Source organism: Hydrogenophaga sp. OTU3427 (assembly GCF_038440225.1).
Taxonomy (GTDB): Bacteria; Pseudomonadota; Gammaproteobacteria; order Burkholderiales; family Burkholderiaceae_C; genus Hydrogenophaga.
In genome coordinates this window covers 55881-109138 of the sequence record NZ_JASATI010000012.1, presented here as the reverse complement: position 1 = coordinate 109138, position 53258 = coordinate 55881, and the positions used below count along the sequence as shown (strand labels likewise).

Below are 53258 nucleotides of genomic sequence, written 5' to 3'. Positions count from 1 at the left end.
GGGGGCGGGGGCTGCCCCCGCGGGGCGCAGCCGCGGCCTCATGCTATGGGCGCCCGTGCGGCCGGCGCGCCGGCCCGGACCCACAGGGCCGTCGCCTTGTGCTCCCAGTTCTGGAGTTGTCGTTCCGCCTCGTCCCGGACCACGCCGTAACGCGCCTGAATGCGCTCGAGCAAGCGATCGCGCTGGTCGCGCGCGGGTGCCAGGTCGGCATCGGTCAGCTTACCCCAGCGCTGCTGGGCCCGGCGACTCACTTGCGCCCAATTGCCTTGTAGTTGGTTCCAGTCCATCGGTGTTCCTTTCCAGCGGGTGCGACTGACACAAGAGCGCGACTTTGCGGCCAGCGTGCCGCTGGGTCTGTGCGCCAGGGCACACGCACCATGCCGGCGGCCGAACAGGGTGCGCTGGCGCACAGACCGGCCAGGGCCGCGCCCGCACCATGCAGGCGCCCGCTCCCGGGTGTCCACCGTGCACAACGGCCAAAGCCCATGAAAACCTACCTCGCCTGCCTGGGCACCCGCCCGGAAATCATCAAGATGGCACCCCTGCACCGTGCGCTCAAGGAGCGCGGCCACCGCGTGGTGGTGCTTCACACCGGGCAACACGAGGCCGTGGCCGAGGTGCTCTACCGGTTCTTCGACATGGGGCCGGACATCCGCTTGCCCATCCAGCGGCGCACCGCCCGGATTGGCGACCTCACGGCGCTGCTGCTCGAAGGCGTGGACCGGGTGATCGCCGATGTCCTGCCCGATGCCGTGCTGGTGCAGGGCGACACCACCTCGGCCTTTGTCGGCGCCCTCAGCGGCTACTACAACGACCGTCCGGTGGCCCACATCGAGGCCGGCTTGCGCACCGGCACGCGCGAACCCTTCCCCGAGGAAAAGAACCGCGAGCTGATCGGCCGGCTGGCGCACTGGCACTTCGCCCCGACGCCACGCACGCGCGACAACCTGCTGAGCGAGGGGGTGCCCGAGGCGCGCATCTCGGTCGTCGGCAACACCGTGATCGATGCCGCCCGCTGGACCCAAAGCCGGATCGAGCCGGTGGAATTCCCGGCCCTGGGCGCCGTGCCACGCGGCCCAGCCACGTTCCTCGGTGCGCACCCGGCGCGGCGGTTGTTGCTGGTGACCGCACACCGGCGCGAGAACTGGGGGCAGCCCATCCGCAACATCGCCACCGCCGTGGGCCAGCTGCTGGTGGAGCACAGCGACCTGATCGTCATCTGGCCACTGCACCCCAACCCGGCGGTGCGTGCCGAGGTGGAACCGGTGATCGCGGCCCTGCACGATGCGCAGCGCTCCCGCGTCTGCCTGACCGAGCCGCTCGACTACCCGGCCCTGATCACCCTGCTGCAACGCTGTCACTTCACGCTCACCGACTCTGGCGGCATCCAGGAAGAAGCCTCGGCCCTGGGCCGACCCGTGCTGATCGCCCGCGACAGCACCGAGCGCCAGGAGCTGGTGGAGGCGGGTGGCGCGGTGCTGGTGGGCACCGAGGTCGAACGCATGGTGACGCAAGCGAGCCGGCTGTTGCAGGATGGTGCCGCGTACCGCGCCATGCAACTGGAGATCAGCCCGTTTGGCGACGGGCACACGGCACAACGCATCGCGGATGTGTTGACGGCCGAGCGTTGATGTCCCTTGACCGGGCGCCCTGACCATGCGCCCTCCTGGGCCCGGCGTTGTCGTCAACAGCCAGGCCCAGGCCGGCCACCGACGTCACCGGCCCGGGACCGCCGACGCTCAGGCCATCGCCGCTTCCCGAGCCTGGGCGGCAGCGGGATCGCCGGATGCGGGCACGGCGGATGCCGGCCCATGGTTCAACATGCGTCCGACCTCCGCCGCCAGCCGGTGGGCCATGGCCCTGGCCTTGCCCAGGGTGCTGCACTCGACCAGCACCCGCACCACCGGTTCGGTGCCCGAGGCCCGCAGCAACACACGCCCGGCGCCGCCCAGCTCCTGCTCGGCGCGCTGCTGGAAGTGTGTGACCCATTCGCTGTCCGCCATTTGCGCGCCCGCGGCCAGGGGCACGTTGACCAGGCACTGCGCGTTCATGCGCAGGCCTTCACACAGCTGGCCCAGCGTGCGTCGCGAGCGCTGCATGGCCGCCATCACCCGAAGCGCGGCCATCACACCGTCGCCTGTGCTGTGCCAGTCCAGACCGATCAGGTGGCCGGATCCCTCGCCGCCCAGGCGCCAGCCGCGCTGCTTGAGCAGGCTCAGCACATGGCGGTCGCCCACGGCCGCGCGGGCGAAGGCCAGTCCACGCTGAGACAGCGCCCGTTCCAGCCCCTGGTTGCTCATGAGCGTGCCGACCACCCCGCCTTGCAGGCCATCGTTGATCTGGGCGTCGACGGCCAGCACGTAGAGCAGCTCGTCGCCGCCGTAGATGCGGCCTTCGGCATCGACCATCACCAGCCGGTCCCCGTCACCGTCCAGCGCCACGCCCAGGTCGGCATGGTGCGCCAGGACGGCCTGGCACAGGTGTTTGGGCACGGTGGCGCCGACCTTGTTGTTGATGTTCAGGCCATTGGGCGAGATGCCCACCGCCACCACCTGCGCGCCGAGCTGGCGAAACACCGCTGGCGCGACCTGGTGGCAGGCGCCATGGGCGGCGTCGACCACGATCTTCAGGCCCCGCAGGTGCAGTCCCGTGGGCATGGAGCGCCGGCAGAAGTCCACGTAGAGATCACCGGCGTCGCGCAACTGGCTGGTGAGTCCCAGCCGGGCCGAGGGCACACAAGGCAGCGGACCGGCCATGGCTAGCTCGATCGCACGTTCCGTCTCGTCCGGCAGCTTGTCGCCGCTGGCCGAGAAAAACTTGATGCCGTTGTCATCGAAGGGGTTGTGCGAGGCGCTGACCACCACGCCGGCCTGGTAGCCCCGCATGCGGGTGAGGTAGGCGATGCCCGGGGTGGGCAGCTCGCCACACATGACGGTGTCCACCCCGGCGGCCGAAAAACCCGCCTGCAGCGCGGCCTCGAACATCGGCGCCGACACCCGGGTGTCGGTGCCGATGGCGACCGCGGGCCGCATGTTGCGCGACACCCGCTGCTCGCCCAGCAGCTGGCCCGCGGCGTGCGCCAGCCGCATGATGGTGTGGGGCGTCATGGGCTCCATGCCGACCTGCGCGCGCACACCATCGGTGCCAAACATTTTTTGCGTTGTCATGGAAGTACCTCCAGAAGATGGAAAACATGCGCCCCGGCAACCGACACGCGGCGCAGGGCGAGGGCTGACCATAGGTGCGGCGGCCCGTGTGGTCTGTGCGCTGGCGAACCGGGGCCGCAATGTGCGGCATCGAACAGACCAGGCGCTGGCGGCGCGACACCATGCGGTTTCACCCACCGGACCACACCGTGACCCCAGCCCATTCCCCCTTCGCCCAGCCTGGACAACGCCCCACCCGGCCGGGCCTGCGAAGTTGGGTGATCTGCCTGGGGCTGCTGGTGGCCGTGGGCGCACACGCGCAGGGTGGCCCCGACCCCTCGGCGCTGCTGCCCAGTTGGAGCGAGCGCCCGGTGGTGGTGGCGCTGGCCGCCAGCCTGGGCCTGATCGTGCTGGCCATGATGGCCTACGGCGTGCGCCATGTGCTGTTCACGCTCAACCGCCTGTTCGGCCACCAGCGCCACCCCTACATCGACATCGACACCGCGCAGTGGCCGCAGATCACGGTGTTCATTGCGGCGCACAACGAAGAAAAGGTGATCGCCGGCTGCATGGACGCCCTGCTCAAGACGGACTATCCGCCCGACCGCGTCAAGATCGTGCCGGTCAACGACCGCTCGCAGGACGGCACCCGCGCCATCATCGACGCCCATGTGGCGCGTTACCCGACACGCATCTTTCCGTTCCACCGCACCGATGGCAAGCCCGGCAAGTCGGCCGCGCTCAAGGACGCGCTGGCCCATGCCGAAGGTGACATCGCGATCATCTTCGATGCCGACTACATCCCCGGGCGCGGTCTGCTCAAGCAACTGGTGGCGCCCTTCTTCGACGCTGAGGTGGGCGCCGTCATGGGCCGGGTGGTGCCCCTCAACGCCGGCACCAACCTGCTGACGCGTCTGCTCGATCTGGAGCGCTCGGCCGGCTACCAGGTGGACCAGCAGGCGCGCATGAACCTGCGTGGCGTGCCGCAGTACGGGGGCACCGTGGGCGGCATACGGCGCACCGCGGTGGCGGCCGTGGGCGGCTGGCACGACGACACCCTGGCCGAGGACACCGACATCACCTTCCGCCTGCTCATCGCTGGCTGGAAAACCGTCTACAACAACCGAGCCGAGTGTTATGAGGAGGTGCCCGAGGAATGGGCGGTGCGCATGCGCCAGGTCAAGCGCTGGGCCAAGGGCCACAACCAGGTGCTCTACCGCTACGGCTGGAAGCTGCTGGCCAGCCGCAAGGCCTCGCTGCGCGAGCGGGTGGACGGCATCATGCTGCTGCTGGTGTTCATGATGCCGCCCCTGCTGCTGCTGGGCTGGGTGGCCGCGCTCGCGCTCTACTACCTCAACGCCGGCGCCATGGTGGCGCTGTTCATCCCGGTGATGGCCCTGGTGGCCTATGGCGCCCTGGGCAACTTCGCCGCCTTCCTCGAAATTGTCATCGCCGTGCTGCTGGACGGCCACCGCCGCCGTATCCGCCTGCTGCCCATCAACCTGCTGTGTTTTGTCGCCAGCCTGTTTGCCATCTCGGCCGCGCTCGTCGAATCGGTGCTGGACCGGGTGCGCGGGCGCGAAATGGTCTGGCACAAGACCGCACGCTACCGCAAGACCGCCACATGAACGACATCACACCGGCCCTGTGGCCCCACCTGATGCTCTTCGCGCTGGTCTGTGGCGCCCTGCTGGTCCTGCCCTTCGTGCCGGCCTGGCGCGAATGGCGCCACCCCAGCGACAGCGCGGCACTGAAGGTCTCGCCCAGCCTGACCAGCGACACCGGTTTCCTGGCCCAGCAGTTCCGCGAGCTGATGCAGATGCAGCTGGCCGGTGGCCTGACGCAGGACCACCAGCGCCTGGGCGCCCTCGACACCCGCGCCAAGGGCCCGCCGTCGGAACGCACCCAGCGGCCCATCGTCAGCACCCAGGCCATCCGGTCGCTGGTCGACACCAGCGTCCAGAGCCCGCTCTACGTCACCGCAGACGTCCATGTCGCCGGGCGGGCCAGGCTGCGCGAGGTCTTGTGTGTCGGCGGCCTCACCCTGGGCGCGCACAGCCACATCGGCGGCTGGGCCCATGCCGACCAGGCCGTGGTGCTGGGGGAGGCCAGTGTGGTGGTGCGGCGGGTGTCTTCGGCGCGCTCCATCGATCTGGCTCGCCACTGCTGCTTCGAACGCCTGCACGCGCCCACGCTGCGTTTTGGCCACCTGCCGCTGCCGGGGACCAAAGCGCCGGTCTCCAGCCAGCCCACCTGGCACCGGCTGCGCCGCATCCCGGGCGCGCAACGCTGGGGTGACGGCGCGTGGCGGGTCGACGGCGATTGCGACATTCCCGCCTGGCACCACTTCTGCGGCTCGCTGGTGGTGATGGGCGTGCTGCGCGTGGGCGACGGTGCGCTGGTCGAAGGCAACGTGAAGGCCCACCAGGGCATACACATCGGGCCCGGTGCACGGGTCACCGGCGCCGTGGTCTGCGAGGGCGGCATCCACCTGCTGCAGGACGCGGTGGTCGGGGGGCCACTGGTGTCGGAGACCCACGTTCTGCTGCACACCCGGTCGCGCGTGGGCGCCCCCGATGCGCCCACCACCGTGAGCGCCACCCACATCCTGATCGACCGCGGCGTGACCACCCACGGCACGGTCTGGGCGCGCGATGCCGGCGTGGTGCTGGGACTGACATGAAACAGCTGGCCATCGCATTCTGGCTGCCGCTCTGGTTCTGGCTGTTGGCTGCGCTGCCGGCGCAATGCGCGGTGCTGGACCTCTCGGGTTATGCCGATGCCTCGGGCGCGATCTCCGTGCAACGGCAGGGCGACACCGTCGACCCTTACTTCGCCTTGCAGGCGCTGCTGCTGGCACAGAGCCACGGCCTGGACACCACCACGGTGGCCAGCGCCTGGGGCGAGTGGCTGGTGGCACGGCAGAAACCCGACGCCACCTTCGACCGCTTCTGCCGCCACGGTCCGGTGTGGGCCGCCTGCAAGACCGCCGACGCGGACGACTCGGTCCTTGGGCTGTGGGTGGCTTTCATGGACAGCCAGCCCGCGCCGCTGCGCCGGCAGCCCGCCTGGGTGCGCAGCCGGGCTGCCGCGCAGGCCGCGCTGGCGCGCCTGGTCGACCCCACGCGTGGCATCTACCTGGTGTCGCCGGTCTACCAGCATGGCCTGTTCATGGACAACCTCGAACTGTGGGCCCACGAGGTGCTCCACCCCAGGGCGTCGGCTCCCCGGCAAGCGAACTTCACGCAAGCCATCACCGCGGCCTTCTGGGACAAGGAGCGCCAACGCTACCTGGTCTCGACCCAGCCCGGCCAGCGCGACACCGTGCACGCCTTCTACCCCGACGCCGTGGCCCAGCTGTTTCCCCTGCTGGTGAACTTTCCGGGCCTGCCTGGCGGCGCCCGCCGCTACTACCGCCAATGGATGGCCGCGCACCGCAGCGAATGGCTGGCCCAGGTGCACGGTGACTTTGCCTGGGGGTTGGTCGCCATCGTGGCACTGGACCACGGCGACCTGCCTTCCGCCCGCTGCTGGCTGCAGATCAGCCTGCCCCACCGCCACAGCGCCCACTGGACGGTGACCGACGAAGTGGTCGCACAAATTCTCCAGTCGCGTGCCCTCACGGCGCACCCCGACCCCCAAGCCTGTCCGCAGGCGCCCCTCAGAAACAAGGCCCCGACCCCACCATGAACACACACCGTTTCGCCCCCTTCCTGGCCGTCCTCGCCTTGGCCCTGGGTTGGCCGCTGGTGGCCCTGGCGCAAACCGACGCCCTGGCCGCCGCGTCCGAACGTGGCCTGGAGGCCTACACCAGCGCGCACTCGCTCAGCAACGGGTACGGCGACTGGCACGAGACCGGACTGCGTGGGCACATCGGTGTGGGCGACCACTTGCTGGGTGCGGAGATCGCCACCATGAAACGGTTTGGCGAAAGGGGCCGCTACATCGGTCTGTCCGACACCGTCACGCTGGATCCTGACTGGTTCGCCACCCTGTCGGTCGGCGCCGGCGATGGCGCGGCCTACCTGCCCGACCACCGCGTCGACGCCTTCATCAACCGCAAGCTGCTGGCTTCGCGCCAGCTGATCGCCACGCTGGGCGCGGGCTACTACCGGGCTCCCGACAAACACACCGACCGCAACCTGAGCCTGGGCGCGACCTACTATTTCGACGCCCCCTGGGTGGTGCAGGGTGAGATCCGCTTCAACGAGAGTTCGCCCGGCCAGGTGCGCACGCACCAGCAGTTCGTGGCCGCCACCTGGGGCCGCGAACACCAGACCCAGGTGGTGGTGCGCCATGGCTGGGGCGACGAGGGCTACCAGGCCATCGGCGGTGGCGCCTCGCTGGTCAACTTCAGCAGCCGCCAGTCTCAGCTGACGCTGCGGCACTGGCTGGGCCCCCAATGGGGCGTGAGCCTGGGGTTGGAGCGCTACAGCAACCCCTACTACACCCGCAAGGGCGCCGTGCTGGCCTTGTTCTGGAAGCTGCCGTGATGTTCCATCGCCCGCTGACGCTGAACGCGGCCCAGCAGCGCGCGCTCGAAGGCGCTCGGACGCAGCTGCATCAGGCCCGTGGCGCCCTGCAGGGCGAGCGGCCGCACCGCAGCCTGCTGCGGACCGGCTGGAACGCCACCACCCTGCTGGGCATGCTGCTGATGGCAGCCCTGCCGTGCACCGCGCTGCTGCTGTTGCACGATCGCCTGATGGACGCCTGGCATGGGCTGCTGCTGTGGTGGGCCGAACGCCTGGCGCTGCCGCTGGCCTTGACCCTGGTGGACGGCGTGCCGGCGCTGGTCTGGCTGGCGGGTGGCGCCAACGCGCAGTTGCCCAGCAGCACCAACGGCGCGCTCACCGCCGTCGTCGTGGCGGGCGCGTACGCCGCCACCCACTGGCTCAGCGACCGGCAGATGCCCATCAAGTACCTGGTGCGGGTGCTGTGTGCCGTTCAGGCCAGCGCCCTGATCTTCTTCTTGCTCGTGCCCTCGCAGTTCGCCTACACGCTGTCGGGCTACCTGTCGGCCAGCCTCGATGCCGGCTTCGTGCTGATGCTGGTGCTGCCCGTGCTGCTGGCGTTGGGCTGGGGCGTGCTGCACCTGCCGCTGCACCAGCGGCTGCTCTATCCCGCGCTGATGCTGGGTTATTTCGCCCTGATGGTGCCCCACAAGGCCTTGCTGCACCTGCTGATCCTGCAACAGTTCTCGGTCCTGTTCATGCCGCTGCTGTACCTGTGTTTCGGCGCCGTGCTGGACCTGATGATCTTTGTCGCGCTGTATTCGTGGCTGGCCAGCCTGGCCCCCATGGACGCGTTGGCAGACGAGGCCTGAGCATGGAGCCGCCGCGCAACCGCACGTGGTTGCGCTGGGCATGGCTGGTGGCGGCGCTCGCGCTGTGCGGCGCCTGGGCCGCCAGCTATGTGCTGAGCAGCGAAGCGCCACGGGCCATGGTGCTGCTGTTGCCACAGGCCCGCAGCGGCGAGCTGCCCGTGGCCCAGGCCTGGCGCGATGCGGCACAGGAGGAAGGCCTGTCCGTCACCACCATGACCGACGACGAGTTCATGCGTTTTGGTGGCGACCGGCGACACATCGCCGGCGTCATCCTGCCCGACTCGGTGCACCGCGAGGCCTCCGACCTGCTGGTCAACCAGCTCTATGACTACGTGCACGGTGGTGGCCGGCTGTTTCTTGCGTTCGATGCTGGCGTGCACGCGCCGAACCAGGTGGGCTATGTCGGTCCGGACTCCCGCCTGTCGCGCCTGGCGGGGGTGCGTTACGCGCTGTACCACGACCTGCGCGAACAGACCTTCGCCGACGACCGGGTGCTGGGCAGCCGCGCGGCCGAACAGCACCTGGGCCTGCAGCCGGGCAAGCTCGATTTCAAGCACTCGGCCCAGCCTCCCCTGGGCGAGCTGACCACCTACGGCTACCCGAGGCTGCACTACCCGCACTTTCGCACGCAGCCCGCCAGCGAGGCCGCGGCGCGGGTGCTGCTGCAATCGCCCGCTGGCGACGTGATGGTGTCGCAGCACCGCTTCGGCGACGGCGAGGTGCTGTTCGTCAACCTGCCGCTGGGCTACCTCAAGACCCGCACCGACGGACACCTGCTGCACCGGCTGCTCAACCACTTCGCGGTCGGCATGTTGCGCCAGCCTCGCCTGGCCGCCGTGCCCCAGGGCGTGGGCGGCATGGTGCTCAACCTGCACATCGACTCCAACGCGGCACAACGTCCCCTGCTGCAACTGGAGCAGGAGGGCTGGTTCGACCGCGGACCCTACTCGCTGCACCTCACGGCCGGACCGGACACCTTCGTGCCGGGCGACCACCTGGGCATCGATCTCGACCACAACCCGGACATGGTGGCCTTCCTGAGGCGCCAGCTGGCTCGGGGCCACGAGGTCGGCAATCACGGCGGCTGGGGCCACAACATCTTTGGCAACAACGCCAACGACAGCAACCAGGCCACCTACGAGCCATTCCTCCAGCTCAACCACGACAGCGTCTCCAGCGCCATGCAGCGGCCCGCGCGCAGCTATTCGGCCCCCATGGGCAACCAGCCCGCGTGGAGCACGCACTGGCTGGAGGCGCAAGGCTTCAAGGCCTACTACTTCACCGGCGACAGCGGGCTGGGGCCCACACGGGCCTACTTTGAAGGCCAGCGCCCAACGGCGCGGCTGTGGGCCTTTCCGGTGACCAATCTGTACCAGATCGCCACCTTCGAGGAGTTGCAGCAGCAGCCCCAGCCTCGCAGCGACGAGGACATGGCGCATTTCCTGGAAGGTCTGCCACACCACGTGGCCGATGCGCGGGTGGCCCGCTTGTTCTATTTCCACCCGCCGGCGGCGGCGCGCTACCGCCATGTGCTCGCCCGCCTCGACCGGCAAGCGCAGGCGCTGGCCGACCGGCAGCGGTTCCGCTGGTACACCATGGAGCGCCTGGCCGACTTCATGGACCAGCGCGAACAGGTGCGCTGGCAGGTCACCCTGACCGACACGGGGCAGCGCCAGCTGGTCGCCCGAAGCGCCGCCGACCTGGCGGAGATGAGCTGGATATTCCCGCTTGAGACCGCTGATGGCTTCGAGGTGGTGACGGGCAAGGCAAGCGTGCGCCGCGACGCCGCCGACTGGGTCGTGACCGCCGGTGCGGGGCAGACCCTGGTGGTCCACATCCACGCCGCTCGCACCAGCACCGCGCGGCGCTGAAGGCGCCGGGAACGGTCTCAGGTCAACGGGTGGTTCTTCACGTGTCGGGCTCGCTCGACGAGGTGGACGATCTGTGCCGCCGCGAACTGGCTGACCGGATGTTCGGTGCAGCCCCGGCGCGGCGCCACGTGGCGGGCCATCTCACGCATGCGGTCCAGGCGGGGCGATGAGCCATCGGACATGAGCGCGATCAGCAGGTTCTCCAGCGCCACGACCCGAAAGCGCAGGTGGTCCCATTCGGCCGAGGTCACCGGGGGCGGCTCGGCCAGGTTGATCCGGGTGCTGGTCGCGGATCGTTTCGCGTCCTGGGCGACATCGTGTGAGGCGTCCGGCGTGTGGGCGGCGGCAGCGCTCCGATCGGGCGTTGAATAATCCATGTCGATGGACCTCCATTGAAAAGAGAAGATGTTGGTTCTCCCTGGCGGGAGGTGCCACCGGCTGTGGTCGGGATCAGCGTAATGGCGCCGGTGGCCGGTGTCCGTTCGCTATCGAACATCGGGCACCCCACCGCTCACCCGCGCTCACCCGCACCCGCCCGCTTGTCGCCGCAAGGTTCGCTTGCGCACAGACGCCGCCAGATGGCCTGGGTCCAATCGGCAACGGGTTCCCGTGCCGCCTGAACGCTCACGGGCATCCGACGCCGGTGCGGCGTTTCGCACCTTTTTCCCCAGGCTCACCCACCATGGACCACCTCGCCCCCGTCTGCGGCGCCGTCACGCGTCGCCGCCCCCCTCGGCACATCGAACCGCCCCCATCGACGGCCGCCCAGCCCCTGCCCCTCCAGGCGCCCGCCGCCCCGGTCGTGGACCGCGTGGCGCGGCCGGTGCTGCATCTTCGGCACCGCGCGCGACAGGTCGACGGCCAGCGGACCTGAGCCAGGCACCCATGAAACGCCGCAGCCCCAGCCACCCTGGTGGCCGTCTGCGCGGCCTGCGGACGCTGATCGGCAACGACGTCTACAACCTGGACACCGACGAACTCGGCGACATCGTGGACATCGTGCTGGACATGGGCACCGGGCGCATCGGCTTCGCGGTGCTGCGCTGCCACGTGATGCCCAGCCTGGGCGCCAGGCTCGTGGCCGTGCCCTGGCGCCGGCTCACGCTGAACACACGCTTGCGCTGCTTCGTGCTCGATCTCAGCGTGGACCGCCTGGCGGGCGCGCCCGCGTTCGACGCCAACCACTGGCCGGACATGGCGGACACCCAATGGCAACTGGCCGTCCACCGCTACCACGGCGGACGGTCGCCCAAGCCTATGTCGGGCAACGCACCGACGCGACCTTAGCGCGCGTCTACCCTCACCAGCAGTCGGGTCGCACGGGGTGGGACCGGGTGCCGAACCAGGGGTTCGCAGCCCTCCACCCATGCACCCGGTCCAGCGGCAGCCTGATCTGCCGACGCTGCCCCTGTCGCCAGAAACTGATCAATTCTCGGAACGGCACGCCCCCGCGGCGCACCGTTGCCATCGGTCCAACCAAGGAACCCACATGAGCTACAAGACACTGATCCTGGCCGGCGCCGCCGCACTCGCACTGGCGGGCTGTATTTCGGCCCCCGCAGGTCCTCCGGGTCCCCAGGGTGCCACAGGCGCCACTGGCCAGACCGGCTACACCGGGGCCACGGGCAACACCGGCAGCATGGGAAGCACCGGCTACACCGGCGCCACGGGTCGCACCGGGGCGGCGGGTGGCGCCGGCGCCACCGGTGACACCGGCGCGACGGGCGCCACCGGCTACACCGGGGCCACGGGTGACACCGGAGCCACTGGCTACACCGGGGCACGGGGAAGCACCGGTAGCACGGGGGCCACCGGGGCCACGGGCGCCACCACCGGCGGCGCGGTGATCATCGTGCCGCCCGTGCGCTGACACCCCCGACCACAACACTCGGCCCGACCGCAGCCTTGCTGGGGTCGGGCCGAGCCACGTCAGGGAGGGATGATCTGGCCGCAGCGCAAGGCGCGGCGCCGTGTCAATGTACCAACTGGTCGTAGACGCGCTGGTTGCTGTCGTAGCAGCTGCAGGCCCGGGCGTGCAAGGCTTCGCGGTCCAGCACCGTGAGTTCGCCACGCCTGTACACGATCAGGCCCAGCCGCTGCAGTTCGCTGGCCGCCACGGTCACGCCCACGCGGCGCACGCCCAGCATGAATGCCAGGAACTCGTGGGTCACGTGGAAGCTATCGCTCTGGGCGCGGTCCTGGCTCATGAGCAGCCAGCGGGCCAGCCGTGGACCGATCTCATGGAAGCGCTCGCAGGCGGCCGCCAGCGTCAGCTGTTCGACCCGAAAGGCCAGGTAGCGGCCCACCAGGTGGCGCAAGGCGAGGCTGTCGACCAGCGCCTGCTGGAACACCGGGACCTTCATGCGCCACGACGAACCGGCCCCCTGCACCACCGCGCGCCACGGCGCCGTCGTGTGCCCCAGCAGCAGCTCGGCGCCCAGCATGCCTTCGCGCCCGACCATGCCCACCTCCAGTCCGGGCCGGCCATCGACCTCGATCACCAGCGACACGAAACCCGCGGTCGGAAAATAGACATAGCGGGTGCGCGCGCCACGCTCGCCCACGACATCGGAGAGCGTCATGTCAAAGGGCTCGCACCGCTCGATCAGGCGCTTGCGCTCGGTGCGCGCCAGCATCTCGATCAAACGGTTCTCGTTCGTGGACATGTGTGGGCTTCCAGCCAGGGGCGACAATGCTGGTTCGCCAGCGGTGGCCCAGTGTCTGCGCTGGGGAGGCGGTTCACCGTCTGCCAGCACACACAGCCGCGGGCGGCGGCATCAGGTGGCCGTCTTGGCGGGCAGCAGGCGGTCGTATTCCTTCTTGACCACGCTGTAGCACTCGCAGGTGCGCTGCTCCAGGCCCGGGCGGTCCAGCACCTTGATGCGGCCGCGCGCATAGCTGATGAGGCCGGCGCGCTGCAGCTTGAGTGCGCCTTCGGTCACGCCCTCGCGCCGCACGCCCAGCATGTTGGCGATCAGCTCCTGCGTCATGGTGAGTTCGTCGCCGGTGAGCCGGTCCAGGCTCAGCAGCAGCCAGCGGCACAGCTGCTGGTCCAGCGAATGGTGGCGGTTGCACACCGCCGTCTGCGACATCTGGGCGATCAGGGCCTGGGTGTAGCGCAGCATCAGGTGCAGCACCGGCCCCGATCGGCTGAATTCTTCCTTGATGAAGTGCGCCCGCATGCGCAGTGCCCGGCCGGCGCTTTGCACCACCGCGCGGCTGGTGCTGGACTCGCCACCCATGAAGATGGCGATGCCCACGATACCTTCGTTGCCCACCACGGCGATCTCGGCCGAGGCGCCATCCTCCAGCACGTACAGCAGCGAGACGATGGCGTCGAGCGGGAAATGAACGTGTTGCACGTGGGTGCCCGATTCGTACAGCACATGGCCCAACGGCAAGTTGACCAGCTTGAGGTGGGGCGACCAACGTTCCCACTCGGCATCGGGCAACGATGCCAGCAGGTGGTTCCTCATGAAGTCGGACGAACGGGGAACAGGTAGATCGGGCATAGGGGGTGAAGTGCGAGAAGTGGTTGGTCGGGTGTCCGAGGTCACACGGCGGTCAATTTAACAATTTGACCGCGTGCCGTATGTGCGCTGCCGTACACAAGTCCATCATCGCACCGGCGCAAGCGTTCGCCAACGTACAGACGACCCACGGTGGCCGGGCTACAACCTTCTTCGCTGTCCATGTCAGCGCACCAGGAGCCGAACGTGCCTATCACCCCTCCCCTGGCTCCACGCTGGAGCACCTCTTCCCTGGGCCAGCCGGCCGACGTGTCGGCGCAGGAAAGTTCGGCCCTGGGCGAACACCTGAGCCTGTGCGCCGCGTTGCGTGGTCCCTTGCAGGTGGTGGGCGGTGGCCTGGCCTGGGGGCACACCCTGCTGGCCGGGCGCGCGGTCACCGGCTTCGCGCTGATCGCCCTGCTGGCGCTGGTCGGCTGGATGGTGTCCTAGGGAATGTGGGGCCAGCCCATCGATCGCCTGCACCGGATCGCCACCTGGGTACCCACCGACCTCATCCGCGTGCTCGACACGCGTCGTGGCGAGGCGCTGCCCCCCATCCGCTCTGAACTCTTCGGCGCCAGCCGTTTCGAGCAGCATGGCCACAGCCTGGCCGCCACGCACCAGGCGCGCAAGCTGTCCCTCGCGCAGGGCACGTTCTACCCCCGCCTGCAAAACAACATGCGCACCCTGCGCACGGCCCACGGCTACCTGGTGCGAGAGGCGCTGGCCGGCCACGAGATCGGACCGGCCGCCGAATGGCTGCTCGACAACTTCCACCTGATCGAGGACCAGTGGCGCGAGGTTCGCGAAGGCCTGCCCGCGCGCTACTACCGCGCCCTGCCGGTGCTGCAGGACGCCCCGCTGCTGGGCCTGCCGCGCATTTACGGCGTGGCCTGGGCCTTCGTGGCCCACACCGACAGCGCCTTCGACGCCACGCTGCTGCTGCACTTCCTCAACGCCTACCAGAGCGTGCGTGAACTGAGCCAGGGCGAACTCTGGGCGCTGCCCACCACGTTGCGGGTGGTGCTGATCGAGAACCTGCGCCGTCTGGCCGACCGCATCGCGAGCCACAAGGCCGCGCGCGAGCTGGCCGCCCTCAGCGCCAGCCGCCTGGACCGGCTCACCGTGGCCAGTGTGCTGGCCATGCGCCAGTTGATGACGCAGCGAGGCGTGGGCCAGGTGTTCGTGGTCCAGCTGATGTTGCAGCTTGGTACCCACGGCAGCGCCGAGCCGACCAGCACGCTCACGCAGCTGCGGCACTGGCTGGCGAGCGAGGTGCCCGACCCGGGGGCCCTGCAGGCCCAGCAGCACATCGACCAGGTGGCGGACCACCTGAGCATGGGCAACGCGGTGACGGCCTTGCGTCTCATCGGTGCCGCCGATTGGCCCGACCTCGTGTCACAGACCAGCCGCGTGATGCGCGTCATGCTGGCCTCGCCGGTGTTCGCCGCAGAGGACGAGGCCACCCGCAACAAGACCCTGCACGCGATCGAGCGGCTGTCGGCGGCGAGCCGGCAGGCCGAATCGGAGGTGGCGCAGGCGCTGCTGGACGCCATGTCGCGCACCGGCGGGCCGTCAGCCCTGGCCAGCCACTGGCTGGTTGGGCCGGGCCGGCCGGCGCTGGAACGGCAGTTGGGTGTCCGGCATCTGTGGCCCCAGGCTTGGCGCGACCAGGCCCGCATCACCCGCGCCCAGGCCTATTTCGGCACCCTGCTGCTGGGCACCCTGCTGCTGGTGTGGCAACTCACGGCCCACGCGACCGTTCCCACCGGCGGCTGGGGCCAGCGCATGGCCCTGGCACTGGCGCTGCTGCTGATGTGGCTGCCGGCGTCCGAGGCCGTGGTGGCCCTGGTCAACCGCCTCATCAGCGAAGCCACCCCTCCGGCCCACCTGTCGCGCCTGCGGCTGGTCGACGGCATCCCGCCTTCGGCGCAGACCCTGGTGGTGGTGCCCGCGCTGCTGAGCCACCCCCGTGCCATCGACGCCCTGGCGCACCGCCTGCTGCAACACCATCTGGCCAACACCGAAGTGCACGCACAGTTCGCGCTGCTCAGCGACTGGTGCGACGCCGACAGCGCCCACCAGCCCGGTGACGACGCGCTGCTGGCACACGCCGCACAGGCGCTGCAGGCGCTCAACACCAGCCACCCGACCGCGCCCGGCCAGCCGCCGCGTTTCCTGCTGCTGCACCGGCCGCGCTGCCACAGCGCGACGCAGGACCGCTGGATGGGCTGGGAGCGCAAGCGTGGCAAGCTTGAACAGCTGGTGGCGGCACTGGCCACCGGCACGCCGGGTCCCTTTTTCGATTTCGGTCCGCTCTCGCGCATGGCCACGGGCACCTGCTACCTGCTGACGCTGGACAGCGACACCGAGCTGCCGCCCGGCCGGCTGCGTGTGCTGGTGGGTGTGGCCGAACACCCACAGAACCGCCCCCAGCTCGCGCCTGACGGTCGGCGCGTGTTGCAGGGCTACGGCATCCTGCAGCCGCGTGTGGTGGCGCCCTTGCCGACACACGGCCGGCCCACGCCATGGCAGTGGCTGTTCGCCGGCCAGCAGGGCCTGGACCCTTACAGCGCCATGTCCTCGGACGTCTACCAGGACGTGTTCGACGAGGGCAGCTTCACTGGCAAGGGTCTGCTGCATGTGGCCACGCTGCAGGCGGTGCTGGGCGGGCGCCTGCCGGTCGAACAGGTGCTGAGCCACGACCTGCTTGAAGGCGCGCTGGTGCGCTGCGCGGTGGTGAGCGACGTGACGCTGATCGAGGCCGATCCGTCGCACGCGGATGCCGCCGCATCCCGCCTGCACCGCTGGACGCGGGGCGACTGGCAGCTGCTGTCCTTTGTGCTGCACGACCCCCGGTGGGCACTGGGCGCCATCAACCGCTGGAAGCTGTTCGACAACCTGCGCCGTTCGCTGGTGGCACCGGCCTGTCTGGGGCTGATCGTGCTCGCCATGGCGGGGCAGGGTCTGTCGCTGGCCGCCGCGCTGACGCTGACCCTGGCCGCCTACGCGGGTGGTCCGCTGATCGGCGCGCTGGCCGCTGGCATACCGGCCCACTGGAGTCTGGTGAATAGCCGCTTCGTGCACGCCACCGCCATGGACCTGCTGCGCACCGGGGCCGCCGCGCTGTGGCACCTGGCCCTGCTGCCCCAGCAGGCCCTGCTGGCGCTGGACGCGGTGCTGCGCACCTTGCACCGTCTGCGCGTGAGCCGCCGCCAACTGCTGGCCTGGACCACCGCCGATGCCGCCCAGGCCGCCCTGGGCCAGGGGCTGGGCGCCACGCTGTGGCGGCACCGGTTCGGTCCATTGCTGGCGCTGTTGCTGCTGGGTGGCCTGGGGCTGCTGCGACCGCCACCCGGCACGCTCGCGTTGGCCTTGCTGGCCCTGTGGGCCGCTGCGCCCTGGCTGGTGTGGCTGAGCAACCGCCCCTGGGCCTGGTGGCAGCGGCGTGGGCTCCCTCCCGCCGACGCCGCCTTTCTGCAGGGCGTCGCCCGCGACACCTGGCGCCTGTTCGAACGCTGCGTCGACGCCGGCAACCACCACCTGCCACCCGACAACCTGCAGACCGCGCCGCTGGAGGTCGTGGCGCACCGCACCTCGCCCACCAACATCGGCCTCTACCTGTTGAGCACGGCCTGTGCACGGCAGCAGGGCTGGATCGGTACCCAGGAACTGCTGGAGCGGCTGCAGGCCACGCTGGACACCCTGGGACAAATGGAGCGCCACCGGGGCCACTTCCTCAACTGGTACGACACCCAGACCCTGTTGCCGCTGCTGCCGCGCTACGTGTCCACCGTGGACAGCGGCAACCTGTCGGCCCACCTGCTGGCGGTGGCCCAGGCCTGCCGTGCGCTGGCCGCGCGACCCCACGACCCGGCGGCGGCCACGCGGGCGCGGCGCGGCTCGCTGGCCCGCCTGCAAGCCCACCGGGCGCTGTGGCTCAGCCTGCTGCCAGAGCGACCCATGCCAGGCGTGCTGCACACGCTGCTGCAGGCCGACCCGGCCGAGGCCGGCGACACCGGGGCCTGGGACACCTGGCTGGACGACGCGGCATTGGCGCTGGAGGGCCTGTTCCCTGCGCCAGGACCGGCGGCCCTGGCCCACCCACCCACCGAACGCGAGCAGCTGCATGCGCTGCTGGCCGACCACCTGGCGTTGCTGCGTTCGGCCGGGCGCGACCACCACGCCAGCGGTCCGGCCGGCGACGCCCTGGCCGGCGGCAGGCTGCGCAGCGTGGCCAAGGCCCTGGAACAACTGGCCTGGGCCAGCGACTTCCGTTTCCTCTACCACCCGCAACGCCACTTGCTGCACATCGGCTACCGGGTCGAGGAACAGCAGCTGGACACCAGCTTTTACGACCTGCTGGCGTCCGAGTCCCACCTCACCAGCCTGCTGGCCATCGCCAAGGGCGATCTGCCGGTGCGCCACTGGACGGCGCTGGGCCGGCCCTTCTTCGCCAGCGGCCGCCATGCCGTGTTGCGCTCGTGGTCGGGTTCCATGTTCGAGTACCTCATGCCCACCTTGGTGATGGCGCCACCCGAAGGCAGCGCGCTGCAAACCGCCGGCGCGTCGGCGCTGCGGGAGCAGATCGCCTACGCGCGTGCCCACGCCCTGCCCTGGGGCGTGTCGGAATGCGCCTACGCCGGTCGCGACCACACCCTGGCCTACCAGTACGCCCCTCAGGGCGTGCCGCGCCTGGCGCTGCGGCGTACGCCGCCAGCCGAACACGTGGTGGCGCCCTACGCCACCGCGCTGGCGGCCATGGTCGACGCGCGCGCGGCCTGCCACAACCTGCGCACGCTGGCCGCGCTGGCGGCGCGTGGGCGCTACGGTTTCATCGAGGCCTTGGACTTCAGCCCGTCGCGCCAGACCCAGGGCACGCGGCACACGCCGGTCTGCACCTACATGGCCCACCACCAGGGCATGACCATCGTCGCGCTGACCAACGTGTTGCTGGACGGCGTGGTGCAGCGCTGGGGCGCCGCCCATCCACGGATCGAGGCCATGGGACCGCTGTTGCACGAACGCGCGCCCCGCGAGCTGCCCGCGCCGCCACCGCTGCCACGCCTGCCCCTGAAGGCCTTGCAGCACCGCGCGCCCGAGCCGGTGCGCCTGCTGGTGCCCGGCGCCCAGGCGCTGGAGCCCACCCAGCTGATGTCCAATGGCCACTACAGCGTCACCCTGCGCCCCAACGGCGCGGGCTGGAGCCGCCTCGGCCAGACCGGCATCGGCCGCTGGCGCGACGATGCGCTGCGTGATGCCCGCGGCAGTTTCATCTACCTGCGCCGGGGGCGGCGTGGCGTGCCGGTGTCGCTGACCAGCCACCCGGCGCCGGACGCCCAGGCCGTCTACCAATGCCGGCTCGGCGTCGACCGGGTGGGCTTCACAGCGACCTGGCCCGACCTGCGTGCCCACACCACCGTGTGGGTCAGTCCCGAGGACGACATCGAGCTGCGCAAGGTGGTGCTGACCAACCTGGGCCCGCACGGCATGGAGCTGGAACTGATCTCGGCGCTGGACATCACCCTGACCAGCCACGAGGCCGATGAAGCCCACCCGGCGTTCTCCAGCCTGTTCGTGAAGGCCGAGTGGCACAGTGACCAGGACGCGCTGCGCCTGACCCGCACGCCACGCCTGCCGACCGAGCGCGCCCTGAGCGCCGCGCACTTCGTGGCCGAGGCCCAGGGCGAGGTGCTGGGCCTGGTGAGCCAGACCGACCGCCAGCGCTGGCTGGGTCGCCACCGCCCACCCAGCCACCCGCTGGGGCAGCTCGAACCGGTGCCCGTCACCTCCGGCGCGCTGGCCACCGGGCTCGATCCCGTGGCGGTGCTGGGGGTGGTGCTGCGCCTGGCCCCGGGTGCCCAGGCTTGCGTGACCTTCGGCACCGCCGCGAGCGTGGACGAGGCCACCCTGTCGGCCGTCGTCGACAAGTACCGCCAGCCCAGCCATGTGGAGCGCGCGTCCACCATGTCGGCCACGCTGGCCGGCATACAGGCCAGCACCACCCAGATCCACCCCGAATACCTGCCCGCGCAGCAGGCCCTGACCACCGCCCTGGTGCTGACCCTGCCCCAGGTGGACGGGGCGCGCGGGCAGGGGCCGACCACGCCCCTGTGGGTCGACCGCCGCCTGCTGTGGCCATTGGGACTCTCGGGCGACCGCCCTCTGCTGCTGCTGCACACCGGACCGGCCCAGGGCTTGCCGCTGCTGCGTCTCATGGCGCTGTTGCTGCGCGCCTGGTCGCGCGCGGGCGTGGCCTGCGATCTGGTGGTGCTCAGCCGCGAAACACACTCCTACCACATGCCGCTGCAGCAGGCCTGCACGCAGATGAGCGAGCAGCACCAGGCCGACATCGCCCAGCGCCCCGGCCCGCCGGTGACCGGCCTGCACGTGCTGCACCACGACAGCCTCTCGGCCGGACAGATAGATACCCTGAACGCCCTGGCGCGGGTGCAACTGCACGCCGACGGTCGCCCGTTGATGCACCAGGTCAGGGCCTGGTGCGAGCGCCATCAAACCCCCATGGCCCGCCCGTGGCGCGGCAGCCCTCCGGCACCGGTGCCGGTGTACCTGCACAGCGAGCGCGCCACCGTGGCCGAAGGTCAGTTCGATGGCCGCAGCGGCGCCTTCGGCTTCGAGGTCGGTCGCGGGCAACGCACCATGCGTCCCTGGATCAACGTGTTGGCCAACCCCGGCTTCGGCTGCATCGTCACCGAAAGCGGTGGCGGCAACACCTGGGCCGGCAACAGCCGCCTGAACCAGCTCACCGCCTGGGCCAACGACCCGGTGGCCGACCCACCGGCCGAATGGTGGCTGCTGCAGGACCGCCGCAGCGGCGAGACCTGGGGTCTCACGCCCTCGGCCTGGGGCGACGACCACAACCCCAGCCGCGTGGAACACGCGCAAGGCGTGACCCGCATCACGCACCGGCGTGGCCCGGTATCGACCACGCTGAGCTGGTGCGTGGACCCCGACACCGCGGTGAAGCAGCTGCGGGTGCAACTGCACAACCACGGCAGCCACAAGGCCCACCTGCGCCTGGTGGGCATGGTGGAGTGGCAACTGGGTGAAAAGCGGCGCGACCGGGCCACGCTGCTGACCACCGCTTGCCATGCACCGCCCCCCGACGATGGCCTGTGGGCGCTGCTCTGCACCCAGACCGACCGCGCGGGCGGCTTTGGAGGGGGCACCGCCTTCTTCTGCGAAGGCCAGGGCGGCCCCGTCGGCCAGGAGCGCCGCAGCGAAGGCCAGGACTGGACCACCGACCGCGCGGCCTTCTTTGATGCGCGCGGCCGGTTGGTGCTGCCGCGCCGCCTGGGCCGGCGCGACGGTGCTGGCCTGGACCCCTGTGCCGCCATCTCGCGCCTGATCACGCTGCGTCCAGGCGCCCGCGCCGAACAGGTGTTCCTGCTGGGTTATGCCGACAGCGCCGACGCCGCCCGGGCGCTGGCGCGACAGGCCACGGCCCGCCCAGCGACCGAGCGCGAGCATGCCAGCCTGGTGCGCTGGGACGCCCTGCTCGGCGCCACCCAGGTGCACACGCCCGACCCGCTGTTCAACGTGCTGGTCAACCGCTGGCTGCTCTACCAGACCGTGTCCTCGCGTCTGTGGGCCAAGGCCGCCTTCTACCAGGCCGGAGGCGCGACCGGCTACCGCGACCAGCTGCAGGACGGCATGGCCCTGGTGTGGGCGGCGCCGGAGCTGCTGCGGGCGCAGATCGTGTTGTGCGCTTCGCGCCAGTTCGAGGCCGGCGACGTCCAGCACTGGTGGCACGCACCCGGCGGCGCCGGTGTGCGCACGCATTTTTCAGACGACCTGCTGTGGCTGCCTTTCGCCTGCGCACACTACCTGCGCGGCACCGGCGACCTGGCCGTGCTGGAGCAGCGCGTGCCCTTTCTGGAAGGCAGCGCCATCCCCCCGGGGGCCGAGGACGCCTACGAAGCACCGCGCGCCAGCACCGTGTCGGCCAGCGTCTACGAACACGCCGCCCGCAGCCTGGACCACAGCCTGCGCGTGGGCCGCCACGGACTGCCCTTGATGGGGGGCGGCGACTGGAACGATGGCATGAACCGCGTCGGCCACCTGGGGCGGGGCGAGTCGGTCTGGCTGGCCTGGTTCCTGTGCGCCATCGTGGCCGACTGGGCACCGCTGGCCCGCCAGCGTGGCGATCCGGCGCGCGCCGCACGATGGGAAGCCGCTCGCCAGGGCTGGCAGCAGGCCCTGCAAGGCCCGGCCTGGGACGGCCAGTGGTACCAGCGCGCCTTCTTCGACGATGGCAGTCCGCTGGGTTCGCACGCGCAGGCCGAGGCCCGCATCGACCTGATCGCGCAGGCGTGGTCGGTGCTGGGCGATGCGGACGCGCCGGAACCCTGGTACACGCGCCAGCGTCAGGCCATGGCGGCGGTGGAGACGCATCTGGCCGACCCCGAGAACGGACTGTTGCAGTTGCTGGCGCCTCCGCTGGCGCTGTCCAGCCCCGGCGCAGGCTACATCCAGGCCTACCCGCCGGGCGTGCGCGAAAACGGCGGCCAGTACACCCATGCCGCCGTGTGGGCCTTGATGGCGTCGGCCGTGCTGGCGCGCCGCCAGCCGGGCGACATCCCCGCCCAGGACCTGCCCTACCGGGATTTCACCTGGCTGAGCCCGGCGCACCGGGCCGGCCACCCGCGCTGGGGGACCGCCTATGGACTGGAGCCTTACGCGGTGGCGGCCGACGTCTACAGCCAGCCGCCCTACACGGGACGCGGCGGCTGGAGCTGGTACACCGGTGCCGCGGGCTGGCTGCACCGCGCCGCCATCGAGTCCATCCTGGGCCTGCGGCTGCAGGCACAGGAACTGCACCTCACGCCCTGCCTGCCTTTGCATTGGACCAAGGCGGAGCTGACGCTGCGGCGCGGAGAGCGGCGCATGCGCTTCGTGCTGGTGCGGGGTGACGCCGCGCAGGCGCTGGCGGCCTGTGGTGATCCGCAGGCGCGTTTGCTGGGTGTGGGCGAATCCTTGCGCTGGACGGTGCTGCCCAGACAAAGCTGTTTTGTGGTGCCCCTGTGAGGCCGTTCAACGCAGGGCGCGCCAGGATTCGCTGCCCCAGCCCTGCAGGGGACCCAACGGGTTGCGCTGTTCTTCCTCGCTGTAGATGGTGGGCTGACCGCCCACCAGCTCGTAGACCAACCGGTCGTCGACAAAAACCAGCAGCGCCTCGACGCGCCAGCCACGGCTGACGGTCTGGCGCCGGAAGTTCAGCGAATCGACCCAGAAGTTGCCCACGCGCTGGCGTTCGATCTTCTGCACCACCACCGCGTACGCGCTGCAGCGCTGGCCCGCGCCCAGGCAGTCGCTGATGCCCGGGTCCACGTCCTGTGGCCGTATCAGCGCGGCGGCCGAAAATCGCTGCAGCACATCGGCGAAATGCAGCACGGTGATGCCCGGGTTGACGTGCGGGTCGAGGCCCTGGAGGTGCACGTCCTGGCGCGTGGCGACGTAAGGGGTGAGAGTGGCCAGCGCGCGCAGACCGTCCTCGTAGCTGAGCCAGCGGGACACCACCTCGGTCCGGGAGGTGGGCAGCAGCGCACTGCAGCCACCCAGGGCTAACCCTGTGCAGCAGGCCAGGCATCGAACCAGAGGCAGGAGATGCGAGCGTTTCATGCCTGAGGTGTAGCGCCCGTCCAGCGTATTGTCGGTGCGCCATGGCACACATGCAGGCCCGGTGTGTTCGACAGCGCACCGACGGCCGTGGACGTTGGCCGCATACTGCCAGATCCTTCCGCCCCGCCCCCATGGACAGCCCTGACGACAACCGCCCGCCGACGCCGGGGAGCCCCGGCGAACCCACCACCGCCCCGCCGGTGGCCAGGGACACCCACAAGCTGCTCGTGCTGTTGCTGTTCGTGGTGACACTGGCCTTCGCCACCATCCTCACGCCCTTTCTCAGTCCCATCCTATGGGGGCTGATCATCGCGCTGGTGTTCGCGCCGGCATTCCGGCACGCGCTGCGCTGGACCGACCAGAGGCGCACGCTGGCCGCGCTGTTGACCCTGGCCGGCGTGGTGCTGCTGGTGGTGCTGCCGCTGACGCTGCTGGCCCTGGCCTTGACGCGCGAGGCCGTCGGCGTGTTCGAACGCCTGCAGTCGGGCGAATGGAACCCAGCGGCCTACCTGCACCGGCTGTTCGATGCGCTGCCCGCCTGGGTTGGCGCCCTGCTGGATCGCTTTGGCCTGACCAGCTTCAACGCCATACAGCGGCGCGTCAACGCCAGTGTCTCGCAGGGGGTGCAGTCGGTGGCCCTGGTGGCGGTGGATGTCGGGCAGGACATGTTCAACTTCATTGCCAAGCTGTTCATCACGCTGTACCTAGCCTTCTTCATGATCCGCGACGGCAATGACATCGCCCACACGCTGCGCGATGCCCTGCCCCTGCACATGGTGCACAAGCGCGAGCTGTTCCGGATCTTCGCCACGGTGCTGCGGGCCACCGTGAAAGGCCACTTGATGGTGGCCATGGTGCAAGGCGCCTTGGGGGGCCTGGCCTTCTGGGCCCTGGGCATCGACGCCAGCCTGCTGTGGGCCGTGCTGATGGCGCTGCTGGCGCTGCTGCCGGTGGTGGGATCGGGATTGGTGTGGTTGCCCATGGCCCTGTTCCTGATCGCCAATGGCGCTCTCTGGCAGGGTCTGGCGCTGATGGCCTACGGATTGTTGGTGATCGGTCTGATCGACAACCTGCTGCGCCCCATGCTCGTGGGCAAGGACACGCGCCTGCCGGACTACCTGGTGATGGTGGCCACGCTGGGCGGCCTGGTCACCTTCGGTATCAACGGCCTGGTGCTGGGTCCCGCCATCGCGGCGCTTTTTGTCGCGGTATGGAAGATCGACATGACCCTGCGCGAGCGCCCCTGAGAGACACACGCCGCCATGGTGCGCTGACGAACAGACGGCCCGTTCCCACACACGCACCATGGGTCATGCGGCGCACACAGGCCGCGTGTCACCACCCACTGGAGCACACCATGAGCCTAGGCACCATTCTTCTGATCCTGCTGATCCTGATGCTGATCGGCGTTGTTCCGACCTGGCCGCACAGCCGCAGTTGGGGTTATGGCCCCAGCGGTCTGCTCGGTCTGTTCGTCGTCGTGGTCCTCATCCTGGTGGTGACCGGTCGCTTCTGATCATCCCTCCCAGGTCAGGTGCCAGCGCCAACACCGCCATCGGACCGGGGCCCGCGGCCCCGGCAGCCGTTCCCTCACTGGCCACCCCACCCCTCACTGGGTGCCACGGCTGTCGTCGTCACGGGCTGGCCGACGGTCGTCGCGGTCGCCCTGGCGGTTGTCGCGCTCGTCCCGCCGACCTTCGCGTTGTGCGGGCCCCCGACCGCGCTCACCGGGCTGGGGACGGGCCATGTCGTGTCCCCGTTCGGGCGGACCGACGCCCTGTGGTCGCTGCGCCGCCGGGGCCTGGTACAGCTCGCGGGTCACCGGCTCGCGCGGACGGTAGCGGTAGTTCTCGGATCGGATGGCGCGTTGCTGATCGAAGGCTTGCGGGTAGCGGCTCTGTGGGTAGCGGCCCTGGTAGCTGGGCAACGGCGCCGGTGCCGGCATGGCCTGCCGGTCCCAGCGGTCCCAGCCCGAACGGCGCTGCTCCCAGTCGCGACCCCAGTGTTCGCCCCAGCGCGGTGGCGCATCGGCCCGCCACTGACCAAAATAGCTGGGTGCCTGGCGGTAGTAGCGCACCGGCACGCGCAGCACGAACAGCGGCACGAGATCGGGGCCGACCTGTTGCCAGGGGCCGTTGTACCAGTCGCTGGAATACCAGTTGTCGGACTGAAACACCCAGTACAGGCCATCGTAGAAAAAGTAGTTGCCTGGGGCGTTGGGCGCATAGTAGACCGGGTAGCCGGGCACGCGCTGGAACTCGGGGTAGACCGGCAGGTTGATGCCGATGCTGACGGAAACCTGGGCCTGCGTCGCGGGCGCCGCGACCAGCAGGAGAGGCAAGGCAAGAAGCAAGTGGCGCATGGCGGACTCGATCACAAGAATGCACATCGCGCAGGCGCCCATGCAAACCGCAAGGTCGCTGCAATGGCATAAGCGCGAGTGTGACCGGCTGTGCCCGAGCGTCTGTGCGAAAGCGCACACAAGAACCCACGCGATAGCCCGCGTTTGCTTGAGCCGCAGGGTGCGGCAGCATCGGACCAGATCCATCTGAATCTCAGACACCACACAAGGACACACCATGATCCATGTCGACACCCGCCCTGCCCCGTGGCCGGAACCCGACCACACACCGGCGCGGCGCAGCGCCGGTTGAGGACCCGCCCCCTTGTCGCGACGCCGTTCCTCCACCGCGGGCTGGACGCGCCTGTTCCAGCGCAGCCTCAAGGCCGCGCTCGCCCCGGCCGTGCGTGCCAGCCGTGGCGCGACCCAACGCGCGATCGCGGCCGGCGTCCGCCGTTTGCGCCCGCCGGCGGGTGCCGGGCTCTGGCTGCCGGGGGTCGCCATCGGCCCCCAGGGGGCGCGAGCCTACAGGTTGTTCCGACCGTCGGCCCTGCCCGGTGGCGGGGAGCGTGTGCCGCTGCTGGTGATGCTGCACGGCTGCGGGCAGGACGCCAAGGCCTTCGCCAGCAGCACGCGCATGAACACCCTGGCCGCCAGCAAAGGTTTCATCGTGCTCTACCCCGAGCAGGACCGGTTGGCCAACCTGCAAGGTTGCTGGAACTGGTTCGAGACCGACTCGGGCCGTGCCTATGGTGAAGCGCAGCTGATCCTGAAAGCCATCGACATGGCTTGTGCGCTGAGCCCGGTGGATCGGGAGCGGGTGGTGCTGGTGGGCTTCTCGGCCGGCGCGAGCATGGCGGCCTTGCTGGCCACACGCCACCCCGAGCGTTTCAGCGCCGTGGTGATGCACTCGGGCATCCCGCCCGGCACGGCACATTCCAGCGTCTCGGCCATGGGTGCGATGCGCGGTCGACGCACCCCCAGCGCCGCCATGGTCCAGGCGGCCTGGCCGCCCCTGCTGGTCGTCCACGGTGCCGCCGACGGCGTGGTGTCGCCCCGCAACGGCGTTGCCGCGGCACACCTGTGGGCCGAGGCCGGCGGCGCCGTGGCCCGGTCATCTCGCCAGCTGCAACGTGGCAAGCGCCATGCCATGACCGTCACCGATTACCGGCGCGGTGCCCATCTGGTGGCGCAACAGGTGGCGGTGGACCGGCTGGGCCACGCCTGGAGTGGTGGCGCCGCCGGTCAGGCCTTCAGCGACAGCCTCGGCCCGGACGCATCGCGCCTGGCCTGGGCCTTTGCCGCCAAGGCCTGGACCACACGCCTGCCCAAGCCCTGACGGGAACGCCGGGGCTGCGAGCGCTCAGGGCTTGCCGTGGATGGCCTTGGCGGCCTTGATGCACGCGGTCTTGCCGTCGCCGGTCTGGGTGTCGCATTTCTCGACTTCGACCTTGTACTGGGCTTCCCGCACATCTTCCTTGGCGTCGGCGCGTGCACCGGCCGTGGCCTGGGCGACCTTGGCATCGGCGAGCGCTGCCACGCGCACCGACTTGGCCTCCTTGACGCAGACGTCCTTGTCGTTGCCGCGGAAGGCGTCACAGCGCTCCTTGGCCACGTTGTAGGCGCCCTCGGCCCGCACGATCTTCACCTGGGTGCCATCGGCGGCCTTGCCGGTGTGGCTGAACTCCAACTCGGCGCGCTCGTTCTTTTCCTTGGCTTTCGCCTCTTCGATGCACACATTCTTGGGGTGGGCCTTGAGGCTGCCGCAGGCGGCCTTGGCGGTCTTGTAGCTCGCGCCGATGGCGGTCTTGGAGGCGGTGTATTCGGCTTGGGTGGGCACGGCGGCGAGCACCAGCAGCGGTGCGCACAGGAAGGCGCTGGCCAGCAGCGCGGCGCGGGATGTGAAGGTGGTTTTCATGACGATACCTTGGGGTGTGGAAAAAATGGGCAGGGTGGATGACGTGACTAGCCCCGGGCCGTGCCCAGGTGGCGGATGCCGTAGTACTCGCCCACGGCCTTGGCCCAGGCGGCATCCGCCATGTCGGGCCAGTGGTCGCTGTCGAACGCCGGCGCGTGCAGGAGGCTGTCCTGCTCCACGTTCAGCACGAAGCGGTTCTTTGTCTTGTCCAGGCTCAGCGCCGCCCAGGGCACGGCGAAGCGCTTGTCGCCCAGGCTCAGGAAACCGCCGAAGGACAGCACCGCATAGGCGACGCGGCCGCTGTCCATGTCGATCATGAGTTCCCTCACATCGCCCAGATCCTCGCCGCGCCGGTTGTAGACCTCGTGGCCACTGAGCGCGCTGGCGCTGAACAGGCGTGGCCCGCTGGCCTCGGGGCCCTGACCCGGGGCCACGGGGTGGCGGGCCGGTTTCTCTTTGTGCATGAACATGTCCACGTCCTCGGTGCGTTGGCAGGGCTGGCGCGTTGGGCGGCCAGCCTGTGCGGGAGTTGCAGCATAGGGATGGCCGGGGTATCGGGTCTGTGCGCTGGGATGCACAAGGGCGGGCGCTCAGCTCACGTGCACGAACCTGGCCACCGACGGAATACCGGCGCTGTCCAGCACGAACAGCATGTAGTGGCCGGGCGGGACCAGGCTGGCCGACGTGGGCAAGGTCACGCTCAGGCCGTTGGCAAGCACCTGCACCTTGAGCTTGATGGCGCGTTGGTGCATGTCGTTGCCATGGGTAGTGGCGCCTGGCGCGACGAGCATCGCCGACACCATGCCGACACGGTCGGTGCCGACGGCGAAGGTTTGCCCCAGGCGTGCGCTTGCGGGGGCGCTGGTGATCACCGGCTGTGGTCCCCTGAACAGGTAGGGCGGCGAGTAGACCTGCGCCTTGTGCTGGAAGGCTGCTGCCGCAGTGGGGTCCATGTCGTCTTGCGACACCAGCACGGTGGCGTCGGGCAACAGGATGGCAGAGGAATGGTAGGCGGCCTGGATCGCATGGGGGGCGACCATTTGCCAACTGCCGGTGACGTCGCCGGTCGCCGTCGAATACAGCTCGGTGCTCAGCTCCGCTTCCTCGTAGCCGTAGAGCCCGCGGTTGCCGCCCACCGTCAGCATCGCGCCGTCGGCCAGGATCACCGTGTTGGCGTTGTGCCGTGGCCGGTTCCATTGAGGGAACGGCGCCCAGCCGCTGGCAGGTCGGTGGCCGTCCAGCCATTCGTTGTTCGCCAGCGCCCGGGTTTCGTCGTGCCCGCCCGCCACCATGATGACCTGCCGGGTGGGTGTTTGCGAGGCATCGGTGTAGAGCACGCCATTGCCCAGGTAGTAGTGGTCGCTGCGCATGCCGGGCACCGCGGACCAGACGCTGGAAGCGGGGTCGAAGGTGTAGCTGCTTTCGGCGTCGGGGCCGGCTTCCAGCACCTTGCCCGAGGGCAGCAGAAACTGCTGCGGGTACAGGCCCGAGGCGTTGTGTGTGCCCACCAACTGCATGCGACCGATGCCGTCCATGTGGGGGTCGGGCGTGAAGATCTCGACATCGTTGTTGATGGCGTTGCTGCCCGTCTCGTCGATGCCGCTGGTGACCACCACACGGTTGTCCGCCAGCTGGGTCACCGTGGGGTACCAACGCCCACGCGACATGTCCGGCTGGCGCGCCCAAGTCTCGGTGTAGGGGTTGAAGGTGTACTGGGTCAGCGTGCCTTGCCAGCTGCCCAGCGTGGACAGGCTCGGATCGGGGTAGCGCAGGTTGCCGCCGGAAACGAACACACGGCCGTCGGCCAGGATGGTCTGTCCGCCGCACCAGATGTTCTCGGGCGGGGGGATGTTGCGTCCCAGCCGGGTGACCGGATTCCACACATAGGCCACGCCGTTCTTGGCGTTCAGCGGGTTGTGGAAATCCACCGGGTCATAGGACCAGAACAAGACCTGGCCGGTGTGCATGAGCACGGCCGTCACGCCGACCACGGGGATGACGAACGGGGCGCTCCAGCGGCCCAAGCTCAGTTCTGGGGGCGCCACTGCCAAGGCCAAGGCCTGGGCATCGGTGCCGGTCGCTTTCTGCGCCTGCTGGCGTTCCCGTTGGACATGTTGGTGCACGCGGGCCGCCGCCGCCTTGTCCTCCTTCACGGTGGCTTCGGCGTCCTCCACCCAGGCGGCCGCGGGCACCTCGCGTCTGCCACGCTCGACTTCACACTGGTTCAGCCGCGCGTGGGCATGTTGTTCGGCATGCGCGCTGCCCAGCAGGCGCACGTCCCGCTGCTTCAGCGTGTTCTCCTCGTCCCAGGTCCGGCAGGCCGTGTGGGCTTGCGCCTGCGCGGGCAAGGTGTTCACCCTGGTGCGAGCCGCCGGCACCGGCCCCGACCACGTCAGCGGCGACAGCGCCAGGCAGCAGGCGGCGACGAGGGCGGTCTGAGGACAGGGTAGGAAAGCATGTTTCATGAGTGGCACCCGGTGGTTGTTGGCTGATTGGCCTTTCGGTTGTATCGGTGATGACCACGTCGGTCTGTGCGCCCAGGAACACAGCACGGCTTTCCGCTAAGCGTGCGCTGGCGCACAGTCTGGCCAGCTCGGCCCTCCCTACACTGGAGGAACCTGCAGGAATTTCTGGAGCACCACCATCCGACCGATCGACAACCAACTGATCCGCCGGCTGCCCGCCAGCGATGGGCGCCGTCTGGTGGCCGCATGCGAGCCCGTGGGATGGCAGCTGTCCGAGGTCCTCTGCGAACCAGGATCTGCGATGCGGTACGCCTACTTCCCGCTCAGTGGTTTCCTGTCCCTGGTCATGGAGGTAACGCCATGCCCGAAGCTGGAAGTCGGCATGGTCGGTCGCGAGGGCATGCTCGGTGCGGAGCTGTCGCTCGGCGTCGCGCACGCGCCGTTCCATGTGCTGGTGCAGGGAGCCGGCAGCGCCCTGCGCATCGGCAGCGAGGCCCTGTCTGCTGAAATGGCGGCCAGTGCCGTTTTGCGCACCACACTCCAACGCTACCTGGGCGTCACCACCGCCCAATTGGCCACGTCAACCACCTGCTTGTTTCGCCACGCCCCCAGCGCACGCCTGGCCCGCTGGCTGCTGATGAGCCAGGACCGTGCCCGGGCCGCGTTGTTTCCCGTGACGCCGGCGTTTCTCGCCTACATGCTGGGCCTGCAACCAAGCGGTGTGACAGCGACCATCGCGGATCTGCGGCGCCGTGGGCTGATCGACCTGCGGGGCGAGGCCCTGAGGGTCATCGACCGGCCCGGGCTCGAAGCCACCGCCTGCGCCTGCTACCGGGCCGACGGCGCCAACTACGCCCACCACCTCGGCCTTTGAGGCGCGCCCCCGCCGGCTTGCGCGCGGCGGTTGACACCCTGACACCTCACGCCACGGCTCTGGCCTAGGCAAGGGGACAGGCGCGCGTTCACACAAGCGCTGCCAGAACTTGCAAATGCTTACGCCCCCACGGGCGTGATGGAGGCGCGCCCACGCGCGCTTCCGCGCCGGGCGTCGCACGTGTCATGCACCCTTTCGGCGAGGCCGTCCGTACGGCAACGTACGCCGGACGAGAAACAACACCCCTCATTCACAGAATTTCCCTGGACGGATCGGCCATCCCGGTGCGGTCGTCGCGCTCACCCGCATGTTCAAGGAAATACAGATGCAACGCCGACAATTTCTCTGGCGGTCAACGGCCCTCTCGGTGGCCACGCTGCAAGGCACACACGCCGTGGCACAAACCACCTGCCCGCCACCCCCACCCAGCACCGGTGGCATCGACGTGTTGAAGGAAATCAAATCCCTGAGGATTCCCACCGGCCCCTACACCGGCGGCTATGAAATCGCGCCCAACGGCCGCCTGAACTGGTACTTCACGCAGCTGGGCCTGTTGCCCATCGTCCAGTTCCTGAGCACCGCCGAGCTGGACACCTATATCCGGGTCTACCTGGACCTCTACCTCAAGAACCTCACGCCGGCGGCGACCATCGACGACGTGAATTTCCCGTTTGGACGGGCCAACACGGCCGTTTTCACCAAGGTGCTGTCGGACTCCGACGACGCCTACGCCGCCACCTTCCTGTCGCTCGCCGTGCGTTACGTGCGGGCCAGCCGCAACTGGACCTGGTGGGAGACCAACAAGGCACGCATCAAGGAGGTGGCCTACCGCAACCTCGCCCTGACCGCCAAGCGCAGCGGCTTGACCTCGGTTTTCCAGGCCCCCCGCAGCGAAACCAACTCGATCGGCTACCTGATGGACAACTGCGAGGGCTACCGTGGCCTGCGCGACCTGGCCAGGCTGCTGCGCGAGCGCTCCGAAGTCACCGAAGCCAACTACTACGACCTGCTGGCCACCAACGCCGCCACCGGCATCGTCAACCAGATCTACAACGTCGCCGGCAAGGCCTTCACGCCCAGCGATGCGGATCTGGTACCGGGCACGTCCTTTTACCCAGGCACCAGCTGCCAGGTCTATGCACAGGTCTTCGGGATCAACGAGCTGTCGCGCTTCTTCGACCCGGCATGGGCCTACCTCAACGCCAAGTCACCCGGCTGGGAAGACGGCCGCTACGATCCCTATCCCTGGGCCATCCTCGGCTACGCGGCCGCCATGCGCGGTCAGCGAACGCAGGCCACGGCCAAGCAGGCGTCCATCGAAAAGCTGTTCACCACCAACCGCGGGATGGTGACCATCAACGAACTGGGCTTCTACCAGCGGACCCACTCGGTGCTGGCGGGCACACCGGCCGTCTAAGTGCGGCGGCACACAGTGCGCCGGCCAGATTGGGGCCACCATGGTGGGGCGGCGGTTGTGCCGCACGCGAAGGCTTGTATCGAACAATCCCTGGCCAACAGGCTCCTGGCCGCATTGGGGCCGGCCGACAGACGTCGCCTGTTGGCCGACGCTGTTTTTGTGGATCTGGGTGCATCCGCCGTGCTCGGTCTGGGTGGAGCGACGCTTGGGCACGCCTACTTTCCCACCACCTGCATGATTTCGCTGCTGGCGCCACAGACCCGCGACAAGCGACTGGTGCTGGGCCTCACGGGTTATGAAGGGGTGTACGGTGGCGCCTGTGCCCTCGGCATTTTCAGCACCGCTTTCGATGCCGTGGTCACCGGCGCTGGCCAGGCTTGGCAAATCGATGCGGATCGCCTGGCCGCCCATGGACGGACCAGCGATGGCCTGTTGAGCCTGCTCAGCCACTTTCTGTACGTGGAGCTGAGGCAGCTCGGCACCCAAGCCATCTGCAGCCACTTCCACTCGCTGCAGCAGCGGCTGTCGCGCTATCTGCTGATGAGCCAGGACCGCATGCGATCACCCGATCTGTGGCTCACACACGATGACCTGTCGGAGATGCTGGGCGTTCGACGTGCCGGCGTCACCGAAGCGGCGGGGGAACTGCAGGCACTGGGACTCATCCGCTACAACAGGGGACACGTCTACATCATCGACCGCTCGAACCTTCTGACGCAGGCCTGCACCTGTTACCTGCAAGACCAGCTCATCTACAGCCACGTGATGAACAGTTCGAGCGATCGTCAGGTGGAGGAAACCAGACAACAGAATGCAGGATATACAGAGGATTGATCCAGACGGCCAACTTGTTTTCCGAAAAAAGGACGCCGGCAGGCGTCCAATCCAATCTACGGCCAGACAATCGAGCACCGTCGGATCAGAGATTCCCTTGGAGGAATCAAAAACCGAAATGCGGAAGGCCCTCCACACCAATCGTGTGGACAGCACGGTTCTCAGAACCTGTGGCGGAGGGAGAATTCGAGCGAATCCGGACCGTTGCTCGTGTTGTTCTTCGCCCAGGCCATGTCGGCAGTGGTTCGTTTGGAGAAGGCGTACGACGCTCCCAACGCGAACTTGGTGTCCTTGATGCCGATCTCGCCAACGGCGGCACCCTCGCGTCGTGCAGAGCCAATACCGGCTTTCAAGGTCACCGCGCCAACGGGCACCATGGCGGTGACGTTCCAGGCTTGGAACGCTTTGCCGAGTTTGACTGTGGTGTCAATCCGGCTGATACCGGCGCCGATCTTTGCCACGCCAAAATCGTAAGTGCCAGCGGCGGCGGTGATGTCGTCACCTTGGCGGTTTTGTTCAAATCCGACGCCGCCAGCGATGGGACCGCTCGAATATTGAGCCCAAAGGCTGGTCAGGTTCTTCCGGTTGTCGGTGTTGGAGCCCGTCGTCTGTCGCAAGCCGAACGTGCCGTACATCGTCACGCCACCGAAGTTCGGGCTCACGTAGTGGATGCCACTGGTGCGCGAAATCCCGGCGCCGTCGTTCTGATTTCGGTCTACCTGATAGTCGGCGCCCGATACACGTCCAGTCAGATTCATCATGCTGGCGTACGCGGTGGCGAGCCACGGATCGTTTTGGCCGTTCCACAGCCCCGCTGTGGCGCTCAATGCGCGCCCCATGCGGACGGAGCCAAAGGCGCCGGCGAGTCCGACGGTGGATTCGCCTTGGAACAGTGGGCGGTTGCCGACATAACCGTCAAAGCCACCGGTGGTCAGGTTGAAACGTTCGGCCAGAACAAAATGGGCTCTCAATCCACCGCCCAGATCTTCGGAGCCGATGAAGCGAATCTGGTTGGCTGGTCCAATGGAGACCATTTGGGGACGGGATCCTTCCGTTTTGACCACCGTTCCCATGACCGAGCCGTCAATGGTCACGGTGGACTGGGCCTGCGCGTGGACAGAAAGCAACGAGGTCACGGCCATCAAGGCAAGCTTGTGTGTTTTCATCTCTTGTCTCCAAAAAATTAATAATGGTGCGATTGAAGTTTCAAATATTGGATTGCACCTCTTCTGCCGCGTAGCCTGAAACCCATACATACGCGATCCGGATTCAAAGTCTGCCCAAGACGCGATGGCCTGCCTAATGCGCTGTTCCATCAACGCTATGCGCGCTGCTGATAACGATCGCCGACACATGGAAAACACGGACAGGAAGGCTGCCAAGCGATGTGCCTGATGGATGGCGCCGTGTGAGAAAAAGACATGAGCTGCGCATAACAGATTCGCAGCTTCTTTACCATTGCTAGGGATTCATATCGCTATGCATGGCGGGTGTGACCGATGTTGGTCTTTGCGCCAGGCGTGCGGCACACAATAGGCGTCCATCCGACCCATCACGACCTTTTCACATGATCAAATTCAGCGCGATGTATCCGAATCGACAAGGCGGACGTTTCGACCATGCCTACTATGAGAATGTGCACCTGCCCATGGTGAAAGACAAACTGGGTGCGCACTGTCTGCGCTATGAAATGGACAAACCGATCACCACGAGCGCCAGTCCACCCGCGTATGTGGCGGTTGCCCACATCTATTTCGAATCGATGGCGTCGTTCAAGGCGGGGTTTGCGCCATATGCCGCGGTGTTTCAAGCCGATACGACCAACTACACCGACATCACGCCCGTTGTGCAGTTCAGCGAGGTCACGGTCAGCGGCTAGGCACCGGCACCCGTCCCTCCCGCGCTTGATGCGCGGTTGTCGTCAGGGGTACATGGTCTCGATCTGAGGGGCGTGCTTTTGCTGGATGAGCTTGCGTTTGAGTTTGAGTTTCATGGTGGGGGTGAGTCCCTCGTCCGCGGCGCTGAGCTGGGTGTCCAGCAGCCAGAATTTCTTGATCTGCTCGACGCGGGCGAACTTCTTGTTGACGCGGTCGAGTGCCGCCTGGATCAGTTCCTGGGCCTCGGCCGACTTGGTCAGCGAGGCGCAGTTGCTGAACGGCATGCACCGTGCCCACGTCGCCGGTGTGCAACCGGCCGTCGGCGTCGAAGGTCTCGGCGGTCTTCTCGGGCTGTTTGAGGTAGCCCACGAAGACGTTGGGTCCGCGCACCAGGATCTCGCCGGTGGCCGGGCCGATGGAGACGGACCTCCGGATAGCAGCAGAAGATGCACAGCGCACTCGACGCGCTGGGCATTCACCAGCCGAATCGGGTGCTGCTGTCGAATTCGTACCAGTTGCTCAGGGAGATGCTCCTGTGTCGCGATTCGGTGGCCACTGGGCGTGGATCTGGCGTCCGGACTGGTCAAGAAGCTGCCGCTTCAACACCAGTTCAGCCGCACTTCCTATTACGCCTATGTGAAACGCGGCCGCGCGATGTCACCGGCCACCATCGCCTTCCGGGACCGGTTGGTGCAACTCGCAAAAACACGGCAGCCCGCCGGCTGAGGCCCGAGGCGGCATGCCGCCTGGATCACGCCGGTGCCATGGCCGTCAGCCTTACGATCCAGGCCTGGAATGCCTTCAGGGTGCGTCCGAGCGCCGCCTCGGCGCTGGGGTCGACGATGCGCCCCTGCGGGTCGAACGCCGTCCCGGAGTGGGGAATGACGCAGTCGGCGACGGTCAGCGGCAACATGCCCATGACGTTGAGGGTGGGCCGCAACGACATCTGGGCGCGGATGGTGCTTCCAATGCCAGGTGAGGCGCCCAGCATGGCCACCGGCTTGCCCATGGCGGTCGATCGACCTGCTGGGCGGGACATCCAGTCCAGCGCGTTCTTGATCACCCCGCTGGGACCGTGGTTGTATTCCGGCACGCACAGCAAGACGGCATCTGCCTGCGCGACCGCCTGGTGCAGGCGCGCGACGCTGTCGGGGAACGCGGGCGTCTCGAGGTCCTGGTTGAACAAGGGCAGGTCGCTGAGGTCATGAATCACGACCCGCATCTCGGGCGCGGCCATGCGCTGCGCGTTGAGCATCAACGCGTTGTGGATGGAGTGGCGGCGCAAGCTGCCCGACAGGCCGAGGACGTGGAGTGGTTTGCACATGGTGTTGGGTAGGTATGGGGTCCCGGTGAAGAAAGGGACAGGCCAGTTCGGTGCTCGTTGCGTCGAACCAGGCTGTTCACGGCGCGCAGGCAGTGTGCCCACCAGGTCTGTGATCGGCTAATGCCGCGACGGATGAGGGCTATGCGAATCAGGCATGGGTTGTGGACGCCGGTCAGCCATGCGCCGATGCAGAGGCGCTGCCAACTCATTGACACCGGTGGTTGTGGTGGCGCATCGGCGCAGGAGCAGTGGCTTTGTGTGTGGCTCTTATGTGGTGGATGCATAGCCCAATGTCCGATAGCCATTAGTCCGAGTGAAAACAGCTGACGACAATGGCCCCGAGGTTGACGCACCCATGCGCCCATTCAAAACCCAAAGGAGACCTTCATGGCCCCCAGCAGCCCTTTGCCTGCTCTCAAGCACATCCACCACATGGCATTCCGGTGCCGCGACGCGGAAGAGACGCGCCATTTCTACGAAGACATTCTGGGCTTGCCTCTGGCCGCTGCCATGCAGTTCGACGAAGTCGCGGACACCGGAACGGCGCTCACCTACATGCATCTCTTTTTTCAGATGGGAGATGACAACTTTGTCGCGTTCTTCGACGCTCCGCACTCCGCGACCGAGAAGCATTTCAAGAAGCGTTCTGGCTTCAACGTGCACATCGCCATCGAAACCGAGGACATGGCGGGGATGGAGCTCTATCGCCAGCGCTTGGTGGCCCATGGCATCGAGTGCATCGGGCCGCTCGATCACCACTTCGTGAAGTCCATCTATTTTTACGACCCGAACGGGCTGAACGTCGAAATCACGGTTCGCGCGCCGGACTACGACCAGATCATGACCGAAGAAAAGCGCAAGTCCGCCGAAGAGATGCGGGCCTGGACCGGTCGCATGAGGGCGCTCAAACAAGAGCGTGGCCTCCAGATCCCCGCGCAGGCCGCTGCGGTCCTCACATCCAACGCCTGAACGAGACATCGACACCCGCCATGCAGACCTACGAGTACGAACGTCGCCCGCTGCTGATCACCGCACGCAGCCACTCCAACATCAAGGAAACCTACGCCGGTCGCAACGACATGGTGGCCCTTGAGGTGCATCACCTGGTCCCGGTCAAACGGCCCTCGAAAACGGTGCTGGTCTTCATGCACCCGATCGGGGGAACGCAGTACCTGCCGATGATTTCCGGCATGGCCAAGTCGGGCGTTCACGTCATCAGCGCCAACAGCCGCTACCCTCGCAACGAATCGGCCTTGATCATGGAGAAGGTGGCGTTGGATCTGGGGGCCGTTGTGGCTTACGCGCGCGCCAAGCTGGGCTATGAGAATGTGGTTCTCGCGGGCTGGTCTGGCGGTGGATCGCTGTCGCTGTTCTATCAGTCGCAGGCCGAGAACCCCACCATCACCCACACGCCCGCTGGGGACCCGGTCGACCTGGTTGGCGCCGGGCTGAAACCGGCCGACGGCATCATGCTGCTGGCGGCCCATCGCAGCCGCAACAAGACGCTCACCGAATGGCTGGATCCCTCCATCACGGACGAAAGTCGTCCGCTGGAACGGGACCCTTCGCTGAACCTCTACGGCGTTGAAGTCCCCGAGCAAGCCCCCTTCAGCGCGGCATTCATCGAGCGTTACCGCGCGGCACAGATCGCCCGCAATCGCCGCATCACCGCCTGGGCGCAGAACCTGCTCGAGGATGCACGCCGCAAGGGGCGCAACAACTGGGAACACTGTTTTGTGGTGCATGGGACCATGGCCGAGCCAGCCTGGCTGGATGCCACGATCGAGCCCAGTGACCGCAAGCCGGGGGTGTGTTTCATGGGCGACCCGCGCATGGTCAATGACGCACCGGCCGGCCTGGGACGCTACTCATCCCTGCGCAGCTGGCTGTCTCAGTTCTCGTACGACCTGTCCCAAGCCGACGGCGTGCTCTGCGCCGCGCGCCTGTCGGTGCCGGCGCTGCTGATCGAGAACAGTGCCGACGATGGCTGCCTGCCCCACCACACCACGATGATGTACGACGCCTTGGCCAGCAAGGACAAGGAGAAGTACGTGGTCAAGGGCGCCAACCACTACTACTTTGACCAACCCGAGCTGTTGCGCGAAGCCATGGGCAAGGCCAACGAGTGGCTGGTGCGCAAGGGTTTCCTCCAGGCTTGAAGGCAGACGACATGACATTCGATCCCACCACCTACCAACACATCGCCCTGGAACGCCGGGAGGCTGTCCTGGTCGTGACGCTGAACCGTCCAGCGGCCCTCAACGCGATCCATTTCGAACTGCACACCGAGCTCTCACGCCTGTTTCGGGAGATTGCCCGGGACCGCTCCATCCGTGCGGTGGTGCTGACGGGCGCAGGGCGTGCATTCTGTGCTGGCGGAGACCTCAAGGCCTTTGTCAACCGCAGCGAGGATCAGCTGGATGACTTGTTCGATGAAGCCAAGACGCTGATCGGTGACATCCTGGACATGCCGCAACCCCTGATCTCTGCAATCAACGGGCCCGCCTATGGCCTCGGCGCGACATTGGCCCTGTTCGCGGATGTGAGCTATGCCTCGGAGCACGCCGTGATCGCCGACACCCACGTGGCGGCCGCGGTCGTCGCGGGCGACGGCGGCGTGATGATCTGGCCTTGGCTGGTCGGTGCGGCGCGCGCCAAGGAATTCCTCATGACGGGTGACCCGATCCAGGCGCAAGAGGCACACCGCATGGGCCTGATCAACCACTTGGTGCCCGCTGCGGAACTCATGGACCACGCGATCGCCATGGCAAGGCGGCTGGCGAGCGGGCCCAGTCAGGCGATTCAGGGCTCCAAGCTGGCCGTCAACGCCCTGCTTCGCTCCTCCGCCAATCTGGCGTTCGAGCTGAGCCTGGCGTTGGAAAAGACCTGCTTTCGCAGCGACGACCACCGCGAGGCCTTGGCAGCATTTGCTGAAAAGCGCCAACCCAACTACCGGTAGGACCAGACGGGACGACACACATGACGGGGCCCTTGACTGGATTCAAAGTGCTGGAGTTCGCTGGCTTGGGGCCAGCGCCCTTTTGCGGCATGGTGTTGGCCGACCTGGGCGCGGAGGTGGTCTGCATCGCCCGACCCGGCTCGTCGCCGGATGCCACGAACATCCTCTCGAGGGGGCGTCAGTGGGTACACCTCGACTTGCGTCAGCCGGAAGGGGTGGCCACCGCGTTGGACCTGGTGGCCCATGCCGACGCGCTGATCGAGGGCTTTCGACCGGGGGTGATGGAACGGCTGGGTCTGGGGCCCGATGACTGCCTCGCGCGTCAAACCCGCCTGGTCTATGGCCGCATGACGGGCTGGGGGCAGTTCGGCCCCCTGTCGCACGCGGCCGGTCACGACATCAACTACATCGCCATCAGTGGCGCGCTCCATGCCGTGGGGCGTGCGGGCGAACCCCCCGTGCCGCCCTTGAATTACGTGGGCGATTTCGGTGGTGGCGGCATGTTGCTGGCCGTGGGCCTGCTCGCGGCCTTGCTGGAGAGTCGGCGCTCGGGCGAGGGGCAGGTCATCGACGTTGCCATGACCGATGGTGCGGCACTGATGTCCGCCATGATGTATGGCTTCAAGGCGGCGGGCGAATGGAGCAACCAGCGGGGTGACAACCTGCTGGATGGCGGCGCCTTCTTCTACGACACCTACGCCTGTGCAGATGGCCGTCATGTGGCCGTGGGGGCGATCGAACCCCAGTTCTATGCCCAGCTGCGGCAACACTGTGGTCTGGCGAGCGATCCGGCCTTCGACGCCCAGATGGATCGCGGGCAATGGATCCCTTTGAAAGCGCGGCTGGCCGAAGTGCTGGCCACGCGGACCCGCGATCAATGGTGCGCCTTGCTCGAAGGCACCGACGCCTGTTTCGCGCCGGTACTGGATTGGGATGAGGCCCCTCGCCATCCCCACAACCTGGCCAGGCGGACCTTCTTCGAGGACCAGGGGATCGTTCAGCCATCGCCAGCGCCCCGATTCAGCCGTACTGTTCCCGGGCAGCCCAGGTCCGCACGGGTGGCTTCTGCAGGCGATATCCTGAGTCACTGGGTTCAAGGCGGTGCCCCATCAGGGCGTTGAATGTCCCGCGACCATCAGCGAACGCACCATGGACCAGGGCAGTCAGCACGCGCATTGGCCGCAGGCTAGAAACGCCCCCTGTTGGGGTGCGGCACCTGAGCCTGAGCCTGAGCCTGAGCCTGAGCCTGAGCCTGAGCCTGAGCCTGAGCCTTCCGGGTGGTCAACCCCTTCGTTGCCTGGCCACCCTAGGTCATCAGGCATGAGCCAACTTCTCAACCATACATTCATCAACGCTTTGCAGGCACAGGTGGCGCAACGACCTCCCCACGCGCCTCGTATTCTGAGCCGGTGAAGGCTGACCCAGCGATGGCGGCCTGTCAGGTGGCAAGCCTGCCGTCAAAAACATGGCATCCATATGTGTTTTGTGCATATCCCTAGGCCTCACTGACACGCGAAGCCGCCTTGCCTTGCTGGGTGGCATAGGCCGACAGGCGGTCCCGAAAGGCGATCGATGCGGCAGACATCGCCCGCCCTCGCTTGACGTAGGCCCAATAGGTGACCTTGGCAAATGGATGGTCCAGCGGCAGACGCTTGAGACCGCCCTGGCGCAGGTCCGCGCCGACGTATTCCAGCGGCAGAATGGCCAGTGCATCGTCGTCCAGCAGCATCTGCCGCAAGGCCTGATACGAGTTGCTCATCAACACCCGCTGCGGTTGCTCAAGTCCCATGGCAAGCAAGTCCTGTTGAAAGCGCCGCGTCCAGGCGCTGGCCCAGGTGGGCAACAACCAGAGGCATCGCTCCAGGTCACGGGGGCGGACCGTCGACTGGCTGGCCAGCGGGTGATGGGCGCCCACGACAAGGCCCACCTCGGATTCGGCCAGGGGCACGCCCAGCACGTCCTCGTCCACATTCTCCTCGGGTGGCTGGATGGACAAGTCGATGGAGCCACGAAGCAATCGCGACATCAGGTCGTCGGGCGGGGCCTCCACCAGCCCGATGTTGGTGTGCTCCTGTTCCTGGTAGGTGGCCATGATGGTCGGCATCACCAGCCACGACACCACGGAAGAGCTGGCGCCGATGCGCATGCTCATGCGTCCCGTCTGTTGGCGTTCGTGGATGTCGGCCACACAGCGCTGGAGTTCGCTCTGGACGTTGCGCGCATGGTGCAGCAGCGTTTCGCCATAAGGCGTCGGGACAACACCATTGGATGCGCGCTCGAACAAGGGCACACCTAACTCTCTTTCCAAGGTCTGAATGCTGCGCGACAGAGCGGGTTGCGAGATGTCACAACTGCGGGCGGCGGCGTTGATGGATCGGTGTTGCTCGATCTCAAGGCAGTTGAGCATGGCACCCAGATTCAGGTTGTGCAGATTCATCTTGTCTCCTCTTTGCTATAGCTTAACAGCATAACCAGCGCGAGCCTAGGCATTAGACACCGGGGGCATCGATGGGCAGACTCCTGCGCATCCATCGCTATCGGGGCCCAACAGCAATACGGCCCCAACCATCCGTCATGTACGTCGTCAACGCACTTCACCGCGCCGCCCAAATCAGCCCCAACCGGATCGCCACCGTTCACCAGGGGCGTGTGCGGACCTGGTCACAACTCAAGGACAGGGTGGCTCGCCTGGCCGCCACGCTTCAACAGATGGGGATCCAACGCGGCGAGCGTGTCGCCCTGCTGGGCTGGAACACCGACCATTACATGGAATGCCTGCTGGCCGTGCCATGGCTGGGCGCGGTGGTGGTGCCCATCAACACGCGGCTGGCCGTGCCGGAGGTGGTGCAGCAACTGGCCCATGCCGAGGTCCGCACACTGATCTACGACAAAAGCCTGTCTGGCTTCGTGGCCAAGGCGATCGAACAGTCGGGGCAGGGGTTGAGGCTGTTGAGCCTGGGGGGCGCAGACGACACGCTGCGTGCCCGCGACGCCGAGGCAGCGCTGAAGGAACAGGCGCCCATTCCGGACGCGAATCCGCAGCCTGACGACATGATGGGCATCTTTTATACGGGTGGCACAACCGGGGTGCCAAAGGGGGTTGTCGCAACCCACGCCAATCTGGCGCATCAGATCACATTGCATGCGGTGGACCTGGGTTGGTCCGCCGACACCCGCTACCTGCATGTCCTGCCACTCTTCCATCTGGGGGGGATGACCACCGCCTTCACGCTGGTGTCGCTCATGGGTTGCAGTCATTTCATGGAACGTTTTGACGCAGCGCAATGCCTCGAACGCCTGCACGACGAGCGCATCACCGCCGTGGCGCTGAGTCCGGTGAGCATCGGATGGATGCTCGATTCACCGCGCCTGGCCGAACTCGATCTGTCCATGCTGCGTGATCTGAGTTATGGCACGGCGCCGATCACCGAAGCGCTCTTGCGCCGTGCCGTTGAAAAGTTGCCGGCGGCACGGTTCACGCAGATTTATGGACAAACTGAAGTCACCGGAACGATCTCCGCGCTGAAACCGGAGGACCACACGCTGGACGGGAACCACATGGGACGCCTGCGATCCGCAGGCCGCGCCAGCGCCGGTGTGCAGGTCCAGGTGGTCGATGCCAGGGAGCAGCCCGTGCCACTGGGCGAATTGGGCGAGATTGTGGTGCGCAGCCCCGGGGTGATGAAGGGCTACCTGAACAACGATGAGCAGACCGCGCTGACCCTGGCCGGCGGTTGGCTGCACACGGGCGACATCGGCCGGTTGGACGCCGACGGCTTCTTGTTCGTCATGGATCGGAAGAAGGACATGATCGTCACCGGGGGCGAAAACGTGTATTCCTCCGAAGTGGAACAGGCCATTGCCTCCTGTCCAGGGGTGGCGCAAGTGGCGGTGTTCGGCGTGCCTGACGACACCTGGGGCGAGGCGGTTCATGCGGTCGTGGTCCCGGTGGCGGGCGGTGAACTGACCGTCGAGACCGTGGCCGCGCACTGCCGCCGTCTGATCGCGGGCTTCAAATGCCCCAAGGGCATAGAGCTGCGCCGCGAGCCCTTGCCGCTGTCGGGGGTCAACAAGGTTCAGAAACACCTCTTGCGCGAACCGTACTGGCGCGACCGTGCCCGCCGGGTGAATTGACCGGAACCCACCCCCTTCCTGGAACCGCTGGAGCAGCGATTGAAATGACCATCGAATTCAAACGATCCTGGGCAGATGAAGACATCGCCCTCTTCCGCGACAACGTCGCCCGTTTTGTCGAGAACGAAGTGCAGCGCCACGATGAAGCCGCGCGCAAGGCGGGGAACGTCGGGCTGGACGTCTGGCGCAAGGCAGGCGAACTGGGCCTGCTGTGCACCGACATTCCAGAAGCGTATGGGGGGGGCGGTGGGGATTTCCGCCACGAGGCGGTGATCCACGAAGAGCTCGCTCGCCGTGGCCTGACCGGCATGAACACCTCGGTGCACTCCATCGTCGCGCACTACCTGCTCAACCACGGAACCGAGGCACAGAAGCGCCACTATTTGCCACGCCTGGCGAGCGGCGAGCTGGTCGGGGCCATTGCCATGACGGAGCCGGGCGCCGGCTCAGATTTGCAGGGCATGCGCACACGCGCCGAGCTGAGCGGCGACCACTATGTCGTCAACGGGGCAAAAACATTCATCAGCAACGGGTTTCTAGCCGGCTTGATCATGCTGGTGGTCAAAACGGATCCCGGGCAGAGGTCCCGAGGCACGTCGATTCTCATTGTGGAGACGAAAGACCTGGCCGGTTTTCGGGTGGGTCGGGTCTTGGACAAGATGGGGCTGAAAGCGCAGGACACGTCCGAGCTGTTCTTTGACGATGTCCAGGTTCCACGGGATCGCCTGCTGGGGGGTGTCGAGGGCCAGGGCTTCTATCAGATGATGTCCGATTTGCCCTACGAACGGCTGTTCATCGGCGTGACCGCGTTGGCCTGCATGGAGGGCGCCTATGCGTCCACCGTTGCCCACGTTCGAGATCGAAAGGCGTTCGGTCGCGCCATAGCCGAGTTCCAGAACACCAAGTTCAAGTTGGCGGAAATCGCCACCCAGATCCAGGTCGGGCGGGCCTTCATCGACCAATGTATCGCTCAGCAACTCCGGGGCGAACTCGACACGGTGACGGCCTCCATGGCCAAGCTGTGGGCGTCTGAGGCCCAGGGACGGGTCGTCGACGAATGTGTCCAGCTCTTCGGTGGCTATGGCTACATGAACGAATACCTGGTGGCTCGCATGTACACCGATGCGCGCATCCAGCGCATTTTTGGCGGCACCAACGAGATCATGAAAGAAGTCATCTCGCGAGCGATCTGAGTCAACGGGCGCTCGCATCCCCTGGCATCACCACCGCGGAAAACGCCAAGCATGAACACGACAGACATCAACACCCTCGCTGACCGCTTCTTCCAGGCCATCGAAGCCAAGGACCTGGCAGGCCTGCGCGCCTGCTACCACGACGACACCACGGTCTGGCACAACTTCGACGATCACGCCCAGAGCGTGGACGACAACGTCGCCTTGCTCGGCCGTTTGTGTCGATTCGCCACCAGTCTTCGCTACACCGAAGTCGAGCGGATCACGTATGACGGTGGTTTTGTTCAGCGCCACGTGCTGGTGGTCCAGGTGGGCGATCGCAGCGTGCGCATCCCCGCCTGTCTGGTCGCACAGACCCTGGCTGGGCGCATCCACCGCATCTTCGAATACCTGGATTCCGCCCACCGAACCGCCTTGTACGCGGGTGCCGGGTCGTGACCCTGGCCCCTTCGCGGTCGCGGCGCTGGCGACCGGCAACTGAGGTCATAGCCTGACTGCATAGCCCTGCGCCGTACCGACATTAGCCAAGCTGGTGCCCGATCGGAATACTCCGTGGCGCTGGTGGCGAGGGTGCAGACGCAGCACTTGGGGTCGCAACGGATTTCAATGCATAACCATTCAACAGGAGACACGCGTGAAAAGAAGAACACTCATCCAGGCCGGCATGGCCGCCTTGCCCGTCGTGGGGACGAAAGCCTGGTCACAAAGCTACCCGAACCGACCCATTCGCCTGATCAATCCATTCCCGGCAGGGGGAACGACCGACATCATTGCCCGCAAGCTCGCTGAATTGCTGGCGCCGCGCCTAGGGCAACCGGTCATCGTGGAGAACAAGGCCGGCGCCAACGGGGCAATCGGGACGGCCGAAGTGGCGCGCGCCGCCCCGGATGGCTACACCCTGGGCGTCGCGATCGCCGACTCCGTGATCAGTGTCGCGTCCCTGGTCAAGAACCCGGGGTACGACGTCCGCAAGGACCTCACCCCACTGTTCCAAGTGATGGAGGCGCAGACCGTGCTGTTCTCCAGCCGCAAGCTGGGTGTGAAGAACATGCAGGAACTGATCCAGGCAGCCAAGGCCAATCCCGGGCAAATCACCTTCGGCTCCTGGGGAACCGGCACCACCGTGCACCAGATCATGGTGGCACTGGAGCAGTATGCGGGTGTGTCATTCCTCCACGTTCCCTACAAGGGCATGGCGCCGGTGCTGCAGGACATCGTGGGCAACACCGTGAACATCACGGTCGGACCGCCGTCGCTCGTGACCCAGTACGTGCAGCAGGGCACCATTTATCCGCTGGCTATCCAGGGATCGATGCGCAACAGCGTTGTCCCAGATGTGCCGACGTACAAGGAGCAAGGCATCACGTCGCCATTTCTCCAGTTGATGTTCTGGGTCGGTCTGGTGGCGCCCAAGGGCCTTCCTCCCGAGCTTCAAAAACGTTGGGTCGACACGCTCACCGAGGTCTGCCGAACGCCCGAGTATGAAAAGTTTCTGGCGACCGGTATTGGCGGCGCGCGTGCCGCCCTGAAGGGACCCAGTGAATTCGCGCGTGACATTGCCATCGAGTTCACCATGACCAACGACTTGCTGCGCAGCATGGGCGTGGTGCCTCAGTGAGTGTCTGAGCGATGCGATTGAAATCGAAGGTGATGATCGTCACCGGCGGCGCCGGCGGTATTGGCTTGGAAACGGCCAGACATGCGCTGCGCGAAGGCGCGCAGGTGGTTCTGGCCGACCTGCCCACCAGCGACGGAGCCGAGCGGACCGCCAAACTGGATGGCTTGCCCCATGGAAGCTGTGTGTTCTTGCCCGTGGACGTGACATCGACGGCACAGGTCGATCTGCTGGTGGAGCAGACGGTGGCCCGCTTCGGGCGGCTGGATGTGGTGTTTTCGAATGCCGGCATCGGTGGCTACGGCAGCGCGGAGAGCGCGTGTGATGACGACTTTCGGCGCGTGTTGGACGTCAATCTTCATGGTGTTTTCCGACTGGCGAGGGCCGCGCTGCGCCAGATGTACCGGCAAGGTTCGGGCAACATCATCAACTGCGCATCGATTTTGGGGCGATTCGGTCAAACCAATGGCTCGGCGTACAGTGCGTCCAAAGGCGCGGTGCTCAACCTGACCCGCACCTTGGCGCTCGAAGCCGCCCCCCACGGCGTGCGGGTCAACACCGTCAGCCCTGGCTACACCGACACGCCCATCCTGGCCAAACTTCCAGCCAAGGTGCGCCAGAAGCTCGTGGAACTGCACCCGCTGGGCCGGTTCGGCCGACCCGAAGAGGTGGCGAATGCGGTGATTTTCCTGGCCAGCGACGAAGCCAGTTTCATCACCGGGTCTGATCTGGTGGTGGACGGCGGCTACGCTGCCGGCAAGTCCTGACGGGTGTCAAGAATGGGCTGCCGAGGGCGTTTGCCCGGCGGCTCGGCGTGTCGGGGCGAACACGCTGGTGCCCAGCCACCGCCACAGGTCGGCGGCGTCGCGCTTGGCCCCGTCTACCCGGATCTCACGCGATGCGAGCGCCTGCTCAGGCGTGCGGTCACCTGTCCACACTTCGGTCAAGGCGCGGACCGAGGCGTCCACCACCAGCGTCAGCTCGCGGCCTGGGTCGTCGCGGCACAGGTCGGCCACCCCGTCTTCCACGACAAGCCACCACGCGCGTTCGCGCTCCCTCGCGTCGCGGAACTGAAAATGGATGACCACGGCCCTGGGCGGAAACGCCGGCAGGCACGCGAAACGGCGCATGTCCCACATGAGCAGGCCCGCATCCAGCTCATCGTCGCGCAGGCGGCTGCCAATCCACCGCGCGCCCCAGTGGCCAATGGCCATGACGATGGGCCGAAGTTCTTCTCCCGCCTCGGTGAGTCGATATTCCCAGACCTTGCCGACCGCGTCGCGGCGCACGACACCAAATTCCTCTAGGCGGTGCAGCCGCTGCGCCAGCAGGCTGGTGGACATGCGCGGCACGCCGCGATGCAGGTCGTTGAAGCGTTTGCTCCCGCACAGCAGCTCGCGCACCACCAACGGGGTCCATCGCTCGCACAAGACCTCGGCCCCCCTGGCCACGGTGCAGAACTGACCGTAGGTGTTTTCCATCGCGTGGTCTCCAGAACGCAAACGCTTCAGATTCTGGACTGGTCAGCGCACCGTGTCACGCGCACACTGTCCCTGTCGGGCAACCCCTGCCCAAGAAGGACACCATGACGACGATCGCCATCATTCAGCACCCTCCGGTGTTGCTCGACCGTGCCGCCACCATCGAACGGGCCGTGTCATGGGTGGCCGAAGCGGCAGCGTCAGGGGCATCCTTGATCGTATTTCCCGAGTCCTTCATTCCAGGCTACCCGTCCTGGATCTGGCGTCTGGCGGCCGGACGGGACGGCGCCATCCTGGGGCAACTGCACGCACGCTTGCTTGCCAACGCAATCGATGTCGGGCGCGGTGACCTGACGGAACTGTATGAAGCCGCGCGCGTCCACAAGGTGACGATCGTCTGTGGCATCAACGAACGGGACCTGGACCATGGCGGTGGAACGCTCTACAACACCGTCGTCACCATCGGTGCCGATGGCGTGTTGTTGAACCGGCACCGCAAGCTGATGCCCACCAACCCCGAGCGCATGGTCCATGGCCTGGGTGATGCGTCCGGCTTGCGTGTGGTCGACTCGCCCGTGGGCAGGATCGGCGGCCTCATTTGCTGGGAGAACTACATGCCACTGGCACGTTATGCGCTCTATGCCCAGGGGGTGGAGGTCTACGTGGCACCCACTTACGACAGCGGCGACGCCTGGATCGGCACGATGCGCCATATCGCGCTCGAAGGTCGTTGCTGGGTGCTCGGCAGTGGCACGGCGCTGCGCGCCAGCGACATTCCACAGGACTTCCCGGCCCGCGAGGCATTGTTCCCCGATCCGCAGGAGTGGGTCAACGACGGCGATTCGGTGGTGATCGACCCCACGGGAAAGACCGTCGCGGGGCCCATGCGCCGCGAGACCGGCGTGCTGTATGCGGAGATCGACATCGCGCGCGTGGCGCCTTCACGCCGGACGCTCGACGTCACCGGGCACTACGCGCGCCCGGACATCTTCGAGTTGCAGGTCCGCCGCACGCCGGTGGCGCCTGTTCGCTACGTTGACGCCTGAGAGCCTGTTCATGATCTGAACGTTGCGCGCCAGGCTGGCGTTGGCAACTGCCGGCAAGGCCTTGTTTTCCATCACGTTTCTTGGAGGTGACCCATGACACTCAAGCTCGCGCGCCTGGACGGCGGAACCGTGGACCTGTCGCCGGAGGACCTGCAGTCGTTCAAGGCCACGTTCAAAGGTGCTGTGCTGACCGCGGACGATGCGGAATACGAGGTGTCGCGCCAGGTCTGGAACGCGATGATCGATCGCCGCCCTGGGCTGGTGGCCCGCTGCACCGGCACGGTGGATGTCGTGCAGGCCGTCAGGTTCGCACGCCAGCATGGGCTGCTCAGCTCCGTGCGGGGCGGCGGCCACAACATCGCCGGGCTGGCGGTCTGCGAAGGTGGCCTGATGATCGACATGTCGCTGCTGCGGGGTGTCTGGGTCGACCCGGTGGGCCGAACGGCGCGCGCGCAGGCCGGCTGCACGCTGGGCGACGTGGACCGAGAGACCCAGTTGCATGGACTTGCCGCCGTGTTGGGCTTTGTGTCTGCGACCGGCATCGCGGGGCTCACCGTTGGTGGCGGATTTGGCTACCTCACGCGACGCCATGGCTGGACCTGCGACAACCTGGTCTCGATGGACGTGGTCACCGCCGATGGCCAGGTCTTGCGCGTGGCTGCGGACGAGAACGAGGACCTGTTCTGGGCGTTGCGGGGTGGCGGTGGCAATTTCGGCATCGTCACGTCCTTTGAGTACAGGCTCTTTCCCGTGGGCCCCGACATCCTGGGTGGCGCGATCGCCTGGCGCGGCACCGACGCCCATGAGGTCCTTGAGGCCTACCGTTCGTTCAGCGCCGGGGCCCCACTCGATTTGACCAGCGTGGCGGTGCTGCGGCGCGCGCCGCCAGCGCCCTGGCTTCCGAAGGAAGTGCATGGTGAACCGATCATCGCCCTCTTCGTCTGCCACGCCGGCAAGATCGAAGACGGTGAAGCCCTTCTCGCGCCACTGCGGGGTTTCGGCCGGCCGGTGGCCGACACCATCGGCCGTCGGCCCTACACACAGATGCAAAGCCTGCTGGATGCCACCCAGCCCAAGGGCCGGCGCTACTACTGGAAGTCACACTACCTGCCAGGCATCGACCGCCAGACCATGGATCTGGCCGTGACGCACGCGGGCAGGATCCGGTCGCCCCATTCGGCCATCCTCCTGTTCCAGATCCAAGGTGCGCTGGGCGAGCTGCCTGCTGGACATTCGCCGGCGGGAAATCGCGACGCGGCCTATGTGCTGAACATAGCGGGCTCCTGGGAAAAGCCGGCCGACGACGCGATCAACATCCAGTGGGCGCGCGACTGCTTCGAGGCGACACGCCCGTGCTCGACCGGCGGGGCCTACATCAACTTCCAGACCGAGGACGAGGGGCAGGACCGCATCGAGGCCGCGTACGGCCGCTCCAACCTGGACCGGCTCGCGGCGCTCAAGCGCAAGTACGACCCCGACAACGTCTTCTCCCACACCAAAAGCGTCACGGGCTGACGCGGCCGGCTTCCCTAGCGTGCGCGGGCCAGGTGCATCTGGTGCAGCGTGATCTTGCGCACCTCGGCCTGGCTGGTCTGGATGTGGGTGCGCAGCAGCAGCGTGGCCTGGTCCGCCCGTTTGCGCTGGATGGCCTTGAGGATCTTGGCGTGTTCGTCGTAGGTGGCGTCGATGCGCGGCTGCTGGGTGAAATCCAGCCGGCGGATGATGCGGATGCGGTCGGTCACGTCGCGGTGCACGCGTGCCATCTCGGCGTTGCCGGCGGCCGCCACCAGGGCGCAATGAAAGGCCTCGTCCCATTGGGCGACCCGCAAGGCGTCCTGGCTGCGGGCGGCCACCGGCACCAGCCAGATCGCGGCCAGCTCGTCGAGCAAGGGGGCGTCGATCTTGTCGGCTTCGGTGCACAGGCGGTGCACGGCGGTGGTCTCCAGCACCATGCGCAGATCGTAGAGCTGCTCGAAACGCTCGAAGTCGAAGGGCAGCACGCGCCAGCCGCTGCGGAAGAAGACCTCGACAAAACCCTCCTGCTGCAGCCGCACCAGGGCTTGGCGCACCGGCGTGCGCGAGACGCCCAGGCGTTCGCTGAGTTCGCTTTCGGTGAAACGGTCGCCTGGCACCAGACGAAAGCTGGCGATGTCGGACTTGAGCTGGGCGTAGACCTCGTCCGAACGGGACTGGCGGGGCGCGCCGGACTTGGGCAGGCGCTGGGTGGGGGTGGAGATTTGCACAGGCAAATGGTAGCCGGTCAGCGCGCCAGGGCGGCACGCGCCGGCGCCTTCATTTCAGCCAGCAGCACGGGGCTGGGGCAGACCCAGCCGACGATGCCGCCTTGTGCCGTCACCATGTCCAGCGTGGCCTGCTTGAAGCCCGGGATGTAGCTTTCGGTGCAGTCTTCCAGCAGCAGGCCCTCGTAGCCCCGGTCGTTGGCTTCGCGCATGCTGGTCTGCACGCACACCTCGGTGGTCACGCCCATGAACACCAGCTGGGTGATGCCCTGCGAGCGCAGCAGCTCGTGCAGCGGCGTGGCGTAGAAGGCGCCCTTGCCGGGCTTGTCGATTTCGATTTCACCGGCGATGGGCGCGAGCACGGGGATGATCTGGTTGCCCGGCTCGCCGGCCACCAGGATGCGGCCCATGGGGCCGAGGTCGCCGATGCGCAGGCTGGGGTGCCCCCGCTCGCGTTTGGCGCGCGGGCAGTCGCTGAGGTCGGGCGCGTGGGCCTCGCGGGTGTGCACCACCAGCGCGCCAAGGGCCCGCCAGGCCTGCAGCACCGCCACACAGGCCGGCACGATGGCCTGCAGCCGCGACACGTCGTTGCCCAGGCTCTCGCCAAAGCCCCCGGGTTCCACGAAGTCGCGTTGCATGTCGATGATGACCAGGGCGGCGTGCGCCAGGTCGAGTTTGAAACCGAAGGGCCGGGCAGCGATCGCAAGGGGCATGGTGTTCTCGTGGGTTCGGGGTTCAGTGGTGGCCGCCACCCATGTGGGCGCCTATGGTCTGGCGGCTGGCGCCGGCCGCGTCGGTCTCGAACACCACCCGGCCTTCGCTCATGACCACGATGCGGTCGGCCAGCTCCAGCAGCTCGTCCAGGTCTTCGCTGACCAGCAGCACGGCGCCGCCCTGCTCGCGCACCCGCAGCAGTCGGCGGTGGATTTCGGCCACGGCGGCGAAATCCAGGCCAAACACCGGGTTGGCGGCGATCAGCACCTGGATGTCGCCGGCCAGCTCGCGCGCCAGCACGGCACGCTGCACATTGCCGCCCGAGAGGCTGCGGATGGGGGCCTGCTCGCCCCGGGTCTTGATGCCGTATTCGGTTATCCAGGCGCGGGCGCGCTGGCGCCATTGGCGAGACCGCAACCAGCCAGCGACGGAGAGGGGTGGCCGGTCGAAGTCGCGCAGCGCCATGTTCTGCGCCACGCTGAGATCGGCCACGCAGGCGTTGCGCAGCGGCTCCTCGGGCAGGCTGCGCACCTGCAGGCGGGCGTTGTCTCGCCGCGTGGCGTGGTAGGGCTGGCCCTTCACCCGCACCTCGCCGCCCAGGCGGCGGCGTTGGCCCACCAGGGCTTCGACCAGTTCGCGCTGGCCGTTGCCGGAGACGCCGGCCACGCCGAGGATCTCGCCGCCGCGCACCGCCAGGTCGATGCCGTGCAGGGCCAGCGTGCCGCGGTCGCCCATGGCGCTCAGGCCCTTCACCATCAGGTGGGGCGTGGTCTCGTCAGCCACGGCGCGGCGCGGCGCGGCCGGTGTGTCCTCCATGGGGGCGGCACCGGTGGCGGTTTCGCCCATCATGCGCTGTGCCAGCTGCTGCGGGCTGGTGTCACACACCCGGCCATGGTGCACCGCCCTGCCCCGGCGCAGCACGGTGACGGCGTCGGCGAAGGCCGTGACCTCGCGGAACTTGTGGGTGATGATGAGCACCGAGCATTGGCCGGCGCGCGCGATGTCGCGAACATGGCCCAGCACCTCGTCGGCCTCCTGCGGCGTCAGCACCGAGGTGGGTTCGTCCAGGATCAGCAGGCGGGGTTGGAGGTAGAGCTGTTTGAGCAGTTCGAGCTTCTGCTTTTCGCCCGCGGCCAGCTCGGCCGGGCGGGCGTCGAGGTCGAGCCGGAAGGGCGTGGTCTCGAGGAAGCGGGCGAGCTGGGCGCGCTCGCGTCCCCAGTCCACCCAGGCCGGCAGGTCGCCACGGGCCAGCAGCAGGTTCTCGGCCACGGTCATGCCGGGTGCCAGGGTGAAGTGCTGGTAGACCATGCCGATGCCCAGGGTCCGCGCCACCGT

47 protein-coding genes and 1 pseudogene (1 of these 48 only partly in view) are annotated in these 53258 nt (G+C 67.5%); 30 read left to right on the top strand and 18 right to left on the bottom strand.

Features of this window, described 5'->3' with window-relative positions:
• Positions 1 to 38: 38 nt before the first annotated feature.
• Positions 39 to 287: a CsbD family protein gene (locus tag AAHB17_RS09845; protein ID WP_342130377.1), complete on the bottom strand. Its 249-nt coding sequence runs from the start codon at positions 285 to 287 to the stop codon at positions 39 to 41.
• Positions 288 to 485: 198 nt separating this feature from the next.
• Here AAHB17_RS09845 and wecB point away from each other — a divergent pair, with 198 nt between their 5' ends.
• Complete coding sequence (gene wecB / locus AAHB17_RS09840) at positions 486 to 1631, top strand: non-hydrolyzing UDP-N-acetylglucosamine 2-epimerase (RefSeq protein ID WP_342130376.1); 1146 nt, start codon at positions 486 to 488, stop codon at positions 1629 to 1631.
• Positions 1632 to 1739: 108 nt separating this feature from the next.
• On the opposite strand, the gene glmM is transcribed toward wecB, so the two are convergent.
• The gene (gene glmM / locus AAHB17_RS09835) at positions 1740 to 3167 is read right to left on the bottom strand and encodes a phosphoglucosamine mutase (protein ID WP_342130375.1); all 1428 of its coding nucleotides are present in this window, start codon (positions 3165 to 3167) and stop codon (positions 1740 to 1742) included.
• A 350-nt stretch (positions 3168 to 3517) separates the two neighbouring features.
• Between glmM and AAHB17_RS09830 the strand changes: the two genes are divergently transcribed.
• From AAHB17_RS09830 to AAHB17_RS09805, 6 genes are read left to right on the top strand one after another with little or no spacing between them, the layout of a single operon-like run.
• Positions 3518 to 4774 carry a glycosyltransferase family 2 protein gene (locus tag AAHB17_RS09830; RefSeq protein ID WP_446719580.1) on the top strand — a complete coding sequence of 419 codons (1257 nt, stop codon included), beginning with the start codon at positions 3518 to 3520 and terminating at the stop codon, positions 4772 to 4774.
• Complete coding sequence (locus AAHB17_RS09825; RefSeq protein WP_342130374.1) at positions 4771 to 5829, top strand: polymer-forming cytoskeletal protein; 1059 nt, start codon at positions 4771 to 4773, stop codon at positions 5827 to 5829. The genes AAHB17_RS09830 and AAHB17_RS09825 overlap by 4 nt, the downstream gene beginning before the upstream one ends.
• Positions 5826 to 6836: a hypothetical protein gene (locus tag AAHB17_RS09820; protein ID WP_342130373.1), complete on the top strand. Its 1011-nt coding sequence runs from the start codon at positions 5826 to 5828 to the stop codon at positions 6834 to 6836. The genes AAHB17_RS09825 and AAHB17_RS09820 overlap by 4 nt, the downstream gene beginning before the upstream one ends.
• Entirely contained in the window at positions 6833 to 7639 is an 807-nt protein-coding gene (locus AAHB17_RS09815) for a YaiO family outer membrane beta-barrel protein (RefSeq protein WP_342130372.1), read from the top strand. Before AAHB17_RS09820 ends, AAHB17_RS09815 begins: the two co-directional genes overlap by 4 nt.
• Complete coding sequence (locus AAHB17_RS09810) at positions 7639 to 8469, top strand: hypothetical protein (RefSeq protein WP_342130371.1); 831 nt, start codon at positions 7639 to 7641, stop codon at positions 8467 to 8469. The genes AAHB17_RS09815 and AAHB17_RS09810 overlap by 1 nt, the downstream gene beginning before the upstream one ends.
• Positions 8470 to 8471: 2 nt before the next feature.
• A complete protein-coding gene (locus tag AAHB17_RS09805) occupies positions 8472 to 10340 on the top strand; it encodes a hypothetical protein (protein WP_342130370.1) in 1869 nt (622 codons plus the stop codon).
• A gap of 17 nt (positions 10341 to 10357) precedes the next feature.
• On the opposite strand, the gene AAHB17_RS09800 is transcribed toward AAHB17_RS09805, so the two are convergent.
• Entirely contained in the window at positions 10358 to 10717 is a 360-nt protein-coding gene (locus AAHB17_RS09800) for a hypothetical protein (protein WP_342130369.1), read from the bottom strand.
• Positions 10718 to 11225: 508 nt separating this feature from the next.
• Here AAHB17_RS09800 and AAHB17_RS09795 point away from each other — a divergent pair.
• Together AAHB17_RS09795 and AAHB17_RS09790 are read left to right on the top strand one after the other, a co-directional pair.
• A complete protein-coding gene (locus AAHB17_RS09795; protein WP_342130368.1) occupies positions 11226 to 11627 on the top strand; it encodes a PRC-barrel domain-containing protein in 402 nt (133 codons plus the stop codon).
• A 202-nt stretch (positions 11628 to 11829) separates the two neighbouring features.
• Complete coding sequence (locus AAHB17_RS09790) at positions 11830 to 12210, top strand: collagen-like protein (protein ID WP_342130367.1); 381 nt, start codon at positions 11830 to 11832, stop codon at positions 12208 to 12210.
• A 103-nt stretch (positions 12211 to 12313) separates the two neighbouring features.
• Here the strand turns inward: AAHB17_RS09790 and AAHB17_RS09785 are convergent, their stop codons facing one another.
• Positions 12314 to 13006 carry a Crp/Fnr family transcriptional regulator gene (locus AAHB17_RS09785; RefSeq protein WP_342130366.1) on the bottom strand — a complete coding sequence of 231 codons (693 nt, stop codon included), beginning with the start codon at positions 13004 to 13006 and terminating at the stop codon, positions 12314 to 12316.
• Between the two features lie 111 nt (positions 13007 to 13117).
• Entirely contained in the window at positions 13118 to 13816 is a 699-nt protein-coding gene (locus AAHB17_RS09780) for a Crp/Fnr family transcriptional regulator (RefSeq protein ID WP_342130365.1), read from the bottom strand.
• Between the two features lie 240 nt (positions 13817 to 14056).
• Here AAHB17_RS09780 and AAHB17_RS09775 point away from each other — a divergent pair, with 240 nt between their 5' ends.
• Together AAHB17_RS09775 and AAHB17_RS09770 are read left to right on the top strand one after the other, a co-directional pair.
• Positions 14057 to 14299 carry a hypothetical protein gene (locus AAHB17_RS09775; protein ID WP_342130364.1) on the top strand — a complete coding sequence of 81 codons (243 nt, stop codon included), beginning with the start codon at positions 14057 to 14059 and terminating at the stop codon, positions 14297 to 14299.
• A gap of 3 nt (positions 14300 to 14302) precedes the next feature.
• Positions 14303 to 22897 (top strand): GH36-type glycosyl hydrolase domain-containing protein, encoded by an 8595-nt coding sequence (locus AAHB17_RS09770; RefSeq protein WP_342130363.1) that lies wholly within the window; start codon positions 14303 to 14305, stop codon positions 22895 to 22897.
• A gap of 6 nt (positions 22898 to 22903) precedes the next feature.
• Here AAHB17_RS09770 and AAHB17_RS09765 read toward each other — a convergent pair whose 3' ends face one another.
• On the bottom strand, positions 22904 to 23386 hold the full coding sequence (locus tag AAHB17_RS09765) for a hypothetical protein (RefSeq protein WP_342130362.1): 483 nt from the start codon (positions 23384 to 23386) through the stop codon (positions 22904 to 22906).
• A gap of 236 nt (positions 23387 to 23622) precedes the next feature.
• Here AAHB17_RS09765 and AAHB17_RS09760 point away from each other — a divergent pair, with 236 nt between their 5' ends.
• Together AAHB17_RS09760 and AAHB17_RS09755 are read left to right on the top strand one after the other, a co-directional pair.
• Positions 23623 to 24738 carry an AI-2E family transporter gene (locus AAHB17_RS09760; protein ID WP_342130361.1) on the top strand — a complete coding sequence of 372 codons (1116 nt, stop codon included), beginning with the start codon at positions 23623 to 23625 and terminating at the stop codon, positions 24736 to 24738.
• A gap of 110 nt (positions 24739 to 24848) precedes the next feature.
• Complete coding sequence (locus AAHB17_RS09755; protein ID WP_342130359.1) at positions 24849 to 25007, top strand: DUF3309 family protein; 159 nt, start codon at positions 24849 to 24851, stop codon at positions 25005 to 25007.
• Between the two features lie 93 nt (positions 25008 to 25100).
• Here AAHB17_RS09755 and AAHB17_RS09750 read toward each other — a convergent pair whose 3' ends face one another.
• A complete protein-coding gene (locus AAHB17_RS09750) occupies positions 25101 to 25853 on the bottom strand; it encodes a hypothetical protein (protein WP_342130358.1) in 753 nt (250 codons plus the stop codon).
• Positions 25854 to 26157: 304 nt separating this feature from the next.
• Here AAHB17_RS09750 and AAHB17_RS09745 point away from each other — a divergent pair, with 304 nt between their 5' ends.
• Complete coding sequence (locus AAHB17_RS09745; RefSeq protein ID WP_342130355.1) at positions 26158 to 27171, top strand: extracellular catalytic domain type 1 short-chain-length polyhydroxyalkanoate depolymerase; 1014 nt, start codon at positions 26158 to 26160, stop codon at positions 27169 to 27171.
• Positions 27172 to 27195: 24 nt separating this feature from the next.
• Here the strand turns inward: AAHB17_RS09745 and AAHB17_RS09740 are convergent, their stop codons facing one another.
• From AAHB17_RS09740 to AAHB17_RS09730, 3 genes are all read right to left on the bottom strand, one after another.
• Positions 27196 to 27750, bottom strand: a complete 555-nt coding sequence (locus AAHB17_RS09740; protein ID WP_342130354.1) for a hypothetical protein — start codon at positions 27748 to 27750, stop codon at positions 27196 to 27198.
• A 47-nt stretch (positions 27751 to 27797) separates the two neighbouring features.
• The gene (locus AAHB17_RS09735; protein WP_342130351.1) at positions 27798 to 28220 is read right to left on the bottom strand and encodes a PRC-barrel domain-containing protein; all 423 of its coding nucleotides are present in this window, start codon (positions 28218 to 28220) and stop codon (positions 27798 to 27800) included.
• A gap of 120 nt (positions 28221 to 28340) precedes the next feature.
• The gene (locus tag AAHB17_RS09730; RefSeq protein ID WP_342130349.1) at positions 28341 to 30107 is read right to left on the bottom strand and encodes a galactose oxidase early set domain-containing protein; all 1767 of its coding nucleotides are present in this window, start codon (positions 30105 to 30107) and stop codon (positions 28341 to 28343) included.
• A 409-nt stretch (positions 30108 to 30516) separates the two neighbouring features.
• Between AAHB17_RS09730 and AAHB17_RS09725 the strand changes: the two genes are divergently transcribed.
• The 3 genes from AAHB17_RS09725 to AAHB17_RS09715 all read left to right on the top strand — a co-directional run bounded on the left by AAHB17_RS09725 (position 30517) and on the right by AAHB17_RS09715 (position 33340).
• On the top strand, positions 30517 to 31089 hold the full coding sequence (locus AAHB17_RS09725) for a Crp/Fnr family transcriptional regulator (RefSeq protein WP_342130348.1): 573 nt from the start codon (positions 30517 to 30519) through the stop codon (positions 31087 to 31089).
• Between the two features lie 325 nt (positions 31090 to 31414).
• Positions 31415 to 32506 carry a hypothetical protein gene (locus tag AAHB17_RS09720; protein WP_342130346.1) on the top strand — a complete coding sequence of 364 codons (1092 nt, stop codon included), beginning with the start codon at positions 31415 to 31417 and terminating at the stop codon, positions 32504 to 32506.
• Positions 32507 to 32647: 141 nt separating this feature from the next.
• A complete protein-coding gene (locus tag AAHB17_RS09715; RefSeq protein ID WP_342130345.1) occupies positions 32648 to 33340 on the top strand; it encodes a Crp/Fnr family transcriptional regulator in 693 nt (230 codons plus the stop codon).
• 161 nt (positions 33341 to 33501) lie between these two features.
• Here the strand turns inward: AAHB17_RS09715 and AAHB17_RS09710 are convergent, their stop codons facing one another.
• Positions 33502 to 34506: a porin gene (locus AAHB17_RS09710; RefSeq protein ID WP_342130344.1), complete on the bottom strand. Its 1005-nt coding sequence runs from the start codon at positions 34504 to 34506 to the stop codon at positions 33502 to 33504.
• A 401-nt stretch (positions 34507 to 34907) separates the two neighbouring features.
• On the opposite strand from AAHB17_RS09710, the gene AAHB17_RS09705 reads away from it, so the two are divergent.
• Entirely contained in the window at positions 34908 to 35219 is a 312-nt protein-coding gene (locus tag AAHB17_RS09705; RefSeq protein WP_342130343.1) for an EthD family reductase, read from the top strand.
• Positions 35220 to 35261: 42 nt separating this feature from the next.
• Here the strand turns inward: AAHB17_RS09705 and AAHB17_RS09700 are convergent.
• A pseudogene (locus tag AAHB17_RS09700) lies at positions 35262 to 35688 on the bottom strand (hypothetical protein); the annotation flags it as partial.
• Between the two features lie 90 nt (positions 35689 to 35778).
• Between AAHB17_RS09700 and AAHB17_RS09695 the strand changes: the two are divergent.
• Positions 35779 to 35943: a hypothetical protein gene (locus tag AAHB17_RS09695; protein WP_342130342.1), complete on the top strand. Its 165-nt coding sequence runs from the start codon at positions 35779 to 35781 to the stop codon at positions 35941 to 35943.
• 25 nt (positions 35944 to 35968) lie between these two features.
• On the opposite strand, the gene AAHB17_RS09690 is transcribed toward AAHB17_RS09695, so the two are convergent.
• Positions 35969 to 36541: an NADPH-dependent FMN reductase gene (locus tag AAHB17_RS09690; protein WP_342130341.1), complete on the bottom strand. Its 573-nt coding sequence runs from the start codon at positions 36539 to 36541 to the stop codon at positions 35969 to 35971.
• Between the two features lie 387 nt (positions 36542 to 36928).
• On the opposite strand from AAHB17_RS09690, the gene AAHB17_RS09685 reads away from it, so the two are divergent.
• From AAHB17_RS09685 to AAHB17_RS09670, 4 genes are read left to right on the top strand one after another with little or no spacing between them, the layout of a single operon-like run.
• The gene (locus AAHB17_RS09685; RefSeq protein WP_342130340.1) at positions 36929 to 37510 is read left to right on the top strand and encodes a VOC family protein; all 582 of its coding nucleotides are present in this window, start codon (positions 36929 to 36931) and stop codon (positions 37508 to 37510) included.
• A 20-nt stretch (positions 37511 to 37530) separates the two neighbouring features.
• A complete protein-coding gene (locus tag AAHB17_RS09680) occupies positions 37531 to 38700 on the top strand; it encodes an alpha/beta hydrolase (RefSeq protein WP_342130339.1) in 1170 nt (389 codons plus the stop codon).
• An 11-nt stretch (positions 38701 to 38711) separates the two neighbouring features.
• Complete coding sequence (locus AAHB17_RS09675) at positions 38712 to 39500, top strand: enoyl-CoA hydratase/isomerase family protein (RefSeq protein ID WP_342130338.1); 789 nt, start codon at positions 38712 to 38714, stop codon at positions 39498 to 39500.
• A gap of 20 nt (positions 39501 to 39520) precedes the next feature.
• Positions 39521 to 40621 (top strand): CaiB/BaiF CoA transferase family protein, encoded by a 1101-nt coding sequence (locus AAHB17_RS09670; protein ID WP_342130337.1) that lies wholly within the window; start codon positions 39521 to 39523, stop codon positions 40619 to 40621.
• 374 nt (positions 40622 to 40995) lie between these two features.
• Here the strand turns inward: AAHB17_RS09670 and AAHB17_RS09665 are convergent, their stop codons facing one another.
• Positions 40996 to 41937 carry a LysR family transcriptional regulator gene (locus tag AAHB17_RS09665; protein WP_342130336.1) on the bottom strand — a complete coding sequence of 314 codons (942 nt, stop codon included), beginning with the start codon at positions 41935 to 41937 and terminating at the stop codon, positions 40996 to 40998.
• Between the two features lie 137 nt (positions 41938 to 42074).
• Here AAHB17_RS09665 and AAHB17_RS09660 point away from each other — a divergent pair, with 137 nt between their 5' ends.
• The 5 genes from AAHB17_RS09660 (at position 42075) to AAHB17_RS09640 (ending at position 47209) form a co-directional block, all read left to right on the top strand.
• Complete coding sequence (locus tag AAHB17_RS09660) at positions 42075 to 43634, top strand: AMP-binding protein (protein WP_342130335.1); 1560 nt, start codon at positions 42075 to 42077, stop codon at positions 43632 to 43634.
• Positions 43635 to 43678: 44 nt separating this feature from the next.
• Positions 43679 to 44827: an acyl-CoA dehydrogenase family protein gene (locus tag AAHB17_RS09655; RefSeq protein WP_342130334.1), complete on the top strand. Its 1149-nt coding sequence runs from the start codon at positions 43679 to 43681 to the stop codon at positions 44825 to 44827.
• 51 nt (positions 44828 to 44878) lie between these two features.
• Positions 44879 to 45265, top strand: coding sequence for a nuclear transport factor 2 family protein (locus tag AAHB17_RS09650; protein WP_342130333.1), 387 nt, complete (start codon positions 44879 to 44881; stop codon positions 45263 to 45265).
• A 196-nt stretch (positions 45266 to 45461) separates the two neighbouring features.
• Entirely contained in the window at positions 45462 to 46445 is a 984-nt protein-coding gene (locus AAHB17_RS09645) for a Bug family tripartite tricarboxylate transporter substrate binding protein (RefSeq protein ID WP_342130332.1), read from the top strand.
• An 11-nt stretch (positions 46446 to 46456) separates the two neighbouring features.
• The gene (locus tag AAHB17_RS09640; RefSeq protein WP_342130331.1) at positions 46457 to 47209 is read left to right on the top strand and encodes an SDR family NAD(P)-dependent oxidoreductase; all 753 of its coding nucleotides are present in this window, start codon (positions 46457 to 46459) and stop codon (positions 47207 to 47209) included.
• A 6-nt stretch (positions 47210 to 47215) separates the two neighbouring features.
• On the opposite strand, the gene AAHB17_RS09635 is transcribed toward AAHB17_RS09640, so the two are convergent.
• Positions 47216 to 47923, bottom strand: a complete 708-nt coding sequence (locus tag AAHB17_RS09635; RefSeq protein WP_342130330.1) for a helix-turn-helix domain-containing protein — start codon at positions 47921 to 47923, stop codon at positions 47216 to 47218.
• 104 nt (positions 47924 to 48027) lie between these two features.
• Here AAHB17_RS09635 and AAHB17_RS09630 point away from each other — a divergent pair, with 104 nt between their 5' ends.
• Positions 48028 to 48969 carry a carbon-nitrogen hydrolase family protein gene (locus AAHB17_RS09630; RefSeq protein ID WP_342130329.1) on the top strand — a complete coding sequence of 314 codons (942 nt, stop codon included), beginning with the start codon at positions 48028 to 48030 and terminating at the stop codon, positions 48967 to 48969.
• 93 nt (positions 48970 to 49062) lie between these two features.
• Positions 49063 to 50484 (top strand): FAD-binding oxidoreductase, encoded by a 1422-nt coding sequence (locus AAHB17_RS09625; protein WP_342130328.1) that lies wholly within the window; start codon positions 49063 to 49065, stop codon positions 50482 to 50484.
• Between the two features lie 14 nt (positions 50485 to 50498).
• Here the strand turns inward: AAHB17_RS09625 and AAHB17_RS09620 are convergent, their stop codons facing one another.
• The 3 genes in view from AAHB17_RS09620 to AAHB17_RS09610 are tightly spaced (at most 22 nt apart) and all read right to left on the bottom strand, a layout consistent with a single transcriptional unit that may run on beyond the window.
• A complete protein-coding gene (locus tag AAHB17_RS09620) occupies positions 50499 to 51212 on the bottom strand; it encodes a GntR family transcriptional regulator (RefSeq protein ID WP_446719579.1) in 714 nt (237 codons plus the stop codon).
• Positions 51213 to 51229: 17 nt separating this feature from the next.
• Positions 51230 to 51922, bottom strand: a complete 693-nt coding sequence (locus tag AAHB17_RS09615) for a cysteine hydrolase family protein (RefSeq protein ID WP_342130327.1) — start codon at positions 51920 to 51922, stop codon at positions 51230 to 51232.
• Between the two features lie 22 nt (positions 51923 to 51944).
• Positions 51945 to 53258: the 3' portion of an ABC transporter ATP-binding protein gene (locus tag AAHB17_RS09610; RefSeq protein ID WP_342130326.1), read on the bottom strand. It continues 255 nt past the right edge of the window; 1314 of the gene's 1569 nt are visible here — the last part of the coding sequence; the start codon falls outside the window, past its right edge; its stop codon occupies positions 51945 to 51947.

Bases quoted from the DNA above. Each gene is read 5' to 3' on its own strand.
- AAHB17_RS09705 (WP_342130343.1), top strand. From the start codon at position 34,908: ATGATCAAATTCAGCGCGATGTATCCGAATCGACAAGGCGGACGTTTC.
- AAHB17_RS09735 (WP_342130351.1), bottom strand. From the start codon at position 28,220: ATGTTCATGCACAAAGAGAAACCGGCCCGCCACCCCGTGGCCCCGGGT.
- AAHB17_RS09780 (WP_342130365.1), bottom strand. From the start codon at position 13,816: ATGAGGAACCACCTGCTGGCATCGTTGCCCGATGCCGAGTGGGAACGT.
- AAHB17_RS09770 (WP_342130363.1), top strand. From the start codon at position 14,303: ATGTGGGGCCAGCCCATCGATCGCCTGCACCGGATCGCCACCTGGGTA.
- AAHB17_RS09810 (WP_342130371.1), top strand. From the start codon at position 7,639: ATGTTCCATCGCCCGCTGACGCTGAACGCGGCCCAGCAGCGCGCGCTC.
- AAHB17_RS09825 (WP_342130374.1), top strand. From the start codon at position 4,771: ATGAACGACATCACACCGGCCCTGTGGCCCCACCTGATGCTCTTCGCG.
- AAHB17_RS09820 (WP_342130373.1), top strand. From the start codon at position 5,826: ATGAAACAGCTGGCCATCGCATTCTGGCTGCCGCTCTGGTTCTGGCTG.
- wecB (WP_342130376.1), top strand. From the start codon at position 486: ATGAAAACCTACCTCGCCTGCCTGGGCACCCGCCCGGAAATCATCAAG.
- AAHB17_RS09750 (WP_342130358.1), bottom strand. From the start codon at position 25,853: ATGCGCCACTTGCTTCTTGCCTTGCCTCTCCTGCTGGTCGCGGCGCCC.
- AAHB17_RS09625 (WP_342130328.1), top strand. From the start codon at position 49,063: ATGACACTCAAGCTCGCGCGCCTGGACGGCGGAACCGTGGACCTGTCG.
- glmM (WP_342130375.1), bottom strand. From the start codon at position 3,167: ATGACAACGCAAAAAATGTTTGGCACCGATGGTGTGCGCGCGCAGGTC.
- AAHB17_RS09630 (WP_342130329.1), top strand. From the start codon at position 48,028: ATGACGACGATCGCCATCATTCAGCACCCTCCGGTGTTGCTCGACCGT.
- AAHB17_RS09760 (WP_342130361.1), top strand. From the start codon at position 23,623: ATGGACAGCCCTGACGACAACCGCCCGCCGACGCCGGGGAGCCCCGGC.
- AAHB17_RS09740 (WP_342130354.1), bottom strand. From the start codon at position 27,750: ATGAAAACCACCTTCACATCCCGCGCCGCGCTGCTGGCCAGCGCCTTC.
- AAHB17_RS09725 (WP_342130348.1), top strand. From the start codon at position 30,517: ATGCGGTACGCCTACTTCCCGCTCAGTGGTTTCCTGTCCCTGGTCATG.
- AAHB17_RS09640 (WP_342130331.1), top strand. From the start codon at position 46,457: ATGCGATTGAAATCGAAGGTGATGATCGTCACCGGCGGCGCCGGCGGT.
- AAHB17_RS09795 (WP_342130368.1), top strand. From the start codon at position 11,226: ATGAAACGCCGCAGCCCCAGCCACCCTGGTGGCCGTCTGCGCGGCCTG.
- AAHB17_RS09845 (WP_342130377.1), bottom strand. From the start codon at position 287: ATGGACTGGAACCAACTACAAGGCAATTGGGCGCAAGTGAGTCGCCGG.
- AAHB17_RS09680 (WP_342130339.1), top strand. From the start codon at position 37,531: ATGCAGACCTACGAGTACGAACGTCGCCCGCTGCTGATCACCGCACGC.
- AAHB17_RS09800 (WP_342130369.1), bottom strand. From the start codon at position 10,717: ATGGATTATTCAACGCCCGATCGGAGCGCTGCCGCCGCCCACACGCCG.
- AAHB17_RS09815 (WP_342130372.1), top strand. From the start codon at position 6,833: ATGAACACACACCGTTTCGCCCCCTTCCTGGCCGTCCTCGCCTTGGCC.
- AAHB17_RS09805 (WP_342130370.1), top strand. From the start codon at position 8,472: ATGGAGCCGCCGCGCAACCGCACGTGGTTGCGCTGGGCATGGCTGGTG.
- AAHB17_RS09690 (WP_342130341.1), bottom strand. From the start codon at position 36,541: ATGTGCAAACCACTCCACGTCCTCGGCCTGTCGGGCAGCTTGCGCCGC.
- AAHB17_RS09720 (WP_342130346.1), top strand. From the start codon at position 31,415: ATGCAACGCCGACAATTTCTCTGGCGGTCAACGGCCCTCTCGGTGGCC.
- AAHB17_RS09790 (WP_342130367.1), top strand. From the start codon at position 11,830: ATGAGCTACAAGACACTGATCCTGGCCGGCGCCGCCGCACTCGCACTG.
- AAHB17_RS09710 (WP_342130344.1), bottom strand. From the start codon at position 34,506: ATGAAAACACACAAGCTTGCCTTGATGGCCGTGACCTCGTTGCTTTCT.
- AAHB17_RS09670 (WP_342130337.1), top strand. From the start codon at position 39,521: ATGACGGGGCCCTTGACTGGATTCAAAGTGCTGGAGTTCGCTGGCTTG.
- AAHB17_RS09655 (WP_342130334.1), top strand. From the start codon at position 43,679: ATGACCATCGAATTCAAACGATCCTGGGCAGATGAAGACATCGCCCTC.
- AAHB17_RS09660 (WP_342130335.1), top strand. From the start codon at position 42,075: ATGTACGTCGTCAACGCACTTCACCGCGCCGCCCAAATCAGCCCCAAC.
- AAHB17_RS09785 (WP_342130366.1), bottom strand. From the start codon at position 13,006: ATGTCCACGAACGAGAACCGTTTGATCGAGATGCTGGCGCGCACCGAG.
- AAHB17_RS09635 (WP_342130330.1), bottom strand. From the start codon at position 47,923: ATGGAAAACACCTACGGTCAGTTCTGCACCGTGGCCAGGGGGGCCGAG.
- AAHB17_RS09675 (WP_342130338.1), top strand. From the start codon at position 38,712: ATGACATTCGATCCCACCACCTACCAACACATCGCCCTGGAACGCCGG.
- AAHB17_RS09650 (WP_342130333.1), top strand. From the start codon at position 44,879: ATGAACACGACAGACATCAACACCCTCGCTGACCGCTTCTTCCAGGCC.
- AAHB17_RS09685 (WP_342130340.1), top strand. From the start codon at position 36,929: ATGGCCCCCAGCAGCCCTTTGCCTGCTCTCAAGCACATCCACCACATG.
- AAHB17_RS09615 (WP_342130327.1), bottom strand. From the start codon at position 51,922: ATGCCCCTTGCGATCGCTGCCCGGCCCTTCGGTTTCAAACTCGACCTG.
- AAHB17_RS09665 (WP_342130336.1), bottom strand. From the start codon at position 41,937: ATGAATCTGCACAACCTGAATCTGGGTGCCATGCTCAACTGCCTTGAG.
- AAHB17_RS09755 (WP_342130359.1), top strand. From the start codon at position 24,849: ATGAGCCTAGGCACCATTCTTCTGATCCTGCTGATCCTGATGCTGATC.